At 67.7% G+C, this 56,812-nt stretch carries 55 protein-coding genes, 1 tRNA gene and 1 riboswitch (1 of these 57 cut by a window edge); of the genes, 20 read left to right on the forward strand and 36 right to left on the reverse strand.

Features of this window, described 5'->3' with window-relative positions:
- From D5S18_RS06135 to ftsH, 19 genes are all read right to left on the reverse strand, one after another.
- Positions 1-127 (reverse strand): Clp protease N-terminal domain-containing protein (locus D5S18_RS06135; RefSeq protein WP_146605600.1); only part of this gene is annotated, 127 nt, incomplete at its 3' end.
- 258 nt (positions 128-385) lie between these two features.
- Entirely contained in the window at positions 386-1,318 is a 933-nt protein-coding gene (locus tag D5S18_RS06140; protein ID WP_120038859.1) for an esterase/lipase family protein, read from the reverse strand.
- 160 nt (positions 1,319-1,478) lie between these two features.
- A complete protein-coding gene (locus tag D5S18_RS06145) occupies positions 1,479-2,075 on the reverse strand; it encodes an anthrone oxygenase family protein (RefSeq protein ID WP_120038860.1) in 597 nt (198 codons plus the stop codon).
- Between the two features lie 136 nt (positions 2,076-2,211).
- Positions 2,212-2,811, reverse strand: coding sequence for an FHA domain-containing protein (locus tag D5S18_RS06150; RefSeq protein ID WP_239003574.1), 600 nt, complete (start codon positions 2,809-2,811; stop codon positions 2,212-2,214).
- Between the two features lie 254 nt (positions 2,812-3,065).
- Positions 3,066-3,422 (reverse strand): histone-like nucleoid-structuring protein Lsr2, encoded by a 357-nt coding sequence (locus D5S18_RS06155; protein ID WP_120038861.1) that lies wholly within the window; start codon positions 3,420-3,422, stop codon positions 3,066-3,068.
- A gap of 114 nt (positions 3,423-3,536) precedes the next feature.
- Entirely contained in the window at positions 3,537-5,003 is a 1,467-nt protein-coding gene (gene lysS / locus D5S18_RS06160; protein WP_120039017.1) for a lysine--tRNA ligase, read from the reverse strand.
- A 285-nt stretch (positions 5,004-5,288) separates the two neighbouring features.
- A complete protein-coding gene (locus D5S18_RS06165) occupies positions 5,289-5,720 on the reverse strand; it encodes a rhodanese-like domain-containing protein (protein ID WP_203236630.1) in 432 nt (143 codons plus the stop codon).
- Positions 5,720-6,349 carry a cysteine dioxygenase gene (locus tag D5S18_RS06170; protein WP_120038862.1) on the reverse strand — a complete coding sequence of 210 codons (630 nt, stop codon included), beginning with the start codon at positions 6,347-6,349 and terminating at the stop codon, positions 5,720-5,722. The genes D5S18_RS06165 and D5S18_RS06170 overlap by 1 nt, the downstream gene beginning before the upstream one ends.
- 158 nt (positions 6,350-6,507) lie before the next feature.
- On the reverse strand, positions 6,508-7,302 hold the full coding sequence (locus tag D5S18_RS06175; RefSeq protein ID WP_120038863.1) for a type III pantothenate kinase: 795 nt from the start codon (positions 7,300-7,302) through the stop codon (positions 6,508-6,510).
- An 8-nt stretch (positions 7,303-7,310) separates the two neighbouring features.
- Positions 7,311-7,730, reverse strand: a complete 420-nt coding sequence (gene panD, locus D5S18_RS06180; RefSeq protein WP_120038864.1) for an aspartate 1-decarboxylase — start codon at positions 7,728-7,730, stop codon at positions 7,311-7,313.
- A 15-nt stretch (positions 7,731-7,745) separates the two neighbouring features.
- Entirely contained in the window at positions 7,746-8,675 is a 930-nt protein-coding gene (panC, locus tag D5S18_RS06185; RefSeq protein ID WP_120038865.1) for a pantoate--beta-alanine ligase, read from the reverse strand.
- Complete coding sequence (locus tag D5S18_RS06190) at positions 8,675-9,604, reverse strand: Rossmann-like and DUF2520 domain-containing protein (protein ID WP_120038866.1); 930 nt, start codon at positions 9,602-9,604, stop codon at positions 8,675-8,677. Before D5S18_RS06190 ends, panC begins: the two co-directional genes overlap by 1 nt.
- A gap of 151 nt (positions 9,605-9,755) precedes the next feature.
- Positions 9,756-10,622 carry a DUF6779 domain-containing protein gene (locus tag D5S18_RS06195; protein WP_120038867.1) on the reverse strand — a complete coding sequence of 289 codons (867 nt, stop codon included), beginning with the start codon at positions 10,620-10,622 and terminating at the stop codon, positions 9,756-9,758.
- Positions 10,623-10,692: 70 nt separating this feature from the next.
- Positions 10,693-11,169: a DUF3180 domain-containing protein gene (locus D5S18_RS06200; RefSeq protein WP_120038868.1), complete on the reverse strand. Its 477-nt coding sequence runs from the start codon at positions 11,167-11,169 to the stop codon at positions 10,693-10,695.
- Positions 11,166-11,711: a 2-amino-4-hydroxy-6-hydroxymethyldihydropteridine diphosphokinase gene (folK, locus tag D5S18_RS06205; RefSeq protein WP_120038869.1), complete on the reverse strand. Its 546-nt coding sequence runs from the start codon at positions 11,709-11,711 to the stop codon at positions 11,166-11,168. The genes D5S18_RS06200 and folK overlap by 4 nt, the downstream gene beginning before the upstream one ends.
- Positions 11,708-12,103 (reverse strand): dihydroneopterin aldolase, encoded by a 396-nt coding sequence (gene folB, locus D5S18_RS06210; protein ID WP_120038870.1) that lies wholly within the window; start codon positions 12,101-12,103, stop codon positions 11,708-11,710. The genes folK and folB overlap by 4 nt, the downstream gene beginning before the upstream one ends.
- A complete protein-coding gene (gene folP / locus D5S18_RS06215) occupies positions 12,096-12,941 on the reverse strand; it encodes a dihydropteroate synthase (protein WP_120039019.1) in 846 nt (281 codons plus the stop codon). The genes folB and folP overlap by 8 nt, the downstream gene beginning before the upstream one ends.
- Positions 12,942-12,996: 55 nt before the next feature.
- Positions 12,997-13,620 (reverse strand): GTP cyclohydrolase I FolE, encoded by a 624-nt coding sequence (folE, locus tag D5S18_RS06220; RefSeq protein ID WP_203236640.1) that lies wholly within the window; start codon positions 13,618-13,620, stop codon positions 12,997-12,999.
- 161 nt (positions 13,621-13,781) lie between these two features.
- Positions 13,782-16,199 (reverse strand): ATP-dependent zinc metalloprotease FtsH, encoded by a 2,418-nt coding sequence (gene ftsH, locus D5S18_RS06225; protein WP_120038872.1) that lies wholly within the window; start codon positions 16,197-16,199, stop codon positions 13,782-13,784.
- A gap of 362 nt (positions 16,200-16,561) precedes the next feature.
- Here ftsH and D5S18_RS06230 point away from each other — a divergent pair, with 362 nt between their 5' ends.
- Entirely contained in the window at positions 16,562-17,503 is a 942-nt protein-coding gene (locus tag D5S18_RS06230) for a hypothetical protein (protein WP_120038873.1), read from the forward strand.
- Between the two features lie 39 nt (positions 17,504-17,542).
- Here D5S18_RS06230 and D5S18_RS06235 read toward each other — a convergent pair whose 3' ends face one another.
- Positions 17,543-18,364: a DUF1266 domain-containing protein gene (locus D5S18_RS06235; protein ID WP_120038874.1), complete on the reverse strand. Its 822-nt coding sequence runs from the start codon at positions 18,362-18,364 to the stop codon at positions 17,543-17,545.
- Between the two features lie 90 nt (positions 18,365-18,454).
- Between D5S18_RS06235 and D5S18_RS06240 the strand changes: the two genes are divergently transcribed.
- The 3 genes from D5S18_RS06240 (at position 18,455) to D5S18_RS06250 (ending at position 21,746) form a co-directional block, all read left to right on the forward strand.
- The gene (locus tag D5S18_RS06240) at positions 18,455-18,724 is read left to right on the forward strand and encodes a DUF2277 domain-containing protein (RefSeq protein WP_120038875.1); all 270 of its coding nucleotides are present in this window, start codon (positions 18,455-18,457) and stop codon (positions 18,722-18,724) included.
- Positions 18,725-18,923: 199 nt separating this feature from the next.
- Positions 18,924-20,504, forward strand: coding sequence for an aldehyde dehydrogenase family protein (locus tag D5S18_RS06245; RefSeq protein ID WP_120038876.1), 1,581 nt, complete (start codon positions 18,924-18,926; stop codon positions 20,502-20,504).
- 351 nt (positions 20,505-20,855) lie between these two features.
- The gene (locus D5S18_RS06250) at positions 20,856-21,746 is read left to right on the forward strand and encodes a LysR family transcriptional regulator (RefSeq protein WP_120038877.1); all 891 of its coding nucleotides are present in this window, start codon (positions 20,856-20,858) and stop codon (positions 21,744-21,746) included.
- Here D5S18_RS06250 and D5S18_RS06255 read toward each other — a convergent pair.
- A complete protein-coding gene (locus D5S18_RS06255) occupies positions 21,722-23,164 on the reverse strand; it encodes an amidase family protein (protein ID WP_120038878.1) in 1,443 nt (480 codons plus the stop codon). The genes D5S18_RS06250 and D5S18_RS06255 overlap by 25 nt on opposite strands.
- A 113-nt stretch (positions 23,165-23,277) precedes the next feature.
- Here D5S18_RS06255 and D5S18_RS06260 point away from each other — a divergent pair, with 113 nt between their 5' ends.
- Both D5S18_RS06260 and D5S18_RS06265 read left to right on the forward strand, forming a co-directional pair.
- Positions 23,278-25,281 (forward strand): serine/threonine-protein kinase, encoded by a 2,004-nt coding sequence (locus D5S18_RS06260; protein ID WP_439651085.1) that lies wholly within the window; start codon positions 23,278-23,280, stop codon positions 25,279-25,281.
- 30 nt (positions 25,282-25,311) lie between these two features.
- Entirely contained in the window at positions 25,312-26,034 is a 723-nt protein-coding gene (locus D5S18_RS06265) for a cyclase family protein (protein WP_120038879.1), read from the forward strand.
- On the opposite strand, the gene hpt is transcribed toward D5S18_RS06265, so the two are convergent.
- The 4 genes from hpt to dacB are packed head-to-tail and all read right to left on the reverse strand — an operon-like array spanning position 26,031 to position 30,204.
- On the reverse strand, positions 26,031-26,585 hold the full coding sequence (gene hpt, locus D5S18_RS06270) for a hypoxanthine phosphoribosyltransferase (protein ID WP_120038880.1): 555 nt from the start codon (positions 26,583-26,585) through the stop codon (positions 26,031-26,033). The two genes, D5S18_RS06265 and hpt, sit on opposite strands and share 4 nt — an antisense overlap.
- Position 26,586: 1 nt before the next feature.
- Positions 26,587-27,636 (reverse strand): tRNA lysidine(34) synthetase TilS, encoded by a 1,050-nt coding sequence (gene tilS, locus D5S18_RS06275; protein ID WP_239003576.1) that lies wholly within the window; start codon positions 27,634-27,636, stop codon positions 26,587-26,589.
- Positions 27,612-28,745, reverse strand: a complete 1,134-nt coding sequence (locus D5S18_RS06280) for a zinc-dependent metalloprotease (RefSeq protein ID WP_439651086.1) — start codon at positions 28,743-28,745, stop codon at positions 27,612-27,614. The genes tilS and D5S18_RS06280 overlap by 25 nt, the downstream gene beginning before the upstream one ends.
- A 7-nt stretch (positions 28,746-28,752) precedes the next feature.
- Positions 28,753-30,204 carry a D-alanyl-D-alanine carboxypeptidase/D-alanyl-D-alanine endopeptidase gene (dacB, locus tag D5S18_RS06285; protein ID WP_239003577.1) on the reverse strand — a complete coding sequence of 484 codons (1,452 nt, stop codon included), beginning with the start codon at positions 30,202-30,204 and terminating at the stop codon, positions 28,753-28,755.
- A gap of 137 nt (positions 30,205-30,341) precedes the next feature.
- Here dacB and D5S18_RS06290 point away from each other — a divergent pair, with 137 nt between their 5' ends.
- The 3 genes from D5S18_RS06290 (at position 30,342) to D5S18_RS06300 (ending at position 33,704) form a co-directional block, all read left to right on the forward strand.
- Entirely contained in the window at positions 30,342-30,833 is a 492-nt protein-coding gene (locus D5S18_RS06290; protein WP_120039024.1) for an inorganic diphosphatase, read from the forward strand.
- A 157-nt stretch (positions 30,834-30,990) separates the two neighbouring features.
- Positions 30,991-32,136, forward strand: a complete 1,146-nt coding sequence (locus D5S18_RS06295; RefSeq protein ID WP_239003578.1) for a serine hydrolase domain-containing protein — start codon at positions 30,991-30,993, stop codon at positions 32,134-32,136.
- Positions 32,137-32,222: 86 nt separating this feature from the next.
- Positions 32,223-33,704, forward strand: coding sequence for an alpha/beta hydrolase (locus tag D5S18_RS06300; protein ID WP_239003579.1), 1,482 nt, complete (start codon positions 32,223-32,225; stop codon positions 33,702-33,704).
- 60 nt (positions 33,705-33,764) lie between these two features.
- Here the strand turns inward: D5S18_RS06300 and D5S18_RS06305 are convergent, their stop codons facing one another.
- From D5S18_RS06305 to D5S18_RS06315, 3 genes are all read right to left on the reverse strand, one after another.
- The gene (locus D5S18_RS06305) at positions 33,765-35,462 is read right to left on the reverse strand and encodes an MDR family MFS transporter (protein ID WP_120038881.1); all 1,698 of its coding nucleotides are present in this window, start codon (positions 35,460-35,462) and stop codon (positions 33,765-33,767) included.
- Entirely contained in the window at positions 35,459-35,962 is a 504-nt protein-coding gene (locus tag D5S18_RS06310; protein ID WP_120038882.1) for a MarR family winged helix-turn-helix transcriptional regulator, read from the reverse strand. Before D5S18_RS06310 ends, D5S18_RS06305 begins: the two co-directional genes overlap by 4 nt.
- 169 nt (positions 35,963-36,131) lie before the next feature.
- Positions 36,132-36,953 (reverse strand): crotonase/enoyl-CoA hydratase family protein, encoded by an 822-nt coding sequence (locus tag D5S18_RS06315; protein ID WP_120038883.1) that lies wholly within the window; start codon positions 36,951-36,953, stop codon positions 36,132-36,134.
- A gap of 166 nt (positions 36,954-37,119) precedes the next feature.
- On the opposite strand from D5S18_RS06315, the gene D5S18_RS06320 reads away from it, so the two are divergent.
- The 3 genes from D5S18_RS06320 to D5S18_RS06330 all read left to right on the forward strand — a co-directional run bounded on the left by D5S18_RS06320 (position 37,120) and on the right by D5S18_RS06330 (position 38,606).
- A complete protein-coding gene (locus D5S18_RS06320; RefSeq protein ID WP_120038884.1) occupies positions 37,120-37,440 on the forward strand; it encodes a 2-oxo-4-hydroxy-4-carboxy-5-ureidoimidazoline decarboxylase in 321 nt (106 codons plus the stop codon).
- Between the two features lie 44 nt (positions 37,441-37,484).
- On the forward strand, positions 37,485-37,961 hold the full coding sequence (locus D5S18_RS06325) for a YbaK/EbsC family protein (protein WP_120038885.1): 477 nt from the start codon (positions 37,485-37,487) through the stop codon (positions 37,959-37,961).
- A gap of 180 nt (positions 37,962-38,141) precedes the next feature.
- Complete coding sequence (locus D5S18_RS06330; protein WP_120039027.1) at positions 38,142-38,606, forward strand: flavin reductase family protein; 465 nt, start codon at positions 38,142-38,144, stop codon at positions 38,604-38,606.
- A gap of 18 nt (positions 38,607-38,624) precedes the next feature.
- Here D5S18_RS06330 and D5S18_RS06335 read toward each other — a convergent pair whose 3' ends face one another.
- Positions 38,625-39,944 (reverse strand): aminotransferase class V-fold PLP-dependent enzyme, encoded by a 1,320-nt coding sequence (locus D5S18_RS06335; RefSeq protein ID WP_120038886.1) that lies wholly within the window; start codon positions 39,942-39,944, stop codon positions 38,625-38,627.
- A gap of 43 nt (positions 39,945-39,987) precedes the next feature.
- A riboswitch (SAM riboswitch) is annotated at positions 39,988-40,101 on the reverse strand.
- A gap of 144 nt (positions 40,102-40,245) precedes the next feature.
- Here D5S18_RS06335 and D5S18_RS06340 point away from each other — a divergent pair.
- Positions 40,246-40,383, forward strand: coding sequence for a hypothetical protein (locus tag D5S18_RS06340; protein WP_203236631.1), 138 nt, complete (start codon positions 40,246-40,248; stop codon positions 40,381-40,383).
- 51 nt (positions 40,384-40,434) lie between these two features.
- Here D5S18_RS06340 and D5S18_RS06345 read toward each other — a convergent pair whose 3' ends face one another.
- Positions 40,435-41,862, reverse strand: coding sequence for a DHA2 family efflux MFS transporter permease subunit (locus tag D5S18_RS06345; RefSeq protein ID WP_203236632.1), 1,428 nt, complete (start codon positions 41,860-41,862; stop codon positions 40,435-40,437).
- A gap of 84 nt (positions 41,863-41,946) precedes the next feature.
- On the opposite strand from D5S18_RS06345, the gene D5S18_RS06350 reads away from it, so the two are divergent.
- The 3 genes from D5S18_RS06350 (at position 41,947) to D5S18_RS06360 (ending at position 47,812) form a co-directional block, all read left to right on the forward strand.
- On the forward strand, positions 41,947-42,369 hold the full coding sequence (locus D5S18_RS06350) for a MarR family winged helix-turn-helix transcriptional regulator (protein ID WP_120039029.1): 423 nt from the start codon (positions 41,947-41,949) through the stop codon (positions 42,367-42,369).
- Between the two features lie 127 nt (positions 42,370-42,496).
- Positions 42,497-46,480 carry a Pls/PosA family non-ribosomal peptide synthetase gene (locus D5S18_RS06355; RefSeq protein ID WP_439651087.1) on the forward strand — a complete coding sequence of 1,328 codons (3,984 nt, stop codon included), beginning with the start codon at positions 42,497-42,499 and terminating at the stop codon, positions 46,478-46,480.
- Positions 46,481-47,812 (forward strand): M1 family metallopeptidase, encoded by a 1,332-nt coding sequence (locus D5S18_RS06360; protein ID WP_120038888.1) that lies wholly within the window; start codon positions 46,481-46,483, stop codon positions 47,810-47,812.
- A gap of 3 nt (positions 47,813-47,815) precedes the next feature.
- Here D5S18_RS06360 and D5S18_RS06365 read toward each other — a convergent pair whose 3' ends face one another.
- Both D5S18_RS06365 and D5S18_RS06370 read right to left on the reverse strand, forming a co-directional pair.
- A complete protein-coding gene (locus D5S18_RS06365; RefSeq protein ID WP_120038889.1) occupies positions 47,816-48,004 on the reverse strand; it encodes a hypothetical protein in 189 nt (62 codons plus the stop codon).
- A 9-nt stretch (positions 48,005-48,013) separates the two neighbouring features.
- On the reverse strand, positions 48,014-48,499 hold the full coding sequence (locus D5S18_RS06370; RefSeq protein ID WP_239003580.1) for a DUF2752 domain-containing protein: 486 nt from the start codon (positions 48,497-48,499) through the stop codon (positions 48,014-48,016).
- Positions 48,500-48,564: 65 nt separating this feature from the next.
- On the opposite strand from D5S18_RS06370, the gene D5S18_RS06375 reads away from it, so the two are divergent.
- Both D5S18_RS06375 and D5S18_RS06380 read left to right on the forward strand, forming a co-directional pair.
- Positions 48,565-48,852: a hypothetical protein gene (locus tag D5S18_RS06375; RefSeq protein WP_120038890.1), complete on the forward strand. Its 288-nt coding sequence runs from the start codon at positions 48,565-48,567 to the stop codon at positions 48,850-48,852.
- Between the two features lie 51 nt (positions 48,853-48,903).
- A complete protein-coding gene (locus D5S18_RS06380; RefSeq protein WP_120038891.1) occupies positions 48,904-49,914 on the forward strand; it encodes an alpha/beta fold hydrolase in 1,011 nt (336 codons plus the stop codon).
- Positions 49,915-50,294: 380 nt separating this feature from the next.
- Here D5S18_RS06380 and D5S18_RS06385 read toward each other — a convergent pair.
- Both D5S18_RS06385 and D5S18_RS06390 read right to left on the reverse strand, forming a co-directional pair.
- Positions 50,295-50,370, reverse strand: a tRNA-Thr gene (locus tag D5S18_RS06385).
- Positions 50,371-50,433: 63 nt separating this feature from the next.
- Positions 50,434-51,639, reverse strand: a complete 1,206-nt coding sequence (locus tag D5S18_RS06390; RefSeq protein WP_120039031.1) for a DNA polymerase III subunit delta' — start codon at positions 51,637-51,639, stop codon at positions 50,434-50,436.
- A gap of 106 nt (positions 51,640-51,745) precedes the next feature.
- On the opposite strand from D5S18_RS06390, the gene D5S18_RS06395 reads away from it, so the two are divergent.
- A complete protein-coding gene (locus D5S18_RS06395) occupies positions 51,746-52,291 on the forward strand; it encodes a DJ-1/PfpI family protein (protein ID WP_203236633.1) in 546 nt (181 codons plus the stop codon).
- Positions 52,292-52,310: 19 nt separating this feature from the next.
- Here D5S18_RS06395 and topA read toward each other — a convergent pair whose 3' ends face one another.
- Both topA and D5S18_RS06405 read right to left on the reverse strand, forming a co-directional pair.
- On the reverse strand, positions 52,311-55,205 hold the full coding sequence (gene topA, locus D5S18_RS06400; RefSeq protein ID WP_120038893.1) for a type I DNA topoisomerase: 2,895 nt from the start codon (positions 55,203-55,205) through the stop codon (positions 52,311-52,313).
- Between the two features lie 302 nt (positions 55,206-55,507).
- The gene (locus D5S18_RS06405) at positions 55,508-55,714 is read right to left on the reverse strand and encodes a cold-shock protein (RefSeq protein ID WP_011206895.1); all 207 of its coding nucleotides are present in this window, start codon (positions 55,712-55,714) and stop codon (positions 55,508-55,510) included.
- Positions 55,715-56,151: 437 nt separating this feature from the next.
- Between D5S18_RS06405 and D5S18_RS06410 the strand changes: the two genes are divergently transcribed.
- Positions 56,152-56,812, forward strand: the beginning of a protein-coding gene (locus tag D5S18_RS06410) for a DEAD/DEAH box helicase (protein ID WP_120038894.1). 1,733 nt of this gene lie beyond the right edge of the window; only the first 661 of its 2,394 coding nucleotides appear in the window; its start codon is at positions 56,152-56,154; its stop codon lies beyond the right edge, outside the window.

Genomic DNA, 56,812 nt, shown 5'->3' on the forward strand with positions numbered 1-56,812 from the left:
CCTCACCCTCATGAATCAGCCCCAGCAGGATGTGCTCGGTACCGATGTAATTGTGGTTGAGCATCCGGGCCTCTTCCTGGGCCAAGACAACGACACGCCTCGCGCGGTCGGTGAACCTCTCGAACATCGCTCCCTCACTCTCCTGCTCCGACATTCCGGCGGCCGACGCTTCGGTTCGACTGATGCGTCAGCCTGCCATGAAGCCCCGGGGGCTGCGGCCTCCGCCTCTACTCTAGTTGGCGGGGGTGCAGGCCGCCTCCAGTCCACCCTATTGGCGACCAGCGACGGCACGGTCATTCACTCATAACGTGAGCGTTGCGGGTTTCGTTTCCCGTTCGGTTTTGCCTTAAGCGAACAGGACCCGTCGGCCTCTTCTGCGGCCTGCCTAGCCGGTGAAGGGCGGGACGAATTCGCAGGGCACTTCCCGAGGATGGGCAGGGTCCAGGGCATTGAGCACGTAGGCGGCCGCGCGGGGACTGCCCGCTATGCCCGCGTGCTCGGAGTAGTCCAGCGGGCAACCGTCCTGAACGACGATGGCGGTGGCGTTGGGGGCGGGGACCAGGCCCGCGGTGTAGGGGACGACGCCCTCGTCGAGCGCGGTGGCGATATTCGTGTAGGTCACCGAGGGGTTGTATATCCCGTCGGCATTGAGCGCGGTCAGGAACTCCGAGTCCGGCGCCAACTGGGCGCAGGATCGGCACAGTCCGGTCGCGGCGTCGAAGACGGCTCCGACCCCGAGCGCCCGACTGAAGGCCGCGACGTTGCCAACGGCTTCGGTGCCCAACCAGGGTGGGGCGAGCGCGACCAGCCGGTTCACCTTGTCCGCGCCGCCGAGCCGCTTGATGTAGTAGTTGCCGACGATATTGCCCTGTGAGTGGCCGACCAGATCGACGCGGTCGGCGCCGGTGGCGGCGCGCACCCGGTCGACCAGGGCGGCCAGTTCGGCGCCGCTGTCCTCGATGGGCCGCATACCGCCGATCGCGGCGGCGGGCCACGGCAGGTCGAGGGCGCCGTAGGTGAAGGAGTAGACGCAGTAGCCCGCATTGGCCAGCAGCGGGACGTAGACGCCCCAGTTGGTCTGCGCGCCGCCGCCGGTGCCGTGCACGAGGACCACCGGGTCCGGGTGGTCCCGGTCTGGTCGGCAGGACCAGTCGTCGGCGCCGGGCAGCGCACCGCCGGGGTGCAGCAGTTCGGCGGGGACGCCCGCGAAGAAGTTGTAGTTCACCGCGTAGCGCTCGGCCCGCGCGTTCGCGGCCACCGCGACCCCGAGGGCGGTGAGCGCCGCGAGGATCAGCGCGGCATAGGGCATGCGTCGCATGGCACCTCCAAGAATTGGAACGCGTTCTAGAAAATTCGCCTCTTGGAAAGGTACGACGGCCGACCGACCGACCGGGCCGATTCGACACAACTTCGAGGCGAGGGCGCCCGAACGCCAACCGCCGCACCGCCTTCCCCGGCGGTGCGGCGGCAACGGGTCGCTACCGCTGCCAACCCGACTGCGGCACACCGTAATGCGGGCCTGCCTGCGGGAATCCCGACTGAACCACCGCGGCCCGGCCCGCGTGCTGCTCCGAACGCCCCTGCTGGATCCCACCGACGAACAACGCAGCGCCCAGCACGATGAAGGCCAGCGTGTGCAACACCGCGCGCACGAGATTCCAGCTCACCCAGGACGATTCGAAATCGGCGCGGACCTTGGCGAGATCGGCGATGGCGGCGGGATCGCCCGCGGCGGCCAACTGATCGTTCAGCGGAACATTCAGCCCGGAGGTCACCGCGAAGGCGATCACATTGAGCACCAGCGCGATTCCGATCAGCACCAGCGTCGTGCGCTGATCGCGCCCCAAATGCAGAGCCGCGGCCAGGGCGGTGAACCCGACCGTGCCGAGGAAGCCGAGCATGAACCAAGGGCTGATGATCACGACATTGATCTTCTGCATCACGTCGATCATGGCCCGATCATCGGTGCGCGCGAGCGCGGGCATCACCGAGGTGGCGTAGGCGTAGAAGACGCCCGCCGTCAGGCCGGAAGCCAGCGTGGCCAAGATGAGGGCGATCAAGCGGGTGGCGGACATCGCGGTACTCCTCGCGGATTTCGGTCGGAGCGCTGCTCGCTCCCTTTCGATATCCAGTGGACCGCACCGGACCCCCGCGCAACCATCGTCGAAACGCTCGGAAGGTTAAGCGATCGTCCATGCCCCTGTTCGGAACCTAGAGATCGCGGTCGGAGATGATGCCGCTCTGGATCGCCAGCCCCGCGAGCCGGACCCGCTTCTGATTCTGCGGCAGATCCTCCACCCCGAACTTGGCGAACAGCGCCCGCAGATGGGTCTTGATGGCGTCCACGCTGAGGAACAGTTCATCGGCGATCTGCTGATTGGAGGCGGGTGAGGCGAAGCCCGCGCCGTGTTTGTACGGGCGGCACAGCGCGATCAACACCGCCCGCTGGGTCTCGGTCAACTGCCGCGGGGTCGGAAGGGATCCGGAGGAAACCCTGGTGATGTCGTCCACGACACCGCCGTAGTCGAGGAAATGCACCAGCGAGGTACCGACCCGGATGCTATCGCCCGCCACCAACCGCCGCCGCCCGGCGATCCGCTCGCCATTGACGAAGGTGCCATTCCTGGACAGGCCGTCATCGACGATGGTCCAGTGCGCGCCCAGATATTCCAGCGCGGCATGCAACCGGGACACCTCGGCATCCCATGGCAGCGCCAGATCCGCCTGCGGTGAGCGGCCGATGGTGATCCGCTGCCGATCCGGCTCGAGGGCGAACTCCCGCTGGCGACCCGCGTCATCGATGAATCGCAAGAGTGATCCGACGAATCCCGTCACCGCGCAGGTACCCACCTTTCCGGGAAACCGCACCTTCGCGGTGCGCCTGCGTATCCATGGTGCCGCTTCGGACAACCGCGAGCAAGATCGAGCGGGCGACGCCGCGAGCGCCGCAGCGGAGCGAACCCGCGAATCGGGTGTCCGAATACCGCCATATCGAACTTCTATCAAAACAACACCGCCGCCCGAGCGTCGCACGAAAAGCCCGAGCAGCGGTGCGAAAAAAGAAACTATCCCTTGGCGGCCTTGTTGTAGGCATCGGTGATGTCGGCGGAGATACGCCCCCGCGCGGACACCTTGTGCCCATTCCGACGAGCCCACTCGCGAATTGCCGCACTTTGTTCCCGATCGATCGAGACCCGGCTCTTCGGGGCAGCCGTTCCGGCCGCCGCCTTCACCCGACGCCGTCCGCTTACCCGGCGTGCACTACCGACCCACTGCTCGAGTCCGTCGCGCAGCTTCGTCGCATTCGCTGTCGACAGATCGATCTCGTACGAAACACCGTCGATCGCAAACTCAATGGTCTCGTCCGCGATGGACTCACCATCGACATCATCGATCAGGCTAACGGTGACCTTCTTTGCCATGAGATGAACGTCCTCTCGAAATCGTGCGACCCGCATACTAGGCCGATTACCCGAGGCAAGAATACCTCTAATTTCAAAATTTCCAAGATGGGATCACCGGTCTGTAATCCGACCTCAACGAGTGACCGGACGCACAATTGGGAAGAGTATCGTTTCCCGGATTCCCAATCCCGTCAACGCCATCAACAACCGATCGATTCCCATACCGGTACCGGTAGTCGGCGGCATACCGTGCTCCATCGCGGCGAGGAAGTCCTCGTCCAGTCGCATGGCCTCGTCATCGCCCGCCGCGGCCAACCGCGCCTGATCCAGGAATCGTTCACGTTGGATCACCGGATCGACCAACTCGGAATAGCCGGTGGCCAACTCGAAACCCCGAACATACAGATCCCACTTCTCGGTGACACCCGACTTGCTGCGATGCTGACGCGTCAGCGGCGAGGTCTCCACCGGGAAGTCGCGCACGAAAGTCGGCGCGTACAGCTTGTCACCGTACTGGTGCTCCCACAGTTCCTCGACGAGTTTGCCGTGGCCATAGCCCTTATCGTCGGGAATTTCCAGGCCCACCCGATCGGCGAGCACCCGCAATTCCGCGACCGAAGTTTCCGGAGTGACCGCCACACCGAGCGCGTCCGACAGCGACGGGTACATCTCCACGGTGGCCCACTCGCCGCGCAGATCATATTCCGTCCCGTCGGCCAGCGTCACCACCTGTGTTCCCAGCGCCTCCTGCGCGACCTCCTGCACCAATTCCCTGGTCATCCGCGCCGAATCGTCATAGGTGCCGTACGCCTCATAGGTTTCCAGCATCGCGAACTCGGGGGAATGGGTGGAGTCGGCGCCTTCGTTGCGGAAGTTCCGATTGATCTCGAAGACCTTCTCCAAGCCACCGACCACACAGCGCTTGAGGAACAGTTCCGGCGCGATACGCAGGAACAACTCCATATCCAGGGCATTGGAATGGGTGACGAAAGGACGCGCCGCCGCGCCGCCGTGCAGCGTCTGCAGCATGGGCGTCTCCACCTCGAGGAAACCGCGGCGCTCCAGCGCGTTGCGCAGCGCCCGCACCACAGCCACCCTGGTGCGCGCCATCTCCCGCGCCTCGGGTCGCACGATCAGATCGACATAGCGCTGCCGGACCCGCGACTCCTCGCCCATCTCCTTGTGCGCAACGGGCAATGGACGCAACGACTTCGCCGACATCGACCAGGAATCGGCCATGACGCTGAGCTCACCGGTGCGCGAGGAGATGACCTCGCCGTGCACGTAGACGAAATCGCCCAGGTCCACATCGGCCTTCCAGGCCGCCAGCGCCTCGGCGCCGACACCATTGAGACTGATCATCGCCTGGAGTTTGGTGCCGTCGCCCTCCTGGAGGGTGGCGAAACACAGCTTGCCGGTATTGCGGACGAATATGACGCGGCCCGCCACACCGACCTGTACGCCCGTCTGAGTATCGGGTGCCAGATCCGGATAGGCGGCGCGAATTTCGGCCAGGGTATGGGTGCGCGGCACCACCACCGGGTAGGCGTCGCGGCCCTCGGCGAGCAGCCGCTCGCGCTTGTCCCGGCGAATCCGCATCTGCTCCGGAAGATCGGCATCGGCCGCGGACCGGGATTGCGCTCCGGCCGCGCCTGCCGCGCCACCGGAAGAGGGGTTGTTCGCACTCACATCGAACAACCCTAGCGTGCACCGGAAATGGATTTGCGGGCCGCCCGGACTATACGGCCCAGTAACAAATCGGTATCGGTTTCCACACCGATTCACCAGCGGCGCGAAGCCGCGCGGAAACCGCGCGGCAATCCAACGGGACTGCGCGCCTTCATACTTCGGTATAGGGCGTCTTCATACTTCGGTATGGAAGGATTACACCGCCGCGAGCGACGCCGCCTCCCGCGCGAAGTGCGCCGCCGAGGTGCCGATACTCAGCAGTCCGGCCGCGCGCAGCGCGTGGAATCCGCCGACCAGATCGGTGGCCCGCCGCAATCCGAGCTGTTGCAGCGCGTACGCGGCCAGACTGGAGGTATAGCCCTCCGAGCACACCACGATCCATTCCACCTCGTGATCCACCGCCAGCGCCAAGCGCGCCGAACTCGTCGGATCGAGTCGCCATTCCAGGACATTCCGCTCGATCACCAGCGCACCGGGCAATGCGCCCTCGCGCACCCGCTGCGCCTGCGGTCGGATGTCGACCAGAATCGCGCCCCGCGCGATGGCCTGCGGAATTTCGAAGGCATAGACGCGGCGCAGCGCGGCCCGTGCCTGTTCGAGCATCTGATCGATGGTCAGCCGGGTCATCACATATCGCCTTCGGGCTGGTCGGTGAGAACGGTTCTGGTGCGTCGCAGGGTGCCGTGTCCGGTGACCTCGTAATAGGACATGGCGGTGAGCGGCGGCGAATAGGCATGCACGCTCAGGGTCGGATCGAGCGGGCCGGTCGCAATTCCGGTGTGGTCCACCGATTCCGCCGCCGCGCGCACGACATCGTGCACCCAGCCCATCGGAAATGACGCCTGATCACCCGCGCTCAGCGTCCGCCCGCGCAATTCGGCACCGTTCCAACGGAATTCGGTCAACGCGCCACTGAGTACGGTCAGTGCGCCCAGCGAGCCCGCGTGATCGTGCAATTCGGTGTGCTTGCCGGGTGTCCAGCTGATCAGCCAGACATCGACCTCGTCATCGGCGACGAGCCGGGCGGCCCATCGCTCGACGCTGGGCCAGACCCCACCCGGCGGCAATAGGTGGTCATAGCGCCCGGCCAGCACATCCTCGGCGCCCTCGTCGGTCAATCGGAGCAGGTCGGGGGGCCGCAGCCGGGTTGGCAGCGCGGTCGCCACGGCTCGATCGAGCGGCGGGGTCGCCGAATAATCGGTGCGCGCGGATTCGCGGGCAATAAGAGTGTCGTGGGAAATTACCGAGGAACGCATCGGCGATGCTCCAGGAGTTGTGTCAGCGGTCGAGGGGAATGCTCAGCCTCGAACTGTCGAGGCAATCAGCCCCGACAACACTCCTGGGTGCGCATAGCGAAATACACGTCGGCGAGTGTAGCAGTGGACGCGGGATGGGCGACAGTCGACACAGGCGCCTAGCCGGTCTTGCGGCGTTGATTTCGCTCGTAGACCAAGCGCAGGCCGGTCAGTGTGAGATGCGGCTCATAATGTTCGATGGTCTCCGACTCCGGCACGATCAGCGGCGCCGTGACCCCGGTGGCCACCACCGCCACATTGTCGGCGGCGAAGGCGGCGAATTCGTCGCGAATCCGATCGATCAGCCCGTCGACCATGCCCGCGAAACCGAAGACCGCACCGGACTGCATGCACTCCATGCTGTTCTTGCCCAGCACCGAACGCGGCCGGACCAGCTCCGCGCGGCGCAGTGCGCTGCGCGCCACCAGTGCCTCGCAAGAGATTTCGACGCCGGGCGCGATCACCCCGCCCAGGAACTCGCCCTTGGCCGACACCAGATCCACACAGATGGCGGTACCGAAGTCCACCACGATCGCCGGAGCCTCGTAGCGTTGGAAAGCCGCCAGGCAGTTGACGATTCGATCCGCGCCGACCTCCTTGGGATTGTCGACCAGCAGCGGGATCCCGGTGCGCACACCGGGTTCGACCAGCACATGCGGGACATGCCCCCAGTAGCGGGCCAGCATCTCGCGCAGTTCGCGCAGCACCGGCGGCACGGTGGACAGCGCCGAGACGCCGATCACCTCGTCGAGATGTTCGCCGATCAGGCCGCGCACCTGCATGGCGAACTCATCGGCCGTCAGCAGCGGATTGGCATGAATCCGCCAGTGCCGCACCAGTTTCGCGTGCGCGCCGCTACCGGAGACCAGGCCGAGCTCGATACCGGTATTGCGAACGTCGATTGTCAGCAGCATGGCGCGCCTCAGCCGTTGGTCAGCGAACGGGGCGAGGTCAGGCCCGAACCGGCCGGGGCGTGCGCCGGATCGGATCCGAGCTCGATCGGGCGATTGCGGTCGTCGACGAAGACGACCCTCGGGTCGTAGGCGCGCACCTCGGCCTCGTCCATCATGCCGTAGGCGATGAGGATGACAAGATCACCCGGATGCACCAGATGGGCTGCGGCACCATTGATTCCGATCACGCCCGAGCCGCGCTCGCCCGCGATCACATACGTCTCGAGGCGCGCGCCGTTGTCGATGTCCACAATGCAGACCTGTTCGCCCTCCAGCAGGTCCGCGGCGTCGAGCAGGTCCTGGTCGATCGTCACCGAACCGACGTAGTGCAGATCCGCGTGGGTCACCGTGGCACGGTGGATCTTCGACTTCATCATGGTGCGCAACATGGTTCGTTGCCTTTCCTATGCGGGGACGTCGGCGCGCTCGCCGCCCGTGGCGTTCGGGTGGCCATCGAGCGCGACGCCCAGAGTTAGGGCGGTGTTGTCGATCAGGCGGGTGGCGCCGACCCGCGCCGCGACCAGCAGGCGCGCGTTCCCGCTCGCCGGAGCCGGGCCGAGGGTGGCGGAGCGCAGTTCCAGATATTCGACGGCGACGCCGGCCGCGCCGTCGAGCACCGAGCGGGCCGCGTCGAGCGCGGCTGCCGCACCCGCGCCCGCCGCGTGTCGACCCGCCGCCAGCGCGGCCGACAGGGCCAGCGCCGATTCCCGTTGCGCCGCATCGAGATAGCGATTGCGCGAGGACATGGCCAGGCCGTCGGATTCGCGCACCGTGGCCACCGGCACGATCTTGACGTCGAGATTCAGATCGCGCACCATCTCGCGGATCAGGGCGAGCTGCTGGTAGTCCTTCTCGCCGAAGAACGCCTCGGTGGGCCGCGCGATCAGCAGCAATTTGGCCACCACCGTCAGCATGCCCGCGAAATGCGTTGGGCGGCTTGCGCCTTCGAGTTCGGCGCCGAGCGGCCCCGGATGCACCGTGGTGCGCGGACCGTCCGGGTACATATCGTGGGCACTCGGGGCGAAGACCACTTCCACACCCTCGGCGCGCAGCAGTTCCACATCGGCGTCCAAGGTGCGCGGGTACTTGTCGAGATCCTCGCCCGCGGCGAATTGCAGCGGGTTGACGAAGATCGAGACGATGACCGTTTGATTCGTGCGCTTGGCGCGCCGCACGATCTCGAGATGCCCCTCGTGCAGGGCGCCCATCGTCGGCACCAGCGCCACCGTCCGACCCACCGCGCGCAGCGACTTCGCCACGGCGGCAACCACTTCGGGATCGTGGTGCACGGTGAGCTCACCGGACCGGAAGGCGCCGCGCAGTTTCGGATCCATTATCGACGTTCCTCCAGAAGCTCGATCAGGGCCGGATTGGTCGCGGCGCGCTCGGCCGAACGCAGCGACAGCGCGCGATAGCCCGCCGCCAACCGCGGGTCGACGGCGGTGAGCGCGTCCAGGTGCGCGGCGACGGCCGCCACGTCACCGCGCGCCACCGGACCGGTGAGCGCGGCGGGGCCGCGGCGCAGCGCATTGTCCAGCGCCGCCGAGGCCAGCGGCGCGAGCAGCCGCTCGGCCAGGCCATTGGGTTGTTCGTCGACGGTCTGCTGACCGAGCAGACCCGGACCCGACAGCGCCTCCCGCAGCGCCGCCACGGCGTCGACTATGAGCGTCACCAGATGGTTGCTGCCGTGGGCCAGCGCCGCGTGATACAGCGTGCGATGCTCCTCGGACACCCGCACCGGCTCCCCGCCCATCTCGATCACCAGGGACTGCGCGATGGCGTAGCCGATCTCGTCGGCGGCGGTGATCCCGAAGCAGGCATTGCCCAACCGGCTCAGGTCCTCGTCGTGGCCGGTGAAGGTCATGGCCGGATGGATGGCCAGCGGCAGTGCGCCGAGTTCGGCCAGCGGGGCCAGCACGCCGACGCCATTCGCGCCCGAGGTGTGCGCGACGATGGTGCCCGACCGCACCACACCCGCTCCCGCCAAACCCCGCACCAGACCGGGCAATTCGGCATCCGGCACCGCGAGGATCAGCAGTTCGCCGCGCGCGGCCACCTCCTCGATCGGCAAGATCTCCGAATCGGGCAGGCGCATCCTGGCGCGACGCACCGAGGCATCGGAGATGGCGCAGACGCCGAAGACGATATGACCGACGCGCTCCAGGGCCGCGCCGAGCGCCGACCCGACGCGTCCCGCCGAGACGATGCCCACCGTCAGCCGCGCGGGCGCCGGATCGTGATTCGCGCCATCGGAGGAAGTCATACCTGTCGAGGTCACCATTGTCCTCTCGAATTCGTTCCAGTCCCGCCGCGCGGGTACCGGACGTACGCCATCGACCATAACGGCAGCGACGCGCCCTCGGCCATCGGCTACCGGGTGATTTACAGCGCATGCTCGCCGGCGGAATACCGGCCTACGAACGACCGCGCTGCTCGCTCTGGAGATTCGCCATGATCTCGGCGACCGAGAGTCGGGTGGAGGTATCGCCCGAATCCAGGTCCCGTCGGCGCCGCCGCGATCCGGCGGTGCCCATGGTCGGCGTGGGCTTCGGGGGTTCGGGCTCCGGCCCGACCTCAGTGAACGCGTCCGGCCATCCCGCCGGATCCGACGCACCGATGGTCGGCGCGACACCCGCGGGTTCCAGCGTCACCGCCGCGGTCTCGGCCGTGATCGGCTCGTCGAACGGGCTGGCGAAGGCGGGGCGCGCGGCATCGTCGCCCTCGAACACCGGCACCGCGCTGCCAGGCATTTGCTGCAACCCCGAATCCGGCCGACTACCGGCATCCGCGGAGCTATTGTCACGACCCTGCGGCAACTGGTGAATTCGCGTCGAATCCGCCCGCAGCGCGGGCCGATCGACCGGCATTTCCCCGTCGAAGAGCCGCTGCAGACTGGTGCGCAACACCGTCAACTCCGCCCGCAGCGCCGCGATCTCCGCGGCGTCCGCGCCGACCTGTTGACGCACCCGCGATTCGACCCCGAGTTCGTACTCCCGGCGCGCGGTCACCTCGCGCTCGAGTTGGAGTTCGTAGACAGTGCGCAGATCGGCCGCCTTGGCCTTGTCAGCAGAGGCTTCCTTGCGGTACTTCGTCGCGATCAGCCCCCCGATGGCGGCGGCCCACAGCGCCACGACCAATCCGATCCGCACGAACTGCAGACTATTGCTGAAGACCAGGAAAACGCTGGCAACCAGACCGAGCAGAACCAACACGCCGATGACGAATTTTCCCGCTGATTCCCGTCGCCGAGGGGAAGTGCTGCTCCGGGAGGGTGAAACCATGGCAGCCAGGGTAGCTCGGATGTCCGGCCGCGCCCAGATCAACCGGGAGTGATCCGGACAGCACAATTAACTAAGTGGTAGCCGCATTATCGGTCGGATCCTCTGGCGCGCGACAGCAGTACTCCAACCAGAGGGCGGCAGCAACCAGTACGAAACCGGCCGCCATCCCCACGATCGCGCCCGGCGCGTCGGCGCTCGCCGCGCGCAGCGTGTCGCGCTGCGGGAACACCCAGCACAGGAAGCCGAGCCACACCCCGGCCGCGAGCGAACCCACCTGCGCCGACGCCTTGGCCAACGCCACCGCGCGGGCCGCCGTGATGGGGTGCAGTTGATGCGGTCCGTCACCGATGCGGTGATCGTTGACCCTGGCGCGAATCATGAATCCGAGCACCGCCTCGATCGCCGCCACCGGATACAGCGAGGCCCCCGCGTAGATCGAGATCGGCGGGAACGACGAATAGGCGAGCCTGGTGCCGATCCACGCGACCACCGCGGCGAGCAGCACATTCGCCACGAGATCGAGGACGCGCGTCGGCCTGAGTTTCACGACGCCGGATCCGACCCGAATTCGGGAGCCACGCCGAGCGCGGACTCGGTGCGCCGCACACCGGCTCGTTCGGCGGGATCCAGCGCCGCCAGCCAATCGCTGATCGGGCGCGACATCGCATCGACAGTAAGCACCGCGTCGGGTGCCACCTCGAGCCATGGCAGCAGCACGAAGGCCCGCTCGTGCGCGTGCGGATGCGGCAGGATCAACTCCGGATCGGCGCTGCGCACCACGCGATCGCCGTCCGCGCACCACACCACATCGATATCGAGGGTGCGCGCACCCCAGCGCACCTCACGCACCCTGTCGGCCGCCCGCTCCAACTCCTGGCCGCGCAGCAACCAATCCCGGCAGCTCACGGTCGGGTTGTCGACGATCGCGACGATATTCAGGAAATCGTCCTGATCGACCCCGCCCCACGGCGCGGTCGTGTACACCGACGACACCGCCACCACATCCGCACCGAATCCGGCGACCGCGTCCCGAAGTCTGGCCGATCGGTCGCCCATATTCGACCCGATCGAGAGCACGGCGCGGGTCATTCGGCATCCCCGCGCTGCCGGGTCGTCACCACGCGCACATCCGAGAAGGTGTGCGGAATGGGCGCGGACGGCTTATGCACCACCACCTCGGCGCGGCGAATCCGCGGATCGGTCATCACCTCGTCGGCGATCTCGCAGACCACCGTCTCGATGAGATCGCGCGGCGGCCCCTGGATGATCCGCACCGCCCGCTCGGCCAGCGCACCGTAGTCGACCGTGGCCGCCAGGTCGTCCGAGGCGGCGGCCGCCGTGAAATCCACCCAGATCGTCAGATCGACCAGGAATTCCTGACCGTCACGGCGCTCGTGCTCGAACACGCCGTGATGGCCGAAAGCGCGCAGACCGCGCAACTCGATCCGATCGAAACCGCGCCGAATCACCTGATCAGGCATACAGGTGGCCTCCCGAGAATCCGGCCGTAGACAGCGGACGTCGCGCCCGCTGCCACGCGTCCGCGACGGCGATGGCATCCAGCGAGGCGCGCACATCGTGGACGCGCACACCCCATGCGCCGTGTTCGGCGGCCAGCGCGGAGACGGTGGCGGTGGCGACCTCCCGCCCGTCGGGCGGGCGCGGACCTGCCTGATCGGCCAGCAGTGCCCCGAGGAAACGTTTGCGGGACGCGCCGATGAGAACCGGCAGCCCGTCGGCGACGAACCGCGGCAGCGCGGCCAGCAGCGCCCAGTTGTGCTCGGCGTTCTTGGCGAAGCCGAGTCCGGGATCGAGGATGAGCCGACCGGAATCGACACCGGCCGCGACGGCCTTGTCCACCTGGACGGCCAACTCGGCACGCACCTCGGCGACCACATCGTCGTAGTGGTCGGCCGGACCGGTGTGCCGGTAGTCCGCGGTCGCCCGCCAGTGCATGAGAATCCACGGAATGCCCGCGGCCGCGACAACTTTCACCATATCGGCATCGGCACGGCCACCGGAGACGTCATTGACCACCCGCGCGCCGGCCTCGAGCGCGGCCTCGGCCACCTCGGCCCGCATGGTGTCGACGCTGGTCGGCACGCCCGCGGCCACCAGACCGCGAATGACGGGGACGACCCTGGCCGCCTCGGTCCGCGCGTCGACGCGGGCCGCACCGGGCCGGGTGGACTCTCCACCCACATCGATGATGTCGGCGCCCGCCGCGTACAGCGCGACGCCGTGTGCGACGGCCAGCGCGGGATCGAGGTAGCGGCCACCGTCGGAGAACGAATCGCTGGTGACGTTCACCACACCCATGACGACGCAGGAGCGGCCGTCGCGCGGTGCCAGGCTCCCCAATGCGGACACCGACTCACCTCCGCAGGATCAGGTCGAGGGCCTCGGAACGGGAGACGGCGCTGGACTGCAACAGTCCGCGCACCGCCGAGGTGGTGGTGCTCGCGCCCGGTTTGCGAATGCCGCGCATGGCCATGCACAGATGCTCGGCCTCGATGACCACGATCGCGCCGCGCGGTTCCAGCTTGCGCATGACGGCGTCGGCGATCTGGCTGGTCAGCCGCTCCTGCACCTGCGGGCGCTTGGCGTACAGGTCGACCAGTCGGGCCAGTTTGGACAGGCCCGTCACCCGGCCGTGCGGGCCGGGGATATAGCCGACGTGGGCCACACCGTGGAAGGACACCAGGTGGTGCTCGCAGGTGGAGTACATCGGGATATCGCGCACGAGCACCAATTCCTGGTGCCCCTCGTCGAAGGTGGTGTCCAGCACCGAATCCGGTTCGACGTAGAGGCCGGCGAACATCTCCCGGTAGGCGCGGGCCACTCTGGCCGGCGTCTCGAGCAGGCCGGGCCGATCCGGATCCTCGCCGACGGCGAGCAGCAACTCCCGGATGGCGGATTCGGCGCGTGCCTGATCGAAGGGAGCTGCGGTGTGCAGCGCGACGAGTGCCTCCTGTGCGGCACCGTCCGACCCGTTCAACGCGGGATCGCCGACGTGTTTACTGGCCGACACTCGAGGACACCTCCAAAATCACAGGTGCCGGGCAACGCCCCGGCACCTCGACTATCGAGCGTAATCGGCGCGGACCGGATCCGGCCCGGCGGCTCCGGTGACCGCGCTGCGCCGCCGATTCGCCTGGACTAGCGACGACCGTTCTGGCCATCCCACTCGCGGTTCTCACCGTCGACCGGCCCGGACTGGGTGCCATTCTCCGCACCCGGCTGCTGACCCCAAGGCTGCTGTTGCTGCGGTTGGGGCTGGGGCTGGGGTTGCCCCCAGCCTGCGGACTGGTCCGGCTGCTGCTGATCCCATCCGTGCGGCTGCGGCTGCGGCTGCGGCTGTTGCTGCGGCTGATCCTCGCGCGGCGGCCAGCCCGGCGCGGACCAACCGGCCGGGGCGCCGTAATCCGGCCGGGTGCCTTGCGTACCTGGCTGCCGGGGATAGGCCTGGGTGGGTGCTTGCGGCAGCGGATATCCGGTGGGCGGCGGGGCCTGGTAGCCGTAATGCTGCTCCGGGTAGCCGTACTGCGGCTGCTGATAGCCCTGATTGGGCGGCGGGAACCCGTTGTTGGGCACGTTCGTCGCCGCGGTGGCGGCGAGTTGCTTGCCCGGCGGCTCCCAGGTCTCGCCGCGCTCGGCGGCCAACTCGCGCGGCGTCTTCACCGGCGGCTTGTCCGAAGGCTGCCGATCACCGAAATCGTTGAACATGGTGATGGGCGGCCGCTTCTGCACCGAGGCCAGGATCACCTCGAGATCCTTGCGGTGCAGCGTCTCGCGCTCGAGCAGTGCGGTGGCCAGACTGTCGAGGACATCGCGGTACTCGTTGAGAATGGCCCATGCCTCGGTGTGCGCGGCCTCGATGAGATTGCGCACCTCCTCATCGATTTCGCGGGCCACCTCGTGCGAATAGTCCGAACCGCGGCCCATGGACCGGCCCAGGAACGGGTCGCCCTGCTCCTGGCCGTAGCGGACCGCGCCGAGGCGCGCGCTCATGCCGTAGTCGGTGACCATGGCGCGGGCGACCTTGGTGGCGTGGTCGATATCGGAGGACGCGCCCGTCGTCGGTTCGTGGAACACCAGTTCCTCGGCGGCGCGACCGCCCATGGCCATGACCAGGCGGGCGATCATCTCGGCCCTGGTCATCAGGTCCTTGTCCTCCTCGGGGACGGTGACGGCGTGACCGCCGGTCCGGCCGCGAGCCAGGATGGTGACCTTGTAGATCGGATCGATATTCGGCATGGCCCAGGCCGCGAGGGTATGCCCGCCCTCGTGGTAGGCGATGATCTTCTTCTCGGCCTCGCTGATGACCTTGTTCTGCCGCTTCGGACCGCCGATCACCCGGTCGACCGACTCCTCCAGCTCCGCGCTGGTGATGACCGAACCTTTTTGCCTGGCGGTGAGCAGCGCGGCCTCATTGATGACATTGGCCAGATCCGCGCCGGACATGCCGACGGTGCGCTTGGCCAGACCGTCCAGGTCGGCATCGGGCGCGATGGGCTTGCCCTGCGCGTGCACCGCCAGAATGGCGCGGCGGCCTGCCAGATCAGGATTGCCGACCGGGATCTGACGGTCGAAACGGCCGGGACGCAGCAGCGCCGGGTCCAGGATGTCGGGCCGGTTGGTGGCCGCGATCAGGATGATGCCGTTGCGGTCGCCGAAACCGTCCATCTCGACGAGCAACTGGTTGAGCGTCTGCTCGCGCTCGTCGTGGCCGCCGCCGAGACCCGCGCCGCGCTGCCGACCGACCGCGTCGATCTCGTCGACGAAGATGATGCAGGGACTGCTCTGCTTGGCCTGTTCGAACAGGTCGCGCACGCGTGAGGCGCCGACGCCGACGAACATCTCCACGAAATCCGAACCGGAGATGGTGAAGAACGGCACACCGGCCTCACCGGCGACGGCGCGCGCGAGCAGCGTCTTGCCGGTTCCGGGCGGACCGTAGAGCAGCACACCCTTGGGGATCTTCGCGCCCAGGGACTGGTAGCGGACCGGGTTCTGCAGGAAGTCCTTGATCTCGGCGAGCTCCTCGACGGCCTCGTCCGCGCCCGCCACATCGTGGAAGGTGGTCTTGGGCATGTCCTTGGTCATGAGCTTGGCTTTGGACTTGCCGAAGCCCATCATGCCGCCGCGCCCGCCGCCCTGCATGCGTGCCATCAGGAAGACGAAAAGGCCGAGCAGCACCACCATCGGCAGCACGACCAGCAGCAGCTGGCTGAACCAGCTCTCCTGCTTGACCACGGTGTTGTAGGGCGCGCCCGAGTTGCGCACCGCGGTGAAGACATCGCCGCTCGCGGCGCTGCCGCCGGGGAATTTGGCCACGATCTTGGATTGACCGCCGGTGGCGTCGTTGCCGTTCTTCAGCTCGATGCGCAGTTGCTGTTCTTTGTCATCGATCTGGACGTTCTTGACGTTGGGCTTGTCGGTCAACTGGGCCAACGCCACCGAGGTGTCCACGTTCTTCCAGCCGCGCGTGTCATTGCTGAAGTAGCTGAACACGATGATCGCGAGCGCGATGCCCGCGACTACGGCCAGGGTCTGTAACACAGTCTTGCGGTTCATAGAGCGTCGGCCGTGCCGGCCAGTCCTTTCCGGTATTTCCGGTTCTTGCCTAGCGGTGCGTGTGGCGGGTCCGACAATTCCGAGCGAGGGGTTCGGATGCGGACAAGCCACGTTACCGCGTACGGTCTACCCGTTACATCGCGCAGTTCGGCTGCAGGTGCAGTTAAAGAGGTCAACGGCCGGCGAGCGCCGGTGGTTCCCGAGTGCCACGGTCGAGCTTGCGTCAAGTGGTCACAATCATGGCACGGTCGGCCTATCGTGAGCGACGACACAACGCCGGCGCGAACGCTGGGCCCGACGGCGGTAGCCTGCGCAACCCGCGCAGCGCCCGCGTACCCGCACCCGAACAGAGCGCAGGGGGTATGGACATAGTCGAGCTACGGACACCCACGGCGATAGTGCGGCATGGTCGCGGACGATTGATCGTGCTGCGTCCCGGCGGTGACGGCGAGCGCGTGCTCGACGTCCCGGTCTCGGATCTGCTCAAGGTCCGACTCAACCGCAGGGCCGACGACGCGGTTGTCATCGAGATCTATCTGCGCTATCCCACGCCGGTGCTCACCGGCGTGCCCGCCGACCGGACCCCGCTGCCGGTGCTCATCGCCGAACACGATGTGCCCGCCGCCACCGAGATCGTGGACCGGATCAACGACCAGATCCTGACCACCCAGCGCATCGATGTGGCCGCCCCCGATCTCAGCGCGCCCGCTCCGGTCTGGGGCAAGAGCGGTCCGACCAGAGCCGATGTCGAGCGCGCGGTCAGCAGGATGACCCCGAAGCGGGAGGCCAAATCGGCGATCTCGGCGCTGCACCGGTTCGTCACCCCGGACGAGTACGTCCTGGAGACGGCGGTCGCATTGGCCGTGCCGCCCGCAGGCAGCGGTCCCGGTCTGCTGGCCGCCACCACGGGGCGGTTGCTGTTCATCTCGCTCGGAAATGGCACACGCTACGCGCACGAGATGCCGATTCCCGCGATCATGTGGGCACGCAGCACCGAGGGCGGTGGCGCTGTCGGCGAGATCGGCACGGCCAATCAGCCCGGTATGGATGTGCACGACGGCAATATCACGCTGCGTTTCACCGGCACCGACCGAGCCGATACCGAGCGCGTGACCTGCGCGGTGAACTTCGCGGTGCGCCGCGATTGCGCCGACGGGGCCGCCGGACCGGCGGATCCCGGTGTGGCGCAACTGTATTCGGAGTGGGAACTGCTGGTCGAGCGGCATTCACTCGGTATGGTCGACGATGCCCAGTTCCAGCGCTACGGCCGCGGCATCCTGCGCTCCCTACCCGACGGCGGATAGCCCGGCGGACGATCCGCCGCCGGGCGTCCGGCTATTTCCTCAGATCAGGTTCAACGCGATGCGTCGCCACGGGCTCGTCGGTCGGGTCCACAGCCGCAGCAACTCCATTCTTCGGTCCACGCCGCCGCTCTTGAGTTCGGCCAGGTCCTCACAGGCCTGCCAGTAGGTCCAGCCGGCGAGGTAGGCATCGCCGAATTGTCGCCAGTTGCGGTATTTGCGCTGGGCCAGCGGCAGCGCGCGCATGAGGTAGTCCCAGGCCACCTCCGCCTCCAGATAGCCCGCGGTGAAGGCCATCCGGGCGACCGCGACGACGCGGGCGAGGTCCCAGGCGTGGATATCGCTGGGCAGCGGGCGCGACAGATGATCGGTGAAGCCGATCTTTATGGCCTGTGACCAGATGTCGTAGTCACGGACCAGCGCCTCCGGATTGTCCATGCCGCGGAACGAGCCGACCTGACGCAGGAACGCGCGGTGTCGGTCGGCCCGCTCGCCGAAGCGGTCCCGCTCGCTGGCGTTGATCGAGGCCATCACCAGCGGGTGCACCATCGCGTACAGCGGGGCGTGCATACCGTCGAGCAGTTGTTCCATCGAGGCCTGCGCCTCGGTGCCGTCGGTGATGCCCCAGGCACCGGTGAGGGTGTCGATGGCCAGTTCGCGGCGGTCGCCGAGCGGGTGGTCGCGCTCCGGGCCGAGCAGCAGCGCGTCGTGGAAGGCGTCCCAGCGGGTGGAGTAGAAGGCCCCGAGGGCCAGTGCGCGCAGTTCGTCATCGGAGACGGCGGCACCGGACCAGTGGTCCTCCTCGCGCTTGTCCAACTCCTCGTAGGGGAAGGTTGTCAACGTGGGCAAGCCGCGAGCAGACATGGTGGCGAGTGTAGTGGCGCGGGCGCGGGATTTTCACATACGACGATTCTTGTCCTGACGCGACCCCCACCCGAGAGCTAGTGTGCAGACATGTGTAGAAACATCACCGTCCTGCGCGGCCTGGAACCCGCCGCGACCGAACAGGAAATATATGCCGCCGCACAGCAGTACGTCCGCAAGGTCGGCGGGCTCTCCGGTCTGAGCACCACCACCAAATCCGCCGTGGACAAGGCGGTCGCCGCCATCGCCGCGGCCACCACCGAACTACTCGCCGATCTCCCGGCCCGTCGCGTCCCGCCCGCCACCGAGCCGCCGCTGCGCCGCATCGCCGCGCGCGAGGTCGCCACCGCCGACGACTGAGTCGCCGCCGCCGCACCGCCGCTCGCCCGTCGACGAATCCAGGGTGGGCACCTACACATTCGGCGTGCGCGCACCGCGCCCATAGCACATTTTTCTGCCGATTCTCCCAAAGGACAGGCCGCCCGATCGCGGCCATGATGGAAGGCGGTGAGCTGATTCATGGTTCGCCGCTGCAACACAACGTCCGTGGGAGACAGCCGTGACCGATATCCACTCCGCGCCGCAGCGCACCGACTCCGTGCTCGAGGGCACCGACTCCGTATTCGAGGTCCGCAATCCCGGCACCGGTGAAATCGTCGGCACCGTCGCGGAGCAGACCGCCGACGTCGTCGCCGCCGCCATCGCCGAATTGCGACTGCGCCAACCGGAATGGGAGGCCATCGGTCCGCGTGGTCGCCGGGATTGGCTGCTGAAATTCCAGGACTGGCTCATCGATCACACCGAGCACCTGACCGACGTGGTGCAGTCGGAGACCGGAAAACCTCGGGTGGACGCGATGATCGATCCCGCGTTCGCCACCGATCTGATCGGCTACTACGCCAGACGCGCCCCGAAATTCCTTGCCGAGGAACATCCTTCGCCGCACAGCCCGCTGGCCAGGGTCAAGCGGTTGACCACGGTGTATAGACCGTATCCGGTGGTCGGCGTGATCACTCCGTGGAATTTCCCGCTGGCCATGCCGATCCTGGATATCATTCCGGCGCTGGCCGCGGGCGCGGCGGTGGTGCTCAAACCCTCCGAGGTGACGCCGCTTTCGGCGCTCGAGTTGGCGCGGGGCTGGGCCGAGATCGGCGCGCCGCCGGTGTTCACGGTGGTCACAGGGCCGGGCGAGACGGGTGCCGCGGTGGTGGCCGAGGCCGACTTCATCCAGTTCACCGGTTCCACCGCGACGGGCCGCCGGATCGCGGTGACCTGCGCCGAGCGCATGATTCCTTACAGCCTGGAGTTGGGCGGCAAGGATCCGGCCATCGTGCTCGCCGACGCGGATCTGGATCGGGCCGCGCACGGTATCGCCTTCGGCGGCATGTTCAACTCGGGCCAGGTGTGCATCTCGGTCGAGCGGGTGTACGTCGAGGCCCCGGTGTACGACGAGTTCGTCGCGAAATTGACGAAGGCCGTGCGGGGATTGCGTCAGGGCCTCGACGGCCGCAAGGCGCGCTTCGATATCGGCGCGCTGGCCAATGAGAATCAGACGCGCATCGTGCAGCGGCATGTGGACGAGGCGGTGGCGGCGGGCGCGCGGGTGCTCACGGGCGGCAAGCGGGCCGGATTCGGCACCGCGTTCGAGCCGACGGTGCTCGTCGATGTGGATCACACCATGTCCTGTGTCAAGGAGGAGACCTTCGGTCCGACGCTGCCGGTGATCAAGGTGGCCGATGAGGCGGAAGCCGTTCGGCTGGCCAATGATTCGCCCTACGGGCTGTCCGCGTCGGTGTGGACCGGCAGCCGGGAGCGCGGCGAGCGGGTCGCGCGCAGGCTCGAGGCGGGCGCGGTCAATGTCAATGACGTCTTCGCGAATCTGTTCAATTACGCGCTGCCGATGGGCGGTTGGCGGCTGTCCGGTGTCGGCGCGCGCTGGGGTGGCGCGCAGGGGGTGCGCAAGTACTGCCGTCAGCAGGCGATCACCGCGCCCATGTTGCCGACGCAGCGCAAGGAGATGATCTGGTACCCGTACTCGGTGCCGAAGCTGACCATTGCGCTCGGCGCGATGCGGGCGGCGGGGGCGCGCGGGGTGCGTCGCTTCGATCTGCCGGGGCTGTGGCGGCTGCGGCGCGGGTAGTGGAAATCGGCCGCGAGCGCGGTTGCCGAAACAATTTGTGACGAAACTCACTTTTAGCTCAGGCAACGACCGGGTCTTTCATCCAGCAAGTTTTCAGCAGGCCACATGGGTGGAAGTCGGCCCGATTAAGCCTCGATGCGCGAAACCGTTTACGCTGGTCGCGCGTCCAGATACCTGGGCGCGCGGTGCGGTTGTGAGAGCTGCCGAATATTCGCCCGCCCGATGGTGCGCGGTGCCATAGAAGGCAATATGCTGTCTCTAACAAACCTACCGACTGTTTCGGCCGATTAATCCGGACTTTCCGGCCTGATAAGGGTGGAAATTCAGGACCGATTCTGATAGCAAGGGGCTATGGACCCGCATTTGCGCGACCTGCGTTATTTCGTCGCCGTCGCTGAGGAACTGCACTTCACCAACGCCGCCCAGCGGCTGCACATTGCTCAACCCACCCTGTCGCGTCAGATCCGTCAGCTGGAGCGCCAGCTCGACGTGGTCCTGTTCGACCGCAACCAGCGCAGCGTCGCGCTGACCGTCGCGGGTAAGGAATTGCTCGAGGGCGCACGCAAGATCCTGGAACTCTGGGAGGTCACCAACGTCTCGCTGCAGGAGGCGGGCGAGGTGCTGCGCGTCGGCATCCAATCCGCGCTCGGACGCGGACTGCTCAACGACCTGGAGAGCGCCAGCGGACACCGACTGGCCCTGCACGCCGCCTCCTGGACCGACCCGTCCAGCGGTCTGTCCGGTCGCCAAGCCGACCTGGCCCTGGTCTGGCTGCCGCTGCCGGATTCCAACCGCTACCGGTGGCAGGTGCTGCGCAGCGAACCGCGCTGGGTGCTCCTACCCGAATCGCATCCGCTGGCCGAACAGGACACCATCGAATTCGCCGACCTGATGGACGAACCGTTCATCGCCCTGCCCACCGAGGCGGGCGCGGTCCGGGAATTCTGGCTCGGCAACGACGCCCGCAACGGCCGCCAGGCCAAGATCGGCGCGGAAGCCGCCACCGCCGAGGACAAGCTGGAGGCCGTGAGCCTGGGCCTCGGCGTCTGCCTGCTGGCCGAGAACAATGTCCCGATGTACCGGTGGCCGGGTCTGACCGCCCGTCAGGTCACCGGACTGGCCCCGTGCGAACTCGCGGTCGCCTGGCGTTCGGACGACACCCGCCCCACCATCCTGGAATTCGCCGGACGCGCGGCGGCGGGTGGATTCTCGACCAGTCAGCCGGTGGCCGCCGCGGGCTGATCGACAGTGCGCCGCCACGGACGCAGCGATTCCAACTGCGCGGCCAACCGCAGCAGCGTGGTCTCGCTGCCGGGCGGCCCGGCCAACTGCGCCGCCACCGGCGTGAGCGCGCCGGGATGGGTGCCCATCGGGAGCACCGCCGCGGGCCAACCGACCAGGTTCCACAGCGGTGTGAACGGCGAGAACCGAACGCAGGCAAGGATATTGGTGAGCCAGCTCGCGGCGTGCCAGGCCCGTGCGCGCGGCGGCGGACCGGCCAGCGCCGGTGTGATCACCACGTCGTAGCGTTCGAAGAATTCCGAGAGGCGGGCCTCGACCAGATCGAGTTGGCCCGCACGCACCAGTCGAAGGCGCTGCACCAGGCGACCGAGGCCCAGGTGGGTTCGAGTGCGGCGTTGGAGACGTTCCGGATGCGGTAGCGCGGCGGCGTTCACGCCTGCGGCGAGCCAGCGCAGGAATACGGCGAGCAGAGCGTCGCTGTACGGGAGGGTTACCGGTTGAACCAGGTGCCCGGCGGCCGCGGCGGTGGCGGCGGCGGTATGGGCGGCTGCGGACCAATATCGATCGACGCGGAAAACTCTCGCGGGCGGGGTTAGCGCTAGGCCGATACGTAGTCGCTCTGGTGGATCGGTCTCGGCTAGATCCGGTCGAGCGGCCAAGACCGATAGGGCTAGCGCGGCGTCGCCGACCGTGGTGGCCAGGACGCCGTGTTCGGCTAGGCCCGACCAGGATTCGGCCGCGCCGGGCACGGTATGTCTGCCCGGTTTGATGCCGAATACCCCGCAGCAGGCGGCGGGGATGCGCAGCGCCCCGAAACCGTCGCCGCCGTGCGCGATCGGCACCAGTCCCGCGGCGACCGCAGCACCCGCGCCCCCCGCCGCGCCACCCGTGGTGCGGGCGGTGTTCCACGGGTTGCGGGTGATCCGGTCGGGGGCGTCGGTGGTGGGCCACAGGCCCAGTTCCGGCACCGCTGTCAACGCGACGATCACCGCGCCCGCTTCGCGCAGTCTGCGCACTACCGGATGGTCGGTGCAGGCCGCGGCGTCATCGGTGGCCGCGGAGCCCGCGAGCACCGTCTCCCCCGCCACCGCGACGGTGTGCTCGACCGCCACCGGCACTCCCGCCAGCGGGAGCACGTCCAGGTCGGCGCGCTGATTGAGCGCCTGCGCCTCGGCGAGTGCGCGCTCGACGCGAACGACGGTGCAGGCATTGACCTTCCAGTTCTCGGCGGCGATGGCGCGCAGGGCCGCCTCGACCGCTTCCGAGGTGGGGGCCGAACCCTCGCGCACGCGGGCCGCGATGGTCGCGGCGGGGCCGCGTGGCGATGCTCTGTCCGGTTCGGTGCGGTCGTCCGGGGCCGCGTTCGTCGCTTTGTCCCCGGTATTCGCCGTGCGCAGTCGCGCCGCAGTGTCGTACATGTGCTGATTCGCCCCCATCGCCTCGTCGTCGAATTCGGGAGATCCGCTGTTCGAGGCGCAAGCTATCACTCCGCATACCGCCTCGGGATGATGATGACGGGTGTGGCGGATCAATGGGTGCGAACCGCCGATCACGAGTCGGATTTCGACGCCGAATCCACTGCCTGCCCGCGTCGCTGAACCGCGGCACCCGGTCCGCTCGTAATACTGGTGTGACGCCAACGCCGATCGACCTCATTGGCACGCGCACCACGGTCCCCACCGCGGCCGCCGCGCTGGACCGTATCGAATCCGGGCGGCGCATAGCCGATTTCGACCTGCTGACCGGCCTGGGCGCAGGCGCGTTCGCCAGGGTCTTCCTGGCGCGGCAGCGTTCGCTGCGGCGGCTGGTCGCGGTGAAGATCTCCGCCGATCGCGGCACCGAACCGCAGACACTGGCCCAACTCGACCACGACTACATCGTGCGGGTCTACGATCAGCGGCTGCTCGGCGGTCGCTCGGGTTTGCGGCTGCTGTACATGCAGTACCTGCCCGGCGGCACACTGCTCGACGTGCTGCGGCGAGTGCGCGCCACCCCGCGCGAGGCACGCGCGGGCGGGCTGCTGCTCGACGCGGTGGACGGGGCCATGGCCGACAAGGGCGAGATCCGACCGACCGATTCCAGTGTGCGGGCCGAGATCGCCGCGCTCACCTGGCCGGAGACGGTGGCCTGGCTCGGGCGCAGACTGGCCGAGGCGCTGGATTACGCCGCCGCGCACGGCGTACTGCACCGCGATGTGAAACCGGCCAATGTGCTGTTGACCGCCGAGGGCGTGCCCAAATTGGCGGATTTCAATATCAGTTTCAGCCGCGGTCTCCCCGATAGCAGTCCGGTGTCCTATTTCGGTGGATCGCTGTCGTATATGTCACCGGAGCAATTGGAAGCGTGCCATCCCGATCGCGAACGCGCCGCCGCGGATCTCGATACTCGTGCCGATATCTATTCACTGGGCGTGGTCCTGTGGGAATTGCTCACCGGCGCAAAACCATTCGACGATACGACCGCCGAAGCGGCCGTCGACGGCGCGGACGGCGGCGATGAGACGACGCTGGAATCCATGTTGGAGCGACGCAGCGCGGGCGTTGATCCGGTCGCGCTGCGCCGCATACCGCGGGACTGTCCGGCCGCGCTGCGTCGAATCCTGCTCACCTGTCTGGAGCCCGAGCGCGCGCACCGCTGGGCCAGTGGCGCGGTCCTGGCCCAGCAGCTCGAACTGTGTCTGGATCCTCGGGCCAGGGAACTGGTGGATCCCGAGCCGCGCAGTTGGCGAATGCGCCTGCGCGCGTGGCGGATTCCGGTGGTCGTACTGGCCGTCGGACTGCCGAATGTACTGGCCGCCCGCTACAACATCCTGCACAACCAGCAGTTGATCATCGCCGGGATGAGTCCGGCGGCGCAGCACAGTTTCCTCCTGGTGACCGGTGTGGTGAACGCCCTGTTCTTCCCGGCGGGTGTGGCGGTGGTGGCCTATCTGTCGCGGCGGCTGGTGACGGTGCCGCGCGGGTTGTGTCGGGGCCGCCGCTACGACGCGGACACGTTGCGCCGCACCAGGACCGACGCGCTGCTGTTCGCCGATCGCGCCGCGGCGGTGGCCTTCTCGCTATGGGTGCTGGCGGGGATCACCATTCCCGCTGTGCTGCAACTACTCACGCGGAGTCTGCCTGCGGGCGCGGTGCTGCATTTCCTGGCCTCGATCGTGGTGTGCGGCGCGATGGCGGTGGCCTATCCGTTCTTCCTCGGCGCGTTCTTCATGGTGCGCTGTATCTATCCGATCTTCCTGCCGCACGGGGAGATCAGCGCCGAGGACGCGGTTAGGTTGCGAGGGCTGCTCCGCCGCGGCACGGGCTATCTCGCGGTGGCGGCCTCGGTGCCGCTGTTGGCCGTGGCCGTGGCCACCTTCGCGCCGCCCGCCGATATCGCGCGGGTGATCGTCGCGGTGCGGGTGCTGTGTGTGGGCGGGATCGTCGCGTTCGTCGGGTCGTATCTGCTGTTTCGCGCTTTGGAGGCGGACCTGCTCGCGCTCGAGCGCGCGGGCCGGTCGGCGAAAGGTGCGCGGGCGGGGCCGATTCGGACCTGAGCGGCCTGCCGAGATCGCTATCCTGCTTCGATGACGTCCGAGCCCGGCGAGCGGCCCTTCCGGCGCATGGTGAGCCTGTCGCACATTCTGGACCCGGCTACCACGCCGCTGTACCCCGGCGACCCCGAATTCCGCATCGATATCGTGGACACCGTCCCGAAGGACGGGTTCTATCTGCGCTATGTCCGACAGGGCGAGCACACCGGAACCCATTGGGGCGCACCGATTCACTTCCACACCGACGGCCTCGCCGCCGACCAGCTCGACCTCGACGATCTGCTGCTGCCCGCGGTGCGACTCGACCTGCGCGAGAAGTGTTCACACGACCGGGACTACGCGATCACGGTGCGCGACATCCAGGAATGGGAGCGCGAACACGGCCGCATTCCGGATCAGGCCGCCGTCATCGCATGGACCGGCTGGGACGCCAAATGGGGCACCCCCGACTTCCACGGCACCGGCGAATCCGCCGGACATCAACCGGGATTCGCGCCCGAGACGCCGCGCTGGCTGCTCGATACCGGACGACTCGGCAGGCGCGGCGCGCTCGGTATCGACACCTTCGGGCCGGACCTCGGCACCGACGAGCACTACACCGTGTCCAAAATGCTTTACCAGGAGCACCGGATCAGCCTGGAATGTCTGGCCAACCTTGCCGACCTGCCGCCGACCGGCGCGTGGGTTCTGGTCGGCGGACTGCGCTACCGCGCCGGATCAGGCTCGCCCGCAACGATTTTCGGGCTGGTCCGCTAACCGCCGTAGACGTGCGGGCTCAGGGTGCCGATGTAGGGCAGGTCGCGGTAGCGCTCGGCGTAATCCAGGCCGTAGCCGACCACGAACTCGTTCGGGATATCGAAGCCGACGTGCGCCACCTCCACATGGGTGCGCAGCGCGTCGGGCTTGCGCAGCAGGGTGACCACCTCGAGCGAAGCCGGATTGCGGGTGGACAGATTGCGCTTGAGCCAGGACAGGGTCAGACCCGAATCGATGATGTCCTCGACGATCAGCACATTGCGGCCCGCGATGTCCTTGTCCAGATCCTTCATGATCCGCACCACACCCGAGGAGGAGGTGGAAGACCCGTAGGAGGACACGGCCATGAACTCCAGCTGCGTCGGAATCGGTAGTGCCTTGGCCAGATCCGTCATGAAGAAGATCGCGCCCTTGAGCACGCCGACCAGCAGCAGATCGCCCTCCGGCGCGTCGGCCGGGTAGCGCTTGGCGATGAGTTCGGCCAACTCCTTGGTCTTGGCGGCGATTGCTTCCTCGGTGATCAGCACCGACGCGATGTCATCCCCGTACACGTCAGCTGGTGTCCTTCCCATGGTGGCGAATCCGGGCGGGCGGATTCTCGGCAGTGCTCAGACGCAATGTCAGCCTGCCATGCTCGCGCGCGACGACCAACCTGCGTTCCGGTGTGCCGCCGCCCACAGCGACCCCGCCCTGGCCGCGCCAGTCGGTGATCAATTCGTCCACCGCGCGTAAATGCCGCTGGGTCAGGGCTTTCGCGCCACCGGCCAGCAGCCAGGCGCGCACGGCTCGGCGGCGCAGGGCGGCCGGCGCAGTGGCGAGTGTCTCTATCGCGAGGGACGCCCCATCGTCGGCGGTATGCCACAGCTCGCGGGCCAAGCCGTCGAGCACCGCCCCGTCCTCGCGCAGTTGGGCGGCGGTGCGGGCCAGCGCCGCGGCCACCCCGCCGCCGAGCACGTCCTCCAGCAGCGGCAGTGCCTCGGTCCGCAGCCGCACCCTGGTGAATTCGGGGGCCGCGTTGTGCGGATCCTCGTGCGGGATCAGCCCGACATCGGCACAGACCTGCCGGGTGGTCGTGCGACGGACCGCGAGCAGCGGGCGGCCCCACGGTTCGGCATAGTCGGCCATGCCCTGGATGGAGCGCGCCCCGGAACCGCGGGCCAGACCGAGCAGCACCGTCTCGGCTTGGTCGTCGAGGGTGTGGCCGAGCAGGACCGGCAGTTCGGCGCGGGCCGCGTCGAGCGCGGTGTAGCGGGCGCGGCGAGCGGCGGCCTCCATACCGCCTTCGGAGCCGACCGTCACCGGCAGCACTCGCGCGGATCGACAGCCGAGGGCGAGGGCGGCGGCGGCCGCGGCGGCGGCTACCTCCGCCGAACCCGGCTGCAGTCGGTGATCCACGATCAGTGCGTCGACCGCGGGAGCCTGCACGACCGCCGCGGCGGTCAGCGCCAGCGAGTCCGCGCCACCCGAGAGCGCCACCGCCACCGGCCCGCCCGCGTACCGTGACAGCCAATCCCGCACCGCGTGCCGCACCGCGAGCACGGCCGCCGTCTCGGGGAGCCTGCGCGGGCCGTCCACGCTCAGCCGAGCACGCGGGAGACCCACTGCTCCGGCGCGTCGATCTCGGCCGGGCGGGGCAGCGTCTGCGGACCGGTCCAGACGGTGTTGAACGCCTCCATGCCGACCCGGTCCACCACCGCGCCGACGAACGCCTTCCCGCGCACGTACTGGGCCACTTTGGCATCCACGCCGAGCAGTGCCCGCAGGATGCGCTGCAACGGATTGGCCGGTCGACGACGGCGCTGGTCGAAAGCGGAGCGGATCTCGGCGACCGTCGGGATGACCGCGGGTCCGACGGCGTCCATGATGTGGTCCGCGTGGCCCTCGAGCAGGGTGCCGAGCATGAGCAGCCGATCCAGCGCCTCGCGCTGGGCGGGCGGCTGGGTGGCGCGCAGCAGGCCGACGATCCCGCGGGCACTCGGGTCATCGACGCCGCCGCGGCGGCGGTCGCGCACCTCGTCGAGCAACCGCGAGAGCATTTCGGTGAGCGGTTCCTCGCCCAGTTCGCCGAGCAGGTCGACATTGTCGCGCATGTAGTCCGACAGCCAAGGGGCCGAGGAGAATTGGACCCGATGGGTCACCTCGTGCAGGCACACCCACAGGCGGAAATCGGTGGGCGAGACGCCGAGCGCGCGCTCGACCGCCATGATGTTCGGGGCGACCAGCAGCAGTGTGCCGTCCGCGCCGGTGAACGGGTCGTACTGGCCCAGGATGGCGGTGGAGAGGAAGGCGAGCATCGCACCCGCCTGCATACCCGCGGGTTTCCCGGCGAGCAGCCCCCGATCACCCGACTCGGTGCCGATGCCGGTGAGCTGCGCCATCGAGGCGGCGGCGGCCTCGATCCAGCCCGCTCGGTCGACAACGCGGGCGGCCGGGATCGGTTTGTCGTCCTGCAGGCGGCTCACCTCGCGGACCGGCCCCTCGGCGCGCTCGGACGCCGCGGCCAGTTCGGCGACGATCTGATCCACCGAATAGCGCGACGTTCGCGGACCGGCCGGAACCAGCGCGGCGCCCGTGCGGGCCGCGAAATTCCAGTCGATCGCGCCGGAGAGCACGCGCCGCTTCGCCGGCGGCGTGGCCGAATCACCAACGGCCTGCGGCAGATTCGGCTCGGGAATCGTGCCCGATCGGTCCGTGTCCTTGTCCATGATCATCCACCCATCACGAGCATCCACAGTTGCGCAGCGCGCCCGCGATGGCGTCCAGGGCGGGCCTGCTCACCTCCGGCGGCCGATCGTTCGACATCAGCGCGAAGGTCAGCACCCGCCCGTCCGTATCGAGCACGTACCCGGCCAACGCACTGGAGACCGAGAGAGTTCCGGTCTTGGCGCGCACCCAGCCCGCGCCCTGTCGATTCTTGACGGTGTAGCGATCCGTCAGCGATCCGGTGCCGCCCGCGACCGGCAGCGTGTCCAGCAGCGGGGCGAACGCCGCGCCGACCCGGTCCGAATCGGTGGTGACACCGCCCGGCGATACGGCGGCGGTATGTGGTTTGGCGGCGATGGCCAGGACCCGGTCCAGCAGTCGCGGCGGAATCAGATTCTCGGTGGACAACCCGCTCGTATCCTTCAGGCGCAACCCGGTCTGCTCGAGTCCGGCCCGCCCGAGCGCGGACTGCAACGCGCTGACCGCCCCGTCGAAGGACGCCTCGACACCGCCCACCATCGCGATCTCGCGGCCGATGGCCTCGGCGAGCACATCGTCGGAGTGGATCATCATGTCCTGCAATCGATCCCGCAGTGTGGCCGATTCCACAGCGGCGAGTTGCGTCGCGCCCGGCGCGGCCTTGCCCGCGCGGACCCTACCCGGATCCAGTCCGAGTTCGGTGGCCAGCCTGCGACCGGTGTCCAGGGCGGGTGTCTCGGTGCGCGGCGAGTATTCGATCAGCGGTTTGAGCCTGCCGCCGTCCAGCATGACCGGGTCCATCGGGGCGATCGACCCCTCGCCGATATCGGCCGGATCCCAGCCCGGCGCGAGGGTCGGCCCGGCGTAGGCCGAGTTGTCCACCACGACGGTGTCGATATTGCGGCCTGCGGCGCGGATCTGCGCCACCAGGTCCGACAGGCGGGGAGCGTGCGTGTAGTACCCCTTGCCGTCCGGTTCGGCGGTCAGCGTCGGATCGCCGCCGCCGACGAGGACCGCCTCGTTGGGCGCGGATCCGACGACCACGCGGGTGCCGAGGCGGTGATCCGGCGGCACGGCCAGCAGCGCGGCCGCCGCGGTGAGCACCTTCGCCGTCGAGGCCGGGATCATCGGGTGGCCCGAATCGCCGCTCCACAGCACCGTGCCCGTCGCGGCATCGGTGACCTCGCCCGCGAACGAGCCGAGATCCGGATTGCCGACCACGGGGGCCAGCGCGGCCACGATCCCGGCCGGTGTCGGGGCGGCCTGCGTCTGCGGGGCGGGCACCACCTGCGGGTAGGCGCGCACGGTCGTGGGGGGCGGCGGAACCGTCAACCCGCCGTGCCGGAATTCCGGCGTCCACGGCTTGGCGACGGCCAACACCACCGCGGCCGCCGCTACGAACAGCGTCGACGCGGTACCCAGCACGATCCAGGTATTGCGACGCCGTCGGGCGGCCAGGCCACCGATCTTCTTGCTGCTGCCAACCACGTGCCCGCCCGTCTCCTCACCGCCCGGCCTGCGCACCCGCGTGCGCCCCGACCACACTATCCTCGTTGCGCATACGTTCCCCCGAACAACCAGGCGAGTCGGCAGACCTCGCGGTACTAGCAACTGAGGAGATGGGCGTGGAATTCGACGTCACCATCGAGATCCCCAAGGGCTCTCGCAACAAGTACGAGGTCGATCACGAGACCGGCCGTGTCCGGCTCGACCGGTTCCTCTACACGTCGATGGTCTACCCGGCCGATTACGGCTACATCGAGAACACCCTCGGCGAGGACGGCGACCCGCTGGATGCGCTGGTCCTGCTGCCGGATTCGGTGTTTCCGGGCGTCATCGTCGAGGCCCGTCCGGTCGCGATGTACAACATGACCGACGAGGCAGGCGGCGACGCCAAGATCCTGTGCGTGCCCGCGGGTGATCCGCGCTGGAACCACATCCAGGATCTGCAGGATGTCCCGGAGTTCGAACTCGCCGCGATCAAGCACTTCTTCGAGCGCTACAAGGATCTGGAGCCCGGCAAGTTCGTGAAGGGTTCGGAGTGGGTGGGCCGCGCCGAGGCCGAGGCCGAGATCGAGGCGTCGATCCAGCGTCTGAAGGATCAGGGCGGGCACTGAGTCGCCCGGTGGAGGTGGTGCAGGCACCACCTCCACCCCCCTGGGCGCCGCAACGGCAAACCGGGTGCGCACGGGATAGTGCTTCCAACCGGGGATTTCTAGGCTGAATTTCGACCGGAGAATGTGATCTCTCCGAGTGAATTCAGGAGGAATTTCCTTGTTATCGAATACTTTTCGACGCTGGCGCAAATTCGTCGTCATCGCGGGCACGGCAAGCGGGCTGCTCGCCGCCACGGCATGCCAGAATCCGGCGCCGAATTCCGGCGCCGCGTCGGTCATCGAGAAAATCCTGGACAGTGTGTTGCACGCGGGCTTTCCCGGCGCGCAGGCCGTCGTCAGCGACCCATCGGCCACGCACACCTATACGGCGGGCGCCGCATTCCCCGATGACGCTCGAATCCGCATCGGCAGCAATACCAAGACTTTCGTCGCGACCGTCGTCCTGCAATTGTCGACCGAGGGTCGGGTGAATCTCGACGCGCCGATCGAGCAGTATCTACCCGGGCTGATCCAGGGAAATGGCAATGACGGCAACCGTATTACCGTGCGCCAGTTGCTCCAGCACACCAGCGGCCTGCCCGACTACCTCGGCACCGCCGATCCGGCGGCACACAATCGCCCCGAACAGGTGAATCCGCTCGCGGACGCGAGCCGACGCCGCCACTACGAACCCGCCGATCTGGTGCGTGTCGCCATGACCATGCCGCCGCGCTTCGAACCGGGTGCACGCTCGGTCTACACCAATACCAACTACATCGTGTTGGGCATGCTGATCGAGCGGGTCACCGGACAGACGGCCGCCGCGGCGATCGAGGGCCGCATCAACGAACCACTGGGGCTGCGCAACACCTACTTCCCGGCGGCGGGCGAGATCGGAATCCGTGATCCCCACCCGATCGGCTATCAGCGGATCGACGGCAAGACAATCGATTTCACCGATCTGGACCCCAGTTGGGGCGGCACGGCGGGCGCGATGATCAGCACCGGCGCCGAACTGAACCGATTCTTCTCCGCTCTGCTGTCGGGCAAGCTGCTCGCCGCGGATCAATTGGCGCAGATGCAGCGCACCATGCCCTTCGACCGGTCGCAGACCGATGGCTACGGGTTGGGGCTCATCCACCATCCGTCTTCATGCGGCAAGGAATCATGGGGGCACGGCGGCAGCATTCCCGGCTTCCAGACCGCGAACGGCCGCCGATCCGACGGCACCGCGCTCACGTTCATCGTCAACCAGATGCCCGCCGACGAGGACCAGAGCAAGGCATTCGACAAAGCCTTCGACGAACTCATGTGCACGGCATGACAGCGACCGCGCGCACCGGCCCGCACCCCATGGAATCGGGGTCTTCCCCCATAGGCAGGTTCGCTCGTCGTCCCTACGCTGGATCCGTGTCACGCATATTCGCCGCACTGGCCGCAGGACTGCTCGCGGCGGCTATTCCCGTCGCAATGCCCAGTGCCACAGCTGATTCCGGACTCGACCGGTTCTACGGCCAGCACCTCGAATGGAAATCCTGTGACGATCCCGGACTCGACAAGGCGGGCGCGCAATGCGCCGATGTCACCGTCCCGCTGAATTATGCGCAGCCGCAAGGGAAGACGATCACGGTGGCGATCTCCCGCCTCGCGGCCGATCCGGCGACCAGGCGCGGGGTGCTGCTGTCGAATCCCGGTGGACCGGGCGGTCCCGGCCTCGACATGACGGTCGAACTCGGCAAAGCCATGACACCGCGGGTGCGGGCGAGCTATGACCTGATCGGTATGGACCCGCGCGGCATCGGGCGTTCCAGCGTCGTGAACTGTCACTGGCCGCGGGGATTCGGCCTGCAATCGGCGGGACCCACCCTGGCGAGCTACGCGGAATCGGTTGCCGCGCAGGCCGATCTGGCGGCGCGCTGCTTCGCCGCCGAGGGCGAGCGGATCCGCTACATCACCACCCGCAATACCGCGCGCGATATGGATGTCATCCGGGGCGCGCTCGGCGCGGAGCGAATCAACTATTTCGGTGTGTCCTACGGCACCTATCTGGGCGCTGTCTACACGCAGATGTTCCCGGACCGCAGCGACCGAATCGTCCTGGACAGCAGTGTTGATCCCGATCGCTACGCGGCGGGCGACAATTCCCAGATGGGACCCGCCAATGAGGCCGCCTTCGATCTGTGGGCCGGTTGGGCCGCCGAACACGACGGGGACTACCACCTCGGAACCACCGTCGAGCAGGTGCGCGGCTTCGTGGCGGATCTCCTGCGCCGCGCCGCCGCGAGCCCGATTCGAGTGGGCCGGTTGAGCATCGGTGTCCACGACCTGCCGGTTGTGCTGTTCCAACAGTTGAACGACCCCCGCAACTATCATGCCCTCGCCGAGACAGTGCGTCGGTTCGCCGACGCCGCCGACGGCAAACCGGTCACCCTCGCCCCCGGACTCACCGACATGCTGACCCAATTGCTCAACGCCGAACCGACCGATCTCTCCCCACAGACAGCCGTCATGTGCGGCGATGTCGAGGCCGACCGCGATCCCCAATCATATTGGCGCACTATCGAATCCGTCCGCGCCACGCAGCCGCTGTTCGGCGCGTTCGTCAACAACATCACCCCGTGCGCGTTCTGGGCCGCACCCATCGAACCCAAAACCGTCATCGACAACTCCGTCCCCGCCCTGATCGTCCAATCCACCGGCGATACCCGGACCGCGTACGCGGGCGCCCAAGCCATGCACCGCGATCTCAAAGCCTCCCGGATGGTCACCCTCCAGGATGTCGCCGTCCACGGCCTGTTCGCCAACTATCCGGCCCCCTGCGTGGACAACGCCGTCAACACCTACTTCGCCACCGGCGCCCTGCCTGCCACCGACACCACCTGCACCGGATAGCACTGCGGGCGGGTGCCTTCGCAGACACCCGCCCGGAGTTGTTCAGTTGTTCAATGGGATTCAGCGGCGGGGTGGCGGGTTCACCGTCTCGCCGCCCGCGGATTCATCCGCGGAGCGGGCCGCTTGCAGACCGCTCACCATACGGAGGGGCACTTCCTTCCAGAAGAGGGTGAGCAGCAGCGCCAGCAGGGCGACGCCGGTCACCGCGAGGAAGACCTGCGACATGGAGTGGGAGAAGCCGACCTGGAACGGGCGGGCCAACTCAGGGCTCAACCGCTGGATGACCGAGCTGTCCTCGAGGACCTGTCCGGCGGCCGAAGTATCATGCGCCAGCAGACCTTTCGCCAATGCGGCATCGGCGGGATTGCTGCTCTGCGCACCCTGCATCACCGCGTGCTGGAACTGCGGATCGGCGGCGGCAGTGCGCATCTCGTCGGCGATATTCGGCGTCAACTGAGCGAACAGGATCGACAGGAAGACCGCGACGCCGAGCGTGCCGCCGATCTGCCGGAAGAAGGTCGCCGAGGCGGTCGACACGCCCATATCCTTGGGCGGCAACGCATTCTGCAATGCCAGGGTGAGCGGCTGCATCAGGTTGCCGAGTCCGAATCCGGTCAGCGCCATGAAGATCATCGTCAACCAGAGCGGGCTGTCGGCATCGAGGTAATGCAGCAGGAACAGGCCGAGCGTCAGCATGGACGCGCCGATCAGCGGAAAGATCCGATAGCGTCCGGTGCGCGAGATCACCTGACCCGACACCACCGATCCGGTCATCAGACCGAGCACCATGGGCAGCATCTGCAGACCCGCCATGGTCGGGCTGGCGCCCCGCACCACCTGCAGGTACTGCGGCAGCAGCGAGATACCGCCGAACATGGCCGCGCCGACCACGATGGAGATCACCACACCGAGCGCGAAAGTGGTGTTCTTGAACATGCGCAGCGGAATCAGCGCGGCATCCTTCATGGCCCGCTCCACCGCGACGAAACCGAGCACACCGGCCGCGCCGATCACGTAGCAGGCCAGCGAAGCTCCACTGCTCCAACCCCATTCGCGTCCCTGCTCGGCCACAACGAGCAGCGGCACCAGGCCGATGGCCAACACCAGCACACCCCACCAGTCGACGCTGTCCTTGGAATGCGGCCTGCGCGGCAGCTTCAGCACCCGCGAGACCACCACCAGGGCGAGCAGTCCGATCGGCACATTGACCAGGAACACCCAGCGCCAGCCGCTGACCCCGAGGATGGTGTGCTGTCCGGCGAGCACGCCGCCGAGCACCGGCCCGATGACGCTGGAGGTGCCGAACACCGCGAGGAAGTAGCCCTGATACTTGGCGCGCTCGCGCGGCCCGACTATATCGCCGAGGATGGCCAGCGCCAGCGACATGAGTCCGCCCGCGCCGATGCCCTGGACCGCGCGGAAGGCGGCCAACTCATACATCGACTGCGACACCGTGCACAGCAGCGACCCGACGACGAAGATGCCGATGGCCGCCATGAAGAAGGGCTTGCGCCCGAACATGTCCGAGAGCTTGCCGTAGAGCGGGGTGGCCAGCGTCGAGGTGATGAGGTAGGCGGTGGTGGCCCAGGCCTGCATCGAATACCCGTTGAGGTCATCGGCGATGGTGCGGATCGAGGTGGACACGATCGTCTGATCGAGCGCCGCGAGCAGCATGCCGAGCATCAGACCGCTGAGAATGGTCAGGATCTGCCGGTGCGTGAAGCCTGGCGGCGCGGCCTGTTCGGTCGTTGCGGTCACGAATCGCTCTCCATATCACTAGGTTTCGTACCCCACTCCGAACGCATCGCGGCCAGCATCGCGGGCTTGAGGTGCTCGTAGTCGTCGACGAATCGGCGCAGCAGACCGGCGAATTCGGTCCGTTTCTCCGGATCCCAATCCGCCAGTACGCGTCCCAGGCTGGCCGCGCGGTGGCGCCGCATCTCGGCGACCATGTCGCGGCCCTTGTCGGTCACGACCAGGACGGTCGCGCGACCGTCCTCCGGATCGGCCTGCCGGACCACGAATTCGCGCTCGACCAACTGGGCGACCTGCCTGCTGACGGTCGAGGCGTCGGAATCCACTGCCGCGGCGAGCGCGCCGGAGCGCATGGGTCCGGCGCAGTTCAGTTGGAACAGCAGCCGGAACGCGCCGACCTCGAAGCGGTTCTTGGTGACGACGGCGAGTTGCGCCGCCGTCCGGTCGCGCATCCGCTGTAGGCGGGCCAGTTGGGTGGCGATCGTCTCGATCGTCTCGTCCATGTGCCACCTCGCTCGTTGTTGTCGGGATCCGCACCGAGCCGGTGGCACGTGCGCCCATTGCTTGTATCCATCAACTGCTTGCCACAACCAATTGCTTGTATTGATCAATTAGTTGTGCGATACAAGTATGTGGGCGCAACGGTCGCTGGGGCAACCGTTTTACCGGGCTTTACTTACCCTTGAACTGCGGGGGACGCTTCTCGAAGACCGCCGCGACGGCCTCGGTCAGATCCTCCGAGGGCAGGAAGGCCGCATTCCAGGCCGACACATACCGCAGCCCCTCGGCCACCTCACCGGCCCGCCGCCGATCCAGCACATCCTTCACGCCCTGCACCACCAGCGGCGGATTGTCAGCGATCTCGCGCGCCGCGGCATGCGCCGCCGCGAGCACCGCGTCCTGATCGGCGAACACCTCGTTGACCAGACCGATCCGCTCGGCCCGCGCCGCATCGATATCCTTGCCGGTATAGGCCAGTTCGCGCAGCGCGCCCTCGCCGATGATGCCGGGCAGCCGGTGCAGCGACCCGATATCGGCGACAATGGCCACCTTGGCCTCGCGCAGACTGAATTTCGCGTCCGCGCTCGCGTAGCGGATATCCACCGCCGCGATCAGATCGAGTCCGCCGCCGATGCACCAGCCCGACACCGCCGCGATCACCGGCTTGCGGCACAGCGCCACCGCCGTCACCGAATCCTGCATGCGGCGGATCTCGTAGAGGAACTCGGTGCGCGGCGCGGCGAAGGCCCGGTCGGCCATGACCGGGCCGAAGGTGCCCGCCATCGCGGGCAGGTCGAGACCATAGGAGAAATGCCGTCCCGACCCGGTCAGCACGATGGCGCGCACCTCGGGATCGGCGTCGAGACCGCGGAAGATCTCCGGCAGCTCGCGCCAGAAGTCCGGACCCATGGCATTGCCCTTACCGGGGCCGATCAATGTCACCTGCGCGACGTGGTCCTTGGTTTCGACGGTGAATGCCTGCCAGTCAGTCATTCGTACAGCGTAATCCGGACCGGCGGGCACCGCGGCCCGGTATCCGGATCGACCGGTTCGTCCGACTGCGTAAAGCCTGCGCAAATTCCGCGCACCACACTGGTTTCCACGCCGGGAACCGACGGATCATGGTCGCATCGGATACCTTTCGGTCACGGAGGCCTGCATGCTGATGCACCGCGGAATCGGACTGGACCGATTCAACGAGCTCCCACGCGGACGAGCCGTACACGCGCTCTACGGTTGTTGCTGCAATGTCACCTGGGCCGAGTGCCTGGCCGATGCCAGGCCCTTCACCGATCGCGCGGCATTGCTCGCCACCGCCGATGTCGAACTGCTCGCGCTGTCCCAATCGGATCTGGAACGCGCTTTCGACGGTCTGGCCCACGAGCGGGTCCGCGAGCACGGCTGCGCCGAACTGGCACGCCACACCAGGGCGCGCATCGACGAAATGCTCGGCCCCGCCGAGGGATATCCGGACTACTGACAAATTCTCGGCACACCGCCGGTGCACGGGCATAACCTGGTGCCATGCGCAGGTCGTCGCTACCACCGGTCGCGTGCCGGGTCTCGGACACCCTCATCTCCCGAGGGCACCACGGTGTCATCGTGCACCACCCCACGCCGACGCATACGGCGGCCGACGCCGCCGCCGCGCTCGGCGTCGCGGTCGGCGCCATCACCAAATCGCTGGTCTTCCTACTCGATGAGGATCCGGTGCTGCTGCTGGTCTCCGGCGCGCACCAGGTCGATCTGGACAACACCGGAAAACGCTTGTCGGGCAATCTGAAACGTGCCCCCGCCGATTTGGTCAAAGAGGTGACGGGTCAACCCATCGGCGGCGTCGCTCCCGTCGGGCATCCGGCCAACCTGCCCACCTGGGTGGACAACGAACTGGCGCGGCATCCGGAGGTGTGGGCCGCGGCCGGACATCCGAATACGGTCTTCCGCACCACATTTCCCGAACTGGTGCGCATCACCGCCGGATTGCCCATCGATGTGGACTGACCCGAGGGAGACCAGGGGTCGCTCAGCGTGGTGGATTCGCTCACAGCCGTGGTCCGCGACGAGCCCCGTCGGCGTAGCTTCGGAAGAGTGACCGACGCACCGCTACCCGACACCGCCGTCGGGATTCCGCCGATTCCCGACGATCTGAGCGGAATCACCGCCGAGCAATATCGCGCGTCCATGCGGCACTATCCGGCGGGCGTCACCATCGTCACCCTCGACTCCCCCGACGGCCCGGTCGGCTTCACCGCGACCTCGTTCGCGTCGCTCTCGCTGGAACCGCCGCTCGTCTCGTTCAATATCGCGCACAACTCATCGAGTATCGAGGCCATCCGAACCGCCGACTCGGTGGTCATCCACTTCCTCGGCGAACATCAACAGCATCTGGCCCAGCGCTTCGCCCGCTCGGCCGAGCAGCGCTTCGCCGACCGCTCCCTGTGGACCACGCTGGAATCCGGCGAACCCGTCCTGCACGGCACCCCGATCTGGGTCAGGGCCGTCGTCCAGCGACTCATCCCGATCGGCGATCACACCTTCGTGGTCGGACTGGTCACCAGGGTGCACGACAGCACCGACGAAAAGCCCGCCGCCGCACCGCTGCTGTACTACCAGGGGCGCTACCACCGCCCGACATCACTCGGCTGAGTCCGAGTCGAACAACCGTCAGCCGACCAGACAGGGTGCCGCGCCCTCGGCCTGATCGGTGCTGAACGCCCTGGTCTCCGGAGTCGGATTCCACAGCCCATTGGTGGCGGCGTAATTCCAGGACGGTCCGCGCCGCACCAACTCCGCGACCGCGCCGATCAGCCGATCCACATCGGCGGCGGTGGTACCCAATCCGATACTGGCCCGCAGCGCGCCATCCAGACCCAACGCGGCCAGCAGCGGATGCGCGCAGAATCGACCGTCACGCACGCCGATGCCGTGCTCGGCGGAGAGATAGGCCGCGACATGTCCCGGCTCGAACCCGTCGACGGTGAAAGCGGCGATGCCGACACAGTCCGCGCTGTCGGACCAGATATGCACCAGGCGCACACCGGCGATCGCGGCCAGTCCGGAACGCAGCCGGTCGGCGAGCCGATGTTCGTGAGCGGCCAAGGTATCGGCATCGATGGCACACAGCGCCTCACAGGCGGCGGCCAGCGCGGCCGCGCCGAGCACATTCGGCGATCCGGCCTCGTGGCGCTGCGGTGCGGGCGCCCACTCGGTGGTCTCGACACCGACCGAGCGGACCGCACCGCCGCCCGCGAGGTAGGGCTCGGCGGCATCCAACCAATCCCGACAGCCGACCAGCACACCCGCCCCGAAGGGCGCGTACAGCTTGTGACCGGAGAAGGCCAGATAGTCGATTCCGCTCTCGCGCAGGCTGATCCGCCGATGAGGGGCCAACTGCGCGGCATCGACCAGGATGCGCGCACCGCACTGGTGGGCGATGGTGGCCAACCGCTCCAGCGGCAGCACCTCACCGGTCACATTGGACGCGCCGGTGACAGCGAGCAGCGCCGCGGGCCTGCTGCACAGTTCCCCGACAATGCGACGCACGGTCTCCTCGACGGTGTCGGCGGCCCGCACCACCCGGCGGCCGTGCCTGGTCCACGGCAGGAAGTTGGCGTGGTGCTCGATATCGAGGACCACCGTCTCCCCCGGCACGCAGGAGGCCAGCAGATTCAGCGAATCGGTGGTGTTGCGGGTGAAGACAACGACCTGATCGTCGGCGGCGTCGAGGAAGCGGGTCACCGAACCCCGTGCCGCCTCATAGCATTCGGTGGAGATGCGCGAGGCGTAGCCAGCGCCCCGATGCACGCTGGCGTAGAACGGGAGCAACTGCTCGATCCGGGCCGTCACCTGAGCCAGCGCGGGCGCGCTCGCCGCGTAGTCGAAGTTGGCGTAGGTGGTGGTCCCGCCCTGGACCAGCGGCACCCGAAGCTCGGACCCGGAGACCTCGGCGAGTGCGGCACAGGCGGTATCGATAACAGCGGTCATGGCAAATCCCATCGGGTCGGGGACCCGTGAGGAGATTTCACCGAGTCCGCGCTTGCCGTGTCCTGGTGGAGCACGGCCCGGTCGTCACCCGGAGCACCCCACCGCGGAGGAGGGTTGCCGACCAGCTAGCCGGGGCTTGACGCTGGTACTCATGACCTGGTGCGAGATTCGCAGACGAACACCCGGACTGTCAACCCGCGCGAATCGCCCTTGCCGAATCCGATGATCTGCGGTCCCATCGACCGGTGACCACCTCGCTACTTCTGGGCTTCATCGGCGTCTGCGTACTGCCGCCGTCGAGATGGTGCAGCTCGCCCTCATCGCCTCCACGGCGGTCGGCATGCTGCGCCGCCCCAAGGTCCGCGACCGGCTCGATCAGCTCGCGGCGGGCATCATGGCCGTGCTCGGTATCGGCACGGCCGCGTCGGCCACCCTTTGACACGGCCGCGTCGGCCACCATGTGACACAGCGGCCTGGGCCGCAGTCCGACTCACCGCTCCCGGTATCGAACCTCGGTGCGCCACAGCACGATCGAGCCGATCAACGATGCCACCGTCACACCGATGAGCCACCAGAACGCCTGCTGGAAACCTGCCGCGACCGACAGTCCGGCCCCGGCGGACCGAGCGAGGATCACCGCGAACAATGCCGCGCCGAGCGAACCGCCCACGCGCTGCAGGATATTCACCATCGACGCGGCATCCGGAATCTGTTCGCGCCGCACCGCCGCGTAGGCCGAGGCGACGATCGGGACACCCACCAGCCCGGTCGCGATGCCGCGAATCAGCAAGAGCGCCTGCACCAGAACGAGATTCATCGCGTCGTCGCCGAAGGCGAACGGCAGCGTCACCACCAGGCACACCGCGCCGCCCACCGCCGAGACCACACCGCCGCCGAAGCGGTCGGTCAGCCGTCCGGCGATGGGAAGCGCGAGGACCCCGCCGAAACCGAAGGTGAACAGCGACAATCCCGTCGCCACCACGTCCTGGCCGTGCAGTAGCTGAAAATACAACGGCAGCAACAGCATCGAACCGAACAGCGCCGCACCGCCGAAGAAGTGCGCCGCGCCTGCCGCGCCGAAGACCGGACTGCGGAACATGCCGAGGTCCAGCAGCGTGCCCTGCCCCAGGACACCGCGCAGCACGAACCCGCCCAGCGCGAGCGCCCCGACCAGCAGCGGAATCCACACGGCCGGATCGGCGAACCCGCCTCGGCCACCGAATTCCCCCAGCCCATAGACCAGCAGCGACAATCCGGCCGCACACAGCACGAAGCCGAGATAGTCGAAATTCCTCGCGTCGGCCGCCTTTTCACCGAGCGGCAAGATTCTGCGCGCCAGTACGTAGGCGAGAACTCCCAGCGGGATATTGATCAGGAACAGCCACTGCCAGGCCAGATGCGCCAGCATCACACCGCCCAGCGCAGGCCCGAAGGCGGGCGCGGCCACCACCGCGACACCGACCACACTCATGACCCGCCCCAACCGGTGCCCTCCGGCGACCTGACCGATGATGGCCTGCCCGGCGGGCACCAGCAACCCGGCCGCCAACCCCTGGGCGATCCGCAGGACTATGAGCCACCCCACATTCGGCGCGAGCGCGCACAGTCCGGAGACGATGGTGAAGGCGAGCAGCGCTCCCAGCCACACCCGCCCCATGCCGAAGCGCCGACCCAACCAGCCGACCAGCGGAAGCGACACCGCGAGCGCGAGCAGGTAGGCGCTCGCGATCCACTGCGAACCATTCAGCGTCGCCCCGAGTTTCGCGGCGATGGTGTGGAGTCCGACATTGATCAGCGAGGTGTCGAGCATGCCCATCACCGCACCGAAGGTCACCACCCCCGCCACTCGCCACACCGCCGCCGGGATGGCGTCGCGCGCGGCCGTCTCGGCGCGAACCGCCGTCCGAGTCTCCGACATGGATATCCTCCGCAGATTGTTGAGCCTGTCGATTGCGGAGGGTATCAACAATCTAGTGCCTCAACAATGGGTAGGATTCTGGGCATGCCAGACGAGATCTATCCCGCGGGCTTGGTGCGCTTCCCGACCTGGGCTTTCGGCAAGCTGCACCGCGCGGTGCACGCCGAACTCGACACCTCGCTGCGCGAACACTGGATACTCGTCTGCGTCGAGGAGTACGCGGAGCTGTCCCAACAGCAGGTCGCCACGACATTGCAGATCGACCGCAGCGAGGTCGTCCGGCTCATCGACGGACTGGAGAGAGCCGGTCTCGTCACCCGCACCCGCGATACCGTCGACCGACGCAAATACCGTTTGACCATCACCGAGGCGGGCCGCGCCGAACGCAGGCGCATGGCCGAGCGCATCGACCGGGCCACCGACAAGGTCCTGCACCGACTCGATGCCGAGGAACGCCACACCCTGCACCGACTCGCCAACAAGGCCATCGGGGCCGACCCCGAGTGACCGGCCCGGTCACGACCGCCCCGAGTAGCGTTGATGCCTGGTCGGCACAATGTTTGCCAATTGGTAACCCCAACGTGCGACAACGGATGCCAGCGCATCGGGCAGGTTTATGAGAGGTGGTCGGGACGTGCAGGTACAGCCACGGCTGGAACCGGAAGAATCGCGGCCGGAGCCCGAAGAGTCCCGGCCCGATACCGCGCAGGCGCTCTCGGCGGGCGCACACGCTTCCCTGACCGAGCCGGCGGAGTCGGCGCCGGAAAGCGATCCCCTACTGCGCGGTTCCGCCGCGCACCCGGCCCGCACCCTGGTCGACATCCTGACCGCCACCGCCCGAACCCACCCCGACGCACCCGCCATCGACGACGGCCGCACCGTCCTCACCTACCTCGAACTGGTCGCCGAGATCGAGGCGACACTGGCCGAACTCACCGCGGCGGGTGTCCGCCCCGGCGACCGGGTGGGTGTGCGACTGCCCTCCGGACATCGCGAGCTCTACGTCACGATCCTGGCCATCCTCTACGGCGGCGCGGCCTACGTCCCGGTGGACGCCGACGATCCGGAGGAACGAGCCAGACTCGTCTTCGGCGAGGCCAGGGTCACCGCCATCGTCACCGCCGAGGGCATCGAAACCGCCGTCGCGGGCGCGGATCCGGCCGCGAGATGGACCGCGCTGCCGACTCCCGCCGACGACGCCTGGATCATCTTCACCTCCGGATCCACCGGAACCCCGAAGGGCGTCGCGGTGACCCACCGCAACGCCGCCGCCTTCGTCGACGCCGAGGCCGCGCTATTCCTGCGCGACGCCCCGATCGGCCCCGGCGACCGCGTACTGGCCGGACTCTCGGTGGCCTTCGACGCCTCCTGCGAGGAAATGTGGCTGGCCTGGCGCAATGGCGCCTGCCTGGTGCCCGCCCCGCGCGAATTGGTGCGCACCGGAGCCGATTTGGGGCCGTGGCTGGTGCGCCGGGAGATCAGCGTCGTCTCGACGGTGCCCACACTGGCCGCGACCTGGCCCCCCGAGGCGCTCGAGGCGGTGCGCCTGCTGATCTTCGGCGGCGAGGCGGTGCCACCGGAACTCGTGGAACGTCTTGCCGGGAACGAGGATTCGGGCCGCGAGGTGTGGAATACCTACGGCCCCACCGAGGCGACGGTGGTGGCCTGCGCCGCACCGCTGCGCGCCGGTGCACCGATCAGGATCGGCGTACCGCTGGACGGGTGGAACCTCACCGTCATCGACTCGGCCGGAAATCCGGTGCCGGAGGGCGCCTCCGGCGAACTCGTCATCGGCGGCGTCGGTCTGGCCCGCTACCTGGATCCGGTCAAGGATGCCGAGAAGTACGCGCCGCTGACCACCCTCGGGTGGGAGCGCGCCTACCGCAGCGGCGATCTGGTCCGCAACGATCGCGCCGGGCTGATCTTCCTCGGCCGCGCCGACGATCAGATCAAACTCGGCGGTCGCCGCATCGAACTCGGCGAGATCGATGCCGCGCTGCAGAATCTTCCCGGCGTCACCGGGGCCGCCACCACGATCCGAACCACCAAGGCGGGCAACAAGATCCTGGTCGGCTACCTGTCCGGCCCCGATGGCGAGTTCGATCGGAAGAAAGCCAGAGCCCTACTGGCGGAACAACTTCCGGCTCCATTGGTACCGCGCCTCGTAGTGGTTCCCGAACTGCCCACCCGCACCTCGGGCAAGGTGGACCGCGACGCCCTGCCTTGGCCGCCCCCCAAGGACAGCGACACCACCGAAGACGGTCTCACCGGCACCGCGCGCTGGGTCGCCGATCAGTGGGACGCCATCCTCGGCGCCGAGATCACCGATCCCGACGTGGACTTCTTCGACATGGGCGGCGGCTCCCTGGCCGCCGCGCAACTGGTCGCCGCGCTGCGCGAACGCTATCCGACCATCGCGGTCGCCGACCTCTACGACCATCCGCGCCTTGGCGCGCTGGTGGCGCTGCTCGACGACAGCGCACCCGCCGAACAGGTCGAACAGCGCATCGTCGCGCCGACTCCCCTTCGCGCGCAATGCGTTCAAACGCTGGCCACCATCCCGCTGACCACCCTCACCGGATTGCAGTGGCTGACCTGGCTGGCCGTCTTCGGCAATATCGCCCACCAATTCGGTGCGCTGACCTGGCTGCCCGCCCTGTCCTGGTGGTGGACGCTGGCGGCCTTCCTACTGTTCATCTCCCCGCCCGGCCGGATGACCCTCTGCGTCGCCGGGGCACGACTGCTGCTCCAAGGCGTGACACCCGGAACCTATCCGCGCGGCGGGTCGGCGCACCTGCGGCTGTGGGCCGCCGTGCGGCTGTCGGAGGCCAGCGGCGCCGAGAACCTGTCCGGAGCACCGTGGATGGTGCCTTTCGCGCGGGCGCTCGGCGCGAAGATCGGCAAGGGCGTCGATCTGCACACGCTGCCACCGGTCACCGGGATGCTGGAACTGGGCGATGGATGCAGCGTGGAACCCGAGGTCGACCTGTCCGGGTATTGGATCGACGGCGACCGGGTCCATATCGGCCCGATTGTCATCGGCCCCGGCGCGGTGATCGGCGCACGCTCGATGCTGCTGCCCGGCACCAAGATCGGACGCAATGCCGAGATCGCCCCCGGCTCCTCGGTCTCCGGCAAGGTCAAACCGGAGCAGGAGTGGGCGGGCTCGCCCGCCGTGAAATCCGGTCGGGCGCACCATCGCTGGCCAGCCGAGACACCCGCGCGGGCGGCCTACTGGGTGCCGATCTTCGGACTCACCTCGATGCTGCTCGCCGCACTGCCCATCCTCGCCCTCGCCGGGGGCGGCGCGTTCCTCACCTGGTTCATCCGCGACACCCGCACGCTCACGGACGGTTTGCTGCGCGCCTTCGCCATCCTGCCGGTGGCGACACTGCTCAGCCTCGGCGGCTACGCGGTGGTCACCATTGTCGCGGTGCGACTGTTCAGTATCGGACTCACCGAGGGCTACCACCCGGTCCGCAGCCGCAACGGCTGGCAGGCGTGGTCCACCGAACGCCTGCTGGATGCCGCGCGCACCTTCCTGTTCCCGCTCTACGCCAGCCTGCTCACACCCGTCTGGCTGCGACTACTCGGCGCGAAGGTCGGCAAACACGTCGAGGCGTCCACGGTCCTGCTGCTGCCGAAGTTCACCGTGGTCGCCGACGGCGCGTTCCTCGCCGACGACACCATGATCGCCAGCTACGAACTCGGCGGCGGCTGGCTGCGCATCGGCGAGGCCAAGGTCGGCAAGCGCGCCTTCCTCGGCAACTCCGGGATGACCGCCCCCGGCCGACGCGTCCCGAAAAACGGCCTGGTCGCCGTGCTTTCGGCGGCGCCCTCCAAGGCGAAGGCAGGCTCCTCCTGGCTGGGCAGCCCACCCGTTCGGCTGCGCCGCGCCACCGAATCCGCCGACCTGGAGCGCACCTTCGCGCCAACACCCCGGCTGCGGATCGCCCGCGCCATCGTGGAGACCTGCCGCATCTTCCCGGTGCTGGTGACCTTCGGCATCGGCCTGGGCGTCCTGTTCGGACTCGCCGCGCTCGCGCACACCCTCGGTTACCTCGCCGCGGGCCTGCTCTCCGGCCTGGTCCTGCTGGTCGCGGGCGCGGTCGCGGGCTGCGCCTCCGTCCTGGGAAAATGGTTGCTGGTCGGGCGAATTCGCGCAGGCGAACACCCGCTCTGGAGTTCATTCGTGTGGCGCAACGAGGTCGCCGACGCCTTCGTGGAAACCGTTGCGGCACCGTGGTTCGCCCGCGCCGCGACCGGCACCGTCGTACTCAATCTGTGGCTGCGCGGACTCGGCGCGCGCATCGGACGCGGGGTATGGTGCGAGTCCTACTGGCTACCGGAGGCGGACCTGGTGACACTCGGCGACGGCGCGACCGTGGAGCGCGGCTGCGTAGTGCAGACCCACCTATTCCACGACCGCGTGATGGCCATGGACACCGTCACCCTCGAACCCGGCGCCACCCTCGGCCCGAACTGTGTGGCGCTGCCCGCCGCCCGCATCGGCGCGGGCGCGACCATCGGACCGGCCTCGCTGGTCATGCGCGGCGACGCGGTCCCGCCGTCCACCCGCTGGTGGGGCAATCCGATCGCACCCTGGACAGGCACCTAGATGGCGGACCGATTCTACGAAGCTCCCATCGACGACTACCTCCCGCAGAACGGCAACCGCGGCTATCGCGTGTCGCGCTACGAACTGGACCTCGTCTACAAGGTCACGGCCAACCGCCTCGCGGGCCGCGCCACCCTCACCGCCGTCACCACCGCCGCGCGCCCCCGCTTCAGCCTCGACCTGTCCCAAACGCTCAGCGTCGCCAAGGTTCTCGTCAACGGGGCCAGGGCCGCCAAATACACCCACCAGCACGGGAAATTGGTGATCACGCCGCAGCAGCACATCCCGGCGGGCGGCGCGCTCGCGCTGGTCATCCAATACTCCGGCGTGCCGAAACCGGTGCGCGGCCCCTGGGGCGAGGTCGGCTGGGAGGAACTGAGCGAGGGCTCGCTGGTGGCCAGTCAACCCAATGGCGCGGCCTCCTGGTTCCCCTGCGACGACCATCCGAGTTCCAAAGCCAGCTACCAGATCTCCATCACCACCGACTCCCCGTTCTACGCGCTGGCCAACGGCATCCTCGTACGTAAACAGACCAAAGCCAGCCAAACCACCTGGGTTTACGAGCAACCCGAGCCGATGGCCGCCTACCTGGCGACCATTCAGATCGGCCCGTACCGCAAATACCGGCTCGGCGCACCCCACGACCCGGTGCCCATCCAGGCTGTACTGCCCGCACGACTGCGGGCCGACTTCGAACACGATTTCGCCAATCAGCCGCGCATGATGGAGATCTTCACCGAACGCTTCGGCCCCTACCCGTTCGAGAGCTACACGGTCGTCGTCACCGACGACGACCTGGATATCCCGATCGAGGCCCAGGGCATCTCGATCTTCGGCGCGAATCACTGCGACGGCCGCCGCGGCTCCGAACGCCTCGTCGCGCACGAACTGGCCCACCAGTGGTTCGGCAACAGCCTCACCGTGCGGCAGTGGCGCGATATCTGGCTGCACGAGGGCTTCGCCTGCTACGCCGAATGGATCTGGTCCGAAGCCGCCGAAGGTCCCACCGCCGACCAGTTGGCCCGCGCCGCGCGCCACAATCTGTCGCGGGAACGGCAGGACATCGTCATCGGCGATCCCGGTCCGCAACGAATGTTCGACGACCGGGTCTACAAGCGCGGGGCACTGACCCTGCACGCGCTGCGCCTCGAACTCGGCGATACCGCATTCTTCGACCTGCTGCGCGACTGGACGATTCGCTACCGGCACGGTTCGGTCAGCACCGAGGAGTTCACCGATCTGGCCGGGCACTACAGCACGATCCCGCTGCGCCCGCTGTGGGATGCCTGGCTCCGCGCCGAGGCCCTGCCGCAATTACCGCCGCTGACCTAAGCCCTAGAAGACGAGATAGCGGGTGGCCAACTCCTCGACCAGGGGATCGTCCTCGGTGACGCGATCGAGTGCGTCCAGATCGGTGACCACCGACAGCTGTCTGGTGTCCTCCAATTCCGGATCCAGCGGGCCGTCCTCGGTCAACTGTCGCAGTAGTTTGGCGCGCACCCGCTCCTTCAACGAGTCACCCATGGGGCAAGCCTAGACGGGCGTGAGCCACGTCCCCCACGGTGTGTTGCGCAGCACGCTATAGACCACGAACAGGGCCGGCACCGCCCACGCGGTGGACAGACCGATGGAGGGCAACCGCATAGTTCGACCGCGCCAGGCGCGAATCGTCCAATCCCCCACCCACAGTGCGAAAGCCAGCACCAGCGGCAACGCCAGGATATTGCTGTGCAGCGAATCGATGAGGCGCCCCTCGGTCAGATTGTGCATGGCTCGCAGACCACCGCAGCCGGGGCAGTACCAACCCGTCAGCGCGTAGACCGGGCAGATGCCGTAGGAACCTTCCTCGTGCGGATCCCGCAGATGCAAGAGGACCAGCGCGCCCGCGCCGAGCCCGGCCACCAACAGCGGCGCCATCCTGGTCCGCCACACCGGATCCGGCCGCACCGCCGCGGAATTCGCCCCGGCCGCCGAATCGTCGTCTGGCCGCACCGAATCGGCGGAATGCGTGGTCTCCACAGGTATCCACGGTAGCCGCACCCGATTCGATATGGCATTTCCGCAGGTAGAGTACAATTTTCCGCGTGGAAGCCGCTGGTTGGACCTGGCTCGACACAGGCGGATACCCCACGGCCCGCAAACTCGAATTCGGGCATGTGGGCCACTGGCACAGCTCCCCGCACGACGACGAATCCGCCCCGCGCACCGTGGCCGTCGAGATCGATCCCGGTGACGGATCCTCGGTCGTCGTCTTCGTCCACGCGCCCGATCGCGGCGAGTTCCACCCGGACGACCAGGTCTGCCTCGTCGTTCCCGATGCCATCGCGGCCCTCTACCCCGCCCGCGCGCACCCCTCCGATCGCTTGCACTAGCTAGCACCGCGCTAGCGCGATACTGTGGCGATCGACACAAAGGAGTGCTCGATGCTGGTGAAATCCCTGCGGGCGCTGGCCTCGGTGCGCGACACCGAACCGCTCACCGCCGCATACCGCGCCCGCCTGCGCAACCGCGTCTTCGCGACCGCCGCCTTCAATCCGCCCACCGCCCGACGCGAGGTCATCCCCGTCACCACGGCCGACGGCGCCCGGTTGCGCGTGCACGCCTACGGCCCACCCGATGGTGCGCCGATCGTGTTCATTCACGGCTGGAGTTGCAGCATCGAATACTGGAACCCCCAGATCAACGCGTTCGCCGACAGGTATCGCGTCATCGCCTACGATCAGCGCGGCCACGGCGCGAGCTCCCTCGGCACGGTCGCACCCGATGCCCGCACGCTCGCGGACGATCTGACCGCCGTCCTCGACGCCACCCTCCCGCGCGGCGCGCGCGCCGTCCTCGTCGGCCACAGCATGGGCGGAATCACCATCCAGTCCTGGGCCGCCCACTATCCGAACCAGGTTCCCTTCCGCGCCAAGGCCGTTCTGCTCGCCAACACCGCGTCCGGCGGTATCCGCGCCGAAACCGAACTCTTCCCCCTCCTCAACCGGCCCCTGTTCGGCACCCGCGCACACCTGCCTTACATCTTCGCCGAGACGGCCCTCACCCTTCCCGCCCCCATCCCCGACATCCCTGCCGTCCGAACCCTTTTCCGCGACCGCATCCTCTCCCCCGCGGCCACCGCCGACGAGGTCGACTTCGCCTTCGGCATCATCCGATCTTGCCGCCCCCTCACCCGCGGCCTGCACGCCGCCGCCCTCGCCGACCTCGAACTCCCCACCGCCGCAAAACATCTCACCGTCCCCACCACCGTCATCGCAGGCTCCAAAGACCACCTACTCCCCGCCCGCCTCAACCACCCCATCCTCGACTCCCTCCCCGCCACAACCCCATACCACCTCTACCCCACCGGCCACCTCACCAACATCGAAGCCACCCCCCTCTTCAACTCCACCCTCAGCACCCTCCTCACCACCCCCGCCCGCAACGCCGTCTAGGTCAAGCTGCGGACAGGACTCCCGCACGAGCATCGCCGCCCGTGCGGCCCGATCGCGAAATCCGATACCGCCCAGCCGAACAGACGGCGCTCGGTCAGCCGACCGCTCGAGTCTCGGGCGGAGGAGCCACCCGGCGATACCGATAGTCTCCACAGCGACCTCGACGATCGACCGTTCGCCGGTGGTGACTCGGCGGACCACAGGCGGGAACCCCTTGTGCAGATGGTGCGCCATCCAACCCGAGGATTTGAAGGCGGCGCGGGCCGTTCCGGTCGACTGGGCCGAACCATGGACCACCACCCTTGCCCTGCGGTTACGCAGATTCTTGGCAAGTCGAGTGGCCCGAACTCCCCGATGGGGAGTGGATTTGGTCTCTGACCTGGAGCCGCCTAGGAGAATCGAACTCCTGACCTTTTCATTACGAGTGAAGCGCTCTACCGACTGAGCTAAGGCGGCGTGCCTCTCGGCCTCGCGAGTCTATCCTCACCCCGGCCGGATCGCGAAAACGGGTGGTCAGGGTCACGCGGATTGGGCGGAGAGGAGACCGGCGACCATGGCGGCGAGGGCGAAGCGGGGTTTCACATTGAGGTCGAGGGCCTCGCGGCAGGCGAGCACGGCCTCGATCGAGCGCAGCAGACCCTCCGGGCGGACCCGGTCGGCGAGGTCGTGGATCTGGTCGGCCATATCGGGATGGGTGAGGGCGACGCCGGTGTCGCGGCGGGCCGCGCCGAACCGGACGGCCAAGGCGTCACGGTAGACGCCCGCCACATCGATCAGGGCGCGGTCGAGAGCGTCGCGTCCGGTGCGGGTGGCGCGCGACTTCTGGCGGCGCTCCAGATCTTTCAGCACGCCCGCGGAGCCGCGGGTCGCCGAGGCTGCGCCCTTGCCCGTGCCGCCCGCACCGAGTGCGGTGGCCAACTCGTCCCGCTCGCGCTCGTCGCGTTCGGCGCTCATCTGTTTGGCCTCGTCATCGGCCGACTTCACCAACTCGTCGGCCGCCGCGTACGCCGCACCCGGCCTTGCCACGGCCGTGACCAGGGCCAGTGCCCGCCTGCGCCGCGCCCGCGCCTGCTCATCGGTGGCCAGTCGCCGCGCCCGGCCGATATGTCCGCCGCTGATCGCGGCCGCCAAGTCGGCGGTTTTCGGTTCCAGTCCGTCGCGTTCGCGCAGCACCTTCGCGATGGACGCGACGGAAGGCGTCACCAGATGCACATGCCGACATCGCGACCGCAGCGTCACCGAGATGTCCTCCGGATCCACCGAGGGCGCGCACAGCAGGAAGACGGTCCGATCCGGCGGCTCCTCCACCACCTTCAGCAGCACATTGCCCGCGGCCTCGGTCAACCTGTCCGCATCCTCGATGACCACCACCTGCCAGCGCCCGGTACTGGGCCTGCGCGCCGCGATCTGCACGATGTCGCGCATCTCCTTGGTGCTGATACTCAACCCCTCCGGCACCACGCGCCGCACATCGCCGTGCGTCCCCGCCATGGTGGTGGTGCAGGCGTGGCACTTCCCGCAGCCGGGAGTGCCCGCGTCGGTACATTGCAGCGCGGCCGCGAAGCACAGCGCGGCAACCGATCTGCCCGATCCGGGCGGCCCGGTGAACAGCCACGAATGCGTCATCGCCCCTTCGACGCGCCCTGCGCGCGCCGCGACCGCCGCAGCCGTCAACTCGGACTCGACCGCATCCTGGCCGACCAGTCGATCGAAGACACCCGCCACGCGGTACACACTAGTGGCCCCCTCGGACAGATTCAGCCAGACCCTCGGCCATGCCCTCAGGCCACACCCTTGACCCCGCCCGCCGCACCGGCGGATCGTAGGCACGGTGAGAATTCTGCTGATCACCGGTGACGCCGCCGAAGACCTCGAGGTCATGTACCCCTACCAGCGGCTCCTCGAAGAGGGGTACGAGGTCCACATCGCCGCCCCCGCCGTGAAGAAACTGCAGTTCGTCGTGCACGACTTCGTCGACGGCTTCGACACCTACACCGAGAAACTCGGCCACACCTGGCCCGCCGATATCGCCCTGGACGAGGTGAACCCGGCCGACTACGCGGCGCTGGTCATCCCCGGCGGCCGCGCCCCCGAATACCTCCGCAACAACGAAACCTGCCGAAACCTGGTGCGCCACTTCACCACCGAGCGCAAACCGATCGCCGCCCTGTGTCACGGCCCGCTCATTCTCGCGGCGGCGGGCGTGCTCACGGGCCGCTCGTGCAGCGCCTACCCGGCCTTGGCTCCGGATATCGAGGCGGTGGGCGGGAAGTTCGTCGACAGCGAGGCCCACGTCGAGGACCGCGTCGTCACCGGTCGCGCCTGGCCCGACCATCCGGCGTGGATGCGAGCCTTCCTGCAGCTGCTGCGCGAATAGCTACGCGCCGCAGGGTGTTTCAGGACTTGCCGACGCCCGTCTTCTTGGCGGCGGCCTTCTTCGCGGTGGTCTTCTTGGCCACCGTCTTGGCGGTCGTCGCTTTGGCAGCGGCAGCCTTGGCGGTCGTTTTCTTGGCCGCGGTCTTTTTCGCCGCCGCCTTCTTGGCCGTCTTCTTCACCGGACCGCGCGCGCGACGATCGGCCAGCAGTTCGGAGGCCCGCTCATCGGTGATGGATTCGACCTCGTCGCCTTTGCGCAGGCTGGCATTGGTCTCGCCGTCGGTGACATAGGGGCCGAAACGACCGTCCTTGATCACCATCGGCTTACCCGTGGCCGCGTCATTGCCGAGTTCGCGCAGCGCGGCGGTACTGGCCGCCTGCCGACCGCGGCGCTTGGGTTCGGCGTAGATCTTCAGCGCCTCGTCCAGCGTCACAGTGAAGATCTGATCCTCATCGACCAGCGACCGCGAATCGGTGCCCTTCTTCAGATACGGCCCGTAGCGGCCGTTCTGCGCGGTGATCTCCTCGCCCGAGGCCGGATCGACACCGACCACTCTGGGCAGCGCCAGCAGCTTGAGCGCGTCGTCGAGGGTGATGGCGGCGAGATCCATCGATTTGAACAGTGAACCGGTGCGCGGTTTCACCGCCGCCGCAGCCTTTTTCGCCGTTTTCTTGGCGGGAGCCGCGGACTCCTCGGCGACGGGCGCGGGAATGTTCTCGGTGACGTAGGGACCGAAACGTCCGTCCCTGGCGACGATTTCGTAGCCCGTCTCCGGGTCGGTGCCGAGTACGCGCTCCTGAGGGGTTGCGAACAACTCCTCGGCGAGCTCGAGAGTCAGCTCATCCGGCCGCAAATCGTCACGAAGATTGGCCCGCTGGGGGATCGTCTCCCCGCCCGGGTGATGGGGATCGACGATCATCCGCTCCAGGTATGGCCCGGATGTTTTACCCAACCGGACCACCACATCGCGCCCGTCCGCATCAGCGAACAGTTTGATCGAATTGATCTCCCTGGCATCGATGTCGTCGAGCCGCTCGACGACCATTCGCTGGAGCCCGCCCGAGCGCGCCACCGATCCCTCGACACCGTGCTCACCGCCGAAGTAGAAACTGGACAACCAGTTTCCGCGCTGCTCGCGCCCGCCGGCGATGGCGTCGAGGTCGTCCTCCATCGCTGCGGTGAAGTCGAGATCGACCAACCGCCCGAAGTACTTCTCCAACAACCCGATCACCACGAAGGCCACCCACGACGGCACCAGCGCCGAACCGTACTTGTCGACATAGCCGCGGTCGAGGATGGTCTTGATGATCGACGAATACGTCGAGGGACGGCCGATACCCAACTCCTCCAGCGCCTTGATCAGCGACGCTTCGGTGTATCTGGCGGGCGGATTGGTGCTGTGCCCATCGGGACTAAGCTCCAATGCCGTGACGCCCTGGCCCTGTTCCAGTGCGGGCAAACGGGATTCGGCGTCGTCGGATTGGCCGCCCGCCTCCTCGTCCACGCTCTCGACATACGCCTTGAGGAATCCGGCGAAGGTGATGGTGCGGCCCGAGGCCGAAAACACGCACTCCTCGCCCGAGTCGGCAACCCCGGTGATCCGAAGCGTCAGCGTGGTCCCCCTGGCATCGGCCATCTGCGAGGCGACGGTGCGCTGCCAGATCAGCTCGTAGAGCCGGAATTCGTCGTGGCTGAGCCGCCCGTGCAACTGGCCGGGCGTGGCGAAGGTATCGCCCGCAGGCCGGATCGCCTCGTGCGCCTCCTGCGCATTCTTGACCTTGCGGTTGTACTGCCGCGGCGTCGGATGCACGAATTCCGCGCCGTAGAGCTGCGTGGCCTGTGACCGCGCTGCGGCGATAGCCGACTCGGACAACGTGGTCGAGTCGGTACGCATATAGGTGATGTATCCGTTCTCATACAGCCCCTGCGCCACCCGCATGGTTTTGTCGGAGGTGAAGCGCAGCTTGCGGCCCGCCTCCTGCTGCAGAGTCGAAGTCATGAACGGCGGATACGGCTTGCGGGTGTAGGGCTTGGACTCCACCGAGGACACCGCAAAATCCGCACTGTCCAGCGCCGCGGCCAACCGCCCCGCGTATGTCTCGTCCAGTACAACGACGCCACTGGTCGTCTTGAGTTGTCCGTCCGAGCCGAAATCCCGGCCGACGGCCACCCGTGCGCCGTCTACCTGGACCAGCCGAGCCCCGAAGCTTCGCGGGTTGGTGGCATCGCCGTCGACGCCCGCATCGAACCTCGCCGCGATATCCCAGTACTGCGCGGAGCGGAACTCCATCCGCTCGCGTTCGCGCTGCACGATGATTCGTGTCGCCACCGACTGCACCCGGCCCGCCGACAGCCGCGGCTTGACCTTCTTCCAGAGCACCGGGCTGACCTCATAGCCATACAGCCGGTCCAGGATGCGGCGCGTCTCCTGCGCGTCGACCAAGTCGGGATCCAGTTCGCGGGTATCGGCGGCTGCGGCCAAAATGGCCGGCTCGGTGATCTCATGGAAGACCATCCGGCGCACCGGCACCTTCGGCTTGAGCGTCTCGAGCAGGTGCCAGGCGATGGCCTCGCCCTCGCGGTCGGGGTCGGTGGCCAGGTAGAGCTCGTCGGCATCCTGTAGCAGGCTCTTGAGCTCGCTGACCTTCACCTTCTTATCAGGACTCACCACGTAAATGGGCTTGAAGTCATGATCGATATCTACGCCATACCGCGCCCACCATTCGCCCTTGTATTTGGCGGGCACATCGGCGGCGCCGCTCGGCAGGTCGCGAATGTGACCGACCGACGCCTCCACCGTGTAGTTGCGGCCCAGATACGGAGCGATCTTGCGGGCCTTGGTTGGGGACTCGACGATCACGAGACGACGCAGGGGACGGCCCTGGTCGGCTGCACCGCGGTCTCGTGTTGCCACCGGCGAATCAACCTTTCCTTCTCGGCCCGCGCGACGCTGGTGCGCCGGGATGCGCGGTGTGGGGCAAGCGGTGGCGACGGCGGAACGTCGCTACCAGACACGTTTATACCCTGACGCTGCGTGCGGTCGAGCGCTTGCGACCCGGACCACCGAGCGTACGCGCGTCATCGGGCACCAGTATGCAGTGTTTTATTCGCCGCGCGTTCACGCGGCGTGTTCGAATCGGCCGGATGCCCCCGGATACAGTTCGTCCCTCACCCCGTTCACATGGGTGAGGGACGAACTGATGGAACTTGCGCCGCTCAGCTGAGCGCGCGAACTCCGGTGGCCTGCGGGCCCTTGGTGCCCTGGCCGACCTCGAACTCGACCTTCTGGTTCTCCTCGAGGGTGCGGAAGCCCGACCCCTGGATTTCGGAGTAGTGGACGAAGACGTCAGCGGAGCCGTCCTCCGGCGCGATGAAGCCGAACCCCTTCTCCGCGTTGAACCACTTCACAGTTCCCTGTGCCATTCTGTTCCTTCTCTTTTCTTACCGGAACGGCGGACAACTGGGTTCGTCCACCGGGTCCGTTCCGACCGCTGTACTGTTGGTTCCCCCTGCTAGGAAAGCACCAAGCACACCGTTCGCAACATCGATCCTGCTGACGGTTTGGACTTTGGATCCGTCCCTCGAACACAGAAGCTTGCGACCAGGAACCAGTGAACCATGTCTTCGCGCAATTCAACAGTCGAGTTACCGACAATTTGCAAAAAAGTTGATCTTGCGAATGCGCAGGTGAGGGACACAATGCCGGAATCCAGACTTCTGGTTCGTTTGCCTCCCGATAACCGAGTGGGCGTTCGGCAAACACGCTGTGACCCAGGTCGCTATTGGGTATCGAAATGGCTGGTGAGGCTTCTCAACCGTTCACGTTTCACACTTTCCTGGCGTGTCGCGGATCGTGTCGCATGAAACCGACCGACCGGACCACCGGGAAAACGGTCGATCCCGGCCTCCGCCGCGACGGATCGTTGCTGAATCGTGTCCTGACCGGACTGCCCGACGCGCACACCCGATTGACCCATGCCGCCGAACTCCCCGCGCGCCCGGCACGACATGCCGAATGGCCGGCATGGGCCGCCCCGGACGTCGTCTCGGCACTGCGGACCAGCGGTATCGACACGCCGTGGATACATCAGACGGCGACTGCAGAGCACGCCGTCAACGGCATCGACGTCGTGGTCAGCACCGGGACCGCATCCGGCAAATCCCTCGGCTATCAATTGCCCGTACTGACCGCATTGCGCGACGATCCTCGGGCCACGGCCCTGTATATCGCGCCGACCAAAGCGCTCGGGGCCGACCAATTGCGCACAGTCGGCGCGCTGACCCACGAGGGTCCGCTGCGGGAAATCCATCCGGCGGCCTATGACGGCGACACCCCTGCCGAGATCAGGCAGTGGGTCCGGGCCAATGCCCGCTGGATCTTCACCAACCCGGACATGCTGCACGTCGGACTGCTGCGCTCGCATCAGCGCTGGGCCAGGGTGTTGCGCAGGCTGCAGTACGTCGTGGTCGACGAATGCCACGCCTACCGGGGAGTCTTCGGCTCACACGTGGCGCTGGTGC

This window comes from Nocardia panacis (assembly GCF_003598715.1).
Taxonomy (GTDB): domain Bacteria; phylum Actinomycetota; class Actinomycetes; order Mycobacteriales; family Mycobacteriaceae; genus Nocardia; species Nocardia panacis.

What these genes read in the sequence shown, in the direction of transcription:
- D5S18_RS06140 (WP_120038859.1), bottom strand. Translation starts at nt 1,318, where the DNA reads ATGCGACGCATGCCCTATGCCGCGCTGATCCTCGCGGCGCTCACCGCC.
- D5S18_RS06145 (WP_120038860.1), bottom strand. Translation starts at nt 2,075, where the DNA reads ATGTCCGCCACCCGCTTGATCGCCCTCATCTTGGCCACGCTGGCTTCC.
- D5S18_RS06155 (WP_120038861.1), bottom strand. Translation starts at nt 3,422, where the DNA reads ATGGCAAAGAAGGTCACCGTTAGCCTGATCGATGATGTCGATGGTGAG.
- lysS (WP_120039017.1), bottom strand. Translation starts at nt 5,003, where the DNA reads ATGCGGATTCGCCGGGACAAGCGCGAGCGGCTGCTCGCCGAGGGCCGC.
- D5S18_RS06165 (WP_203236630.1), bottom strand. Translation starts at nt 5,720, where the DNA reads ATGACCCGGCTGACCATCGATCAGATGCTCGAACAGGCACGGGCCGCG.
- D5S18_RS06170 (WP_120038862.1), bottom strand. Translation starts at nt 6,349, where the DNA reads ATGCGTTCCTCGGTAATTTCCCACGACACTCTTATTGCCCGCGAATCC.
- D5S18_RS06175 (WP_120038863.1), bottom strand. Translation starts at nt 7,302, where the DNA reads ATGCTGCTGACAATCGACGTTCGCAATACCGGTATCGAGCTCGGCCTG.
- panD (WP_120038864.1), bottom strand. Translation starts at nt 7,730, where the DNA reads ATGTTGCGCACCATGATGAAGTCGAAGATCCACCGTGCCACGGTGACC.
- panC (WP_120038865.1), bottom strand. Translation starts at nt 8,675, where the DNA reads ATGGATCCGAAACTGCGCGGCGCCTTCCGGTCCGGTGAGCTCACCGTG.
- D5S18_RS06190 (WP_120038866.1), bottom strand. Translation starts at nt 9,604, where the DNA reads ATGACTTCCTCCGATGGCGCGAATCACGATCCGGCGCCCGCGCGGCTG.
- D5S18_RS06195 (WP_120038867.1), bottom strand. Translation starts at nt 10,622, where the DNA reads ATGGTTTCACCCTCCCGGAGCAGCACTTCCCCTCGGCGACGGGAATCA.
- folK (WP_120038869.1), bottom strand. Translation starts at nt 11,711, where the DNA reads ATGACCCGCGCCGTGCTCTCGATCGGGTCGAATATGGGCGACCGATCG.
- folB (WP_120038870.1), bottom strand. Translation starts at nt 12,103, where the DNA reads ATGCCTGATCAGGTGATTCGGCGCGGTTTCGATCGGATCGAGTTGCGC.
- folP (WP_120039019.1), bottom strand. Translation starts at nt 12,941, where the DNA reads ATGGGTGTGGTGAACGTCACCAGCGATTCGTTCTCCGACGGTGGCCGC.
- ftsH (WP_120038872.1), bottom strand. Translation starts at nt 16,199, where the DNA reads ATGAACCGCAAGACTGTGTTACAGACCCTGGCCGTAGTCGCGGGCATC.
- D5S18_RS06230 (WP_120038873.1), top strand. Translation starts at nt 16,562, where the DNA reads ATGGACATAGTCGAGCTACGGACACCCACGGCGATAGTGCGGCATGGT.
- D5S18_RS06235 (WP_120038874.1), bottom strand. Translation starts at nt 18,364, where the DNA reads ATGTCTGCTCGCGGCTTGCCCACGTTGACAACCTTCCCCTACGAGGAG.
- D5S18_RS06240 (WP_120038875.1), top strand. Translation starts at nt 18,455, where the DNA reads ATGTGTAGAAACATCACCGTCCTGCGCGGCCTGGAACCCGCCGCGACC.
- D5S18_RS06250 (WP_120038877.1), top strand. Translation starts at nt 20,856, where the DNA reads ATGGACCCGCATTTGCGCGACCTGCGTTATTTCGTCGCCGTCGCTGAG.
- D5S18_RS06255 (WP_120038878.1), bottom strand. Translation starts at nt 23,164, where the DNA reads ATGTACGACACTGCGGCGCGACTGCGCACGGCGAATACCGGGGACAAA.
- D5S18_RS06260 (WP_439651085.1), top strand. Translation starts at nt 23,278, where the DNA reads ATGGGTGCGAACCGCCGATCACGAGTCGGATTTCGACGCCGAATCCAC.
- D5S18_RS06265 (WP_120038879.1), top strand. Translation starts at nt 25,312, where the DNA reads ATGACGTCCGAGCCCGGCGAGCGGCCCTTCCGGCGCATGGTGAGCCTG.
- D5S18_RS06280 (WP_439651086.1), bottom strand. Translation starts at nt 28,745, where the DNA reads ATGATCATGGACAAGGACACGGACCGATCGGGCACGATTCCCGAGCCG.
- D5S18_RS06310 (WP_120038882.1), bottom strand. Translation starts at nt 35,962, where the DNA reads ATGGACGAGACGATCGAGACGATCGCCACCCAACTGGCCCGCCTACAG.
- D5S18_RS06315 (WP_120038883.1), bottom strand. Translation starts at nt 36,953, where the DNA reads ATGACTGACTGGCAGGCATTCACCGTCGAAACCAAGGACCACGTCGCG.
- D5S18_RS06320 (WP_120038884.1), top strand. Translation starts at nt 37,120, where the DNA reads ATGCTGATGCACCGCGGAATCGGACTGGACCGATTCAACGAGCTCCCA.
- D5S18_RS06325 (WP_120038885.1), top strand. Translation starts at nt 37,485, where the DNA reads ATGCGCAGGTCGTCGCTACCACCGGTCGCGTGCCGGGTCTCGGACACC.
- D5S18_RS06330 (WP_120039027.1), top strand. Translation starts at nt 38,142, where the DNA reads ATGCGGCACTATCCGGCGGGCGTCACCATCGTCACCCTCGACTCCCCC.
- D5S18_RS06335 (WP_120038886.1), bottom strand. Translation starts at nt 39,944, where the DNA reads ATGACCGCTGTTATCGATACCGCCTGTGCCGCACTCGCCGAGGTCTCC.
- D5S18_RS06340 (WP_203236631.1), top strand. Translation starts at nt 40,246, where the DNA reads ATGGTGCAGCTCGCCCTCATCGCCTCCACGGCGGTCGGCATGCTGCGC.
- D5S18_RS06345 (WP_203236632.1), bottom strand. Translation starts at nt 41,862, where the DNA reads ATGTCGGAGACTCGGACGGCGGTTCGCGCCGAGACGGCCGCGCGCGAC.
- D5S18_RS06350 (WP_120039029.1), top strand. Translation starts at nt 41,947, where the DNA reads ATGCCAGACGAGATCTATCCCGCGGGCTTGGTGCGCTTCCCGACCTGG.
- D5S18_RS06360 (WP_120038888.1), top strand. Translation starts at nt 46,481, where the DNA reads ATGGCGGACCGATTCTACGAAGCTCCCATCGACGACTACCTCCCGCAG.
- D5S18_RS06365 (WP_120038889.1), bottom strand. Translation starts at nt 48,004, where the DNA reads ATGGGTGACTCGTTGAAGGAGCGGGTGCGCGCCAAACTACTGCGACAG.
- D5S18_RS06380 (WP_120038891.1), top strand. Translation starts at nt 48,904, where the DNA reads ATGCTGGTGAAATCCCTGCGGGCGCTGGCCTCGGTGCGCGACACCGAA.
- D5S18_RS06405 (WP_011206895.1), bottom strand. Translation starts at nt 55,714, where the DNA reads ATGGCACAGGGAACTGTGAAGTGGTTCAACGCGGAGAAGGGGTTCGGC.